A 54,812-nucleotide genomic window follows, 5' to 3' on the forward strand; every position below is an offset into this window, starting at 1 on the left:
TCCTGCGCGTCTACCTGGAGGGCCCGCTGCTGCACATGACGCGGGCGGGCAAGATGAATTTCCTGAACGTGCTGAAGGCGGCCGTGGAATCGCGGGGCTGGCGCGTCGAATGGCACGAGACCGGCCCCGAGGCGCGCCGCACCGCCCCGCGCCGGGACGGCTATGCGCTGTTTCACATGCAGCCGCCGACGCATGACCGGGCGCTGAGCTTTCGCCGCGCCTATCACTATCCGTTCTGGCGCATCGAGACCACGCAGCAGCGCTGGCGCTTCCGGGTGGCGCAGGCCCGCTTCGACCCGGCGACGGTGGACCCCGCCCCGGCCGAGGCATTCGCCCGCGCCCTGCGCGAACGGGTGCTGCCCGGCCCGCCGCCTGCGCGGACGGGGCCGGTGCTGGTGCCGCTGCAGGGGCATATCCGCCGCTGCCGCTCGTTCCAGACCATGAGCCCGGTCCAGATGCTGGAGCATGTCGCCGCCAGCGGCCGGCCCACCGTTGCGACCCTGCATCCCAGGGAAAGCTACGATGCCGCCGACCATGCCGCGCTGGCCCGGCTGGCCAGGCGCCACCCGAACCTGCGCATCGGCGGCGACACGGGCCAGTTCTTGCGCGACTGCGCCTTCGTCGCGACGCAGAACAGCGGCGTGGGTTTCGACGGCTATATCCTCGGCAAGCCGGCGGTGCTGTTCGGGCAGATCGACTTTCACCATATCGGGCTGAACGTGGCCGACCTCGGCCCCGGCCCGGCGCTGGCGGCGGCCGGAAGCCACGCCCCGGATTTCGCCCGCTATCTGTGGTGGTTCCTGCAAGAGCAGTCGATCAACGCCAGCCGCCCCGAGGCGCCGGAGCGCATCCTGGCCGCCATGCGAAAGGGCGGCTGGCCGATCTGACCCGCCGCCCTTTGCGGAAATCCGTCCCGATCAGATCGAATCGTCGATCCAGGCCTTCAGCGCGGCCTTGGGCGCGGCGCCGATCTTGTTCGAGACCACCTGGCCGTCCTTGAACAGGAACAGCGCCGGAATGCCGCGCACGCCCAGGGCGGCCGGGCTTTCCGGGTTCTCGTCCACGTTCACCTTGACGATCTTGACGCGGCCTTGATACTCGGCCGCCAGCTCTTCCAGCGAGGGGCCGATCTGCCGGCAGGGGCCGCACCACTCCGCCCAGAAATCCACGACGACGGGGGTCGCGGACTGGCGCACTTCGCTGTCGAAATCGGCGTCGGTAACGGCTTGGGTATTGGCCATGGGATGCTCCTGCGCAATGCCGGAGGGATCCGGCAGGAATGTCTCCAAGAGCTAGGCACCCGCGGCACCGGGGTCAAGGGCCGCCAGCACCGCATCCAGCTGCGCATCGGGCAGCGGCATCAGGCTGCGCGTCGCCGTCCACAGCACGGCCATCTCGACCCGGTGCCCGGGCCAGATCGCCCGCAGCGCGTCGCGATAGGCGGCCATCTGGCGCAGGATGCCCAGCGGCACCTCCCCGGGACCGGCCGGCACCTCGCGGTTCGACTTGTAGTCCACCGCCAGCAGCCGGTCCTTTGTGATCACAAGCCGGTCGATCTGGCCCAGCACCACGCCGATGCCCGGCACCGGCGCGGCCAGCGCCAGTTCGCGGAAAAGCGCGCCGCCTTCGGGCAGCGCGAAGACCTGGGAAAGCTCGGGCGCCTCGGTCACGGCCCGGGCCTCGAAGAGAAGCTGCGCCAGCGCGTCCGGGCCGGGCAGCCCGCCCTCGGCATCGGCCAGCAGGTCGCGGGCCAGCACCGGCCATTCGGCGGGGTCGCGGCCGGGCAGATGCTCCAGAAGCAGGTGCAGCCGGGTGCCGAACAGCATCGCCGCCTCGGCGTCCCCTGCCCCGCCGCCGATCACCTTGGCGCCGCCCAGACCCGAGGCCGACACCGGACGCCGCTTGGCCGGAACCGGCGGCAGCGGCGCCGACAGCCAGTCGGGCAACGCGGCCACGGGCCGGGTCCGGGGCGGGCTGTCGGGCGCCGCCTCGGGCCAGTCGCCCCATTCCAGGCGCCGGATATCGCCCCAGAGCGACGGGATGCGGCGCTCAGCCAGGCTGCTGCGGGCAAAGCCGGCCTCGACCATGCCATGCCAGCTTTCGGCATCGGTCTCGCCCGCCGCGGCGACGATCAGCCAGCTTTCGGCGCGGGTCAGCCCGACATAGAGCAGGCGCTTCCTTTCCTCGAGCTGGCGGCCGGTCTGTTCCTCGGCCAGCGCCTCGACCGGGTCCGGCCGCTCGCCCTTGCGGCCGCGCCACAGCGCCAGGCCATCCGCGCCCGGCAACACCGGCGCCTCGCGCGGGGCGCGGCGCTTGGCGCAATCGGGCATGATGACGATGGGGCTTTCCAACCCCTTCGAGCCATGCACGGTCATCACCCGGATCAGCCCCTCGCCATCGCCGGCGCTGCCGGGCTGGCGGCGCACCTCGATCTCGTCGCCGGCCAGCCAGACCAGGAAGCCGGTCAGCGAGGGCGTCTCGCTGGCCTCATAGCGCAGCGCCTGCGACAGCAGCTCATCGATGCCGTCCTGCGCCTCGGGACCCAGCCGGGCGATCAGCCGCGCGCGGCCGCCGTGGCGGATCAGCAGGCGCTGGATCAGGTCATAGGGGCGCAGGAATCCGGTCTGACCCATCAGGTCCGACAGGATCTCGACCGCCTCGCGATGGTCCGAATCGCGCAGGCGCCGCCACAGGTATTCGCCGCGCTTGCGGCCCCGGGCCAGCCAGTAAAGCTGTTCCTCGCTAAGGCCGAACAGCGGCGAGCGCAGGATGGCGGCCAGCGACAGGTCGTCCTCGGGCGTGGCCAGCACCGAAAGCAGCGCACGGATGTCCTGCACCGCGATCTCGCCGCCCAGCTTCAGCCGGTCGGCGCCGGCGACCGGCAGGCCGGCGGATTTCAGCGCCGCGATGATCTCCTGGAACAGGTCCGAGCGGCGCTGCACCAGGATCAGCACATCGCCGGCCCGGATGCGGCGCACCGCGCCGGTCTTGCCGTCCAGGATCGGCTGCCCCAGCATCGCCGCAATGCCTTCGGCAATGGCGCGGGCCAGCTGCGTGGTTTCCGCGTTCTCGGCCGGCTTGTCCACCGGGTCGGTCCAGTCGCCGGGCGCGGGCTTCTCGGGCTTGGGAATCGCCGGCCACAGGTCCACCCGGCCGGGCATGGCGGCGCGAAAGGCGCGGTGCTGCGGCGGATCGCCCAGCCCCCGCGCGGCATCGCCGGCAAAAACCTGGTCGACCAGCGCCAGGATCGCGGGCGAGCTGCGGAAGGAATGGCGCAGTTCCAGCACCTGCATCGGCTGCTCGACCGCCTCGAAACCGGCGGCGAAACCGGCGCGGCGGGCCTCGAAGACGGCGATATCGGCGCCCTGGAAGCTGTAGATCGACTGTTTCGGGTCGCCGACGACGAAAAGGCTGCGCGTGTGATCCCGCGCGCCCTGCCCGGCGGTGAATTCGTCGGTCAGGCGCTGGATCACCTGCCATTGCGCCGGGCTGGTGTCCTGCGCCTCGTCGACCAGGATGTGGTCGATGCCGCCGTCCAGCCGGAACAGCACCCATTGCGCCATGCTGCCTTCGGACAGAAGCCGCGCCGTGCGCTCGATCAGGTCGTCGAAATCCAGATGGCCGCCCGCCGCCTTCTGCGCGCGATAGCGGGACAGGAAGGCGTGGCCGAAACGGTGCAGCGCCAGGCACTTCTGGGCATGGGCCAGGGCGATGCGCGGCAGGCGGGCATCGGCCACCCGCTCCATCAGGATCGCCAGATCGTCCATCAGCCCGGCGCAGGGGCCGCTGCGCAGCGCCTTGGTCGGGAAGCTGTCGTATTTCGGCGCAAAGGGTTCCTTGGCCCCTGCCCCGTTCAGCAGCACCGATTCCAGGATCGCGAGTTCCGCCGCGCCCGGCTGCACCCAGTCGCCGGCCGCCAGCCTCGCCGCCGCCTTCTGATCGTTGGGCCCCGATTTCAGCAGATGCGGGATCAGCGCCGGGATGACCCGCGCGCCGTCGGCGAAGGTCTGGGCCAGCAGCCCGGCCATGTCGGCGCCCGGGGCCAGACCGCAGGCCGCCCAGAGCGCGTCCCGGTCCGCGGGGGCATCGAACCCCCGCAGACCGGCCAGGAAAGCGTCGAGCTTCTCGCCCGAATGCAGCGCCAGCAGGTCTTGCAAGGCGGGATGATCCTCATGCGCCATGTCCTCGATGATCTCGGCGCGGATCAGCGCGGCGCTGCGGTCGTCAAGCTCGGTGAAGCCATGCGGCACGCCGGCCTCGATCGGAAAGCGGCGCAGCACGCCGGCGCAGAAGCTGTGGATGGTCTGCACCTTCAGCCCGCCCGGCGTCTCGATGGCCCGCGCGAACAGCCGGCGCGCGGCGGGCAGGTCGGGGGCGGCGCTCTCGCCCAGCCGGGCCAGTTCGGCGCGCAGGGCAGGCTCGGGCAGCATGGCCCATTCGCCCAGGCGCTTCAGCAGGCGGTTCTGCATCTCGCTGGCGGCGGCCTTGGTATAGGTCAGGCACAGGATTCGCTCGGGCGCCGTCCCGGCCAGCAGAAGCCGCGCCACCCGGTCGGTCAGCACCCGGGTCTTGCCCGAGCCCGCGTTGGCGGTGAGCCAGGTCGAGCGCAGGGGTTCCGCCGCCCGCACCTGCGCCAGGGTGGCCTCATCCATCGGCAAACCTCTCGGGCGTCGCGGGGTCGGTCGCGTCCCATTCGCCGTGCCGCGACAGGTGGTCGTAATCGCTGGCATGGTCGCTGCGCTCCATCGCCAGGCGGGCGGTGAAGCCGCGCTCGCCGCGCAGGTAAAGCCCGATCAGCGCGACGAAACCCTGCCAGGTTTCAAGGGCCTGGCCGGGGCCGAAGTCGCGCGGCTCGGTCCTGCCCTCGCCACCCAGCTGGATATAGCTGATGCCGGCGACCTCGGCCGGGCCAAGGCGCGGAAAGCCGCCCAGCTCGACCATTGCCGCCTCCAGCGGCAGCTGCTTGTCGAAATGCGCGACCTGCTTGTCGGTCGGCGGCTTGCCGGACTTGTAGTCATAGACCTGCACCCGGCCATCCGTCAGCCGGTCCAGCCGGTCGGGCCGCGCGGTCAGGCGGAAATCGGCGCCGGGCACGGCCAGCGCGCCGCGGTCCTCGACCAGCACCGGGCGGCCCTGTTGCAGCCGCACCGCCTCGTCCGCCATCAGCCGATCCGCGACGCCATTGATGCGCGCGCGCCAGAACAGCCGGGCCGAGGGCCAGGGCACCTGTTCGGCCAGCACCGCGTCTGTGATCACAAGCAGGCGGTCGCGCATCACCTCGGGGGTTTCCGGCAGGTCGGGCAGGCCGCGCAGGAAGCGGTCCATGATCGCGTGCAGCGCATTGCCGCGGTCGGCGGCGTCGGGTTCGGGACGCAAGGGCTCGAGCGCCCGCAGCCCCAGCACGCGGCGGGCATAGACGGCATAGGGGTCGCGGATCAGCGTCCGGACCTCGGTCACCGACATTTCCGCCAGCGCCGGGGCGGGCGGGATCGGCGAGGGCCGCGCGGCGCGGGGCAGGTGCTGCGCCGGCCGGGCCTGGGCCTCGGCCAGGTCCAGCCAGAACCGTCCGCGCGCGCGCATCTCGGCCAGGGCGCGGGGGCCGTCCTGCGCGGGCAGGCCGCCCAGCAGGTTGGTCAGCCGGTTCAGCCAGCGCGCCGGGATGGTCTCGGCCTCGGCGTCGCGGCGGGCGCGGGTCAGGATCACCTGCGCGGCGCCGGCGGCCTGCTGGAAGTCATGCGCGGACAGGCCCACGCGCCGCTCGGGCAGGGTCAGCCCGGCCGCCAGCCGCATCGGCCGCGACAGCCAGGGGTCCGGGGGCAGGGCCTGCGGCCAGCCGCCCTCGTTCAGGCCGGCCAGGATGACCTGGCCCACCGCCTCGGAGCGGGCCTCGCGCGGGCCGCGGAAGCGGACCAGCGGATGCGCGGCCACGTCCTGGCGCACCGCCTGGGCCTGCAATTCGCCATGCAGCAGGTCGCGGAATTCGCCGGGGCGCAGGTCGTGGCCCAGGGCAGCATGGGCGGCCAAATGGTCCAGCACGCCGCGCGCCAGACCGCCGGCGGCCTTGCCCCAAAGCTCGGAGGCATCGGCGCTGCCGCCCGGGCCGGCGGCCAGATCCTCGGCCAGGGCGCGCAATTCGGAGAGCCGCGCCGCCAGCGGACGCGGGGCGCGGTCGCGGGCCAAGGGCACGATCCGGTCCAGCAGGCCGGCCAGCCACAGCGCCCAGGGCTTGCTTTTCTCGTCACCGCGCTCGGCCCATTGGCGCAGGGCCGCGCCCTCGGGAAAGGCCGGGCCGTCGCGGCGCAGCGCCAGTTCCAGGTCGCGGCTGTGGAGGTTGTGATCACGGCGGTATTCCGCACCCAGCCCTGTCGCGGTGACCGGATGCTTCAGCAGCACCAAGAGGCCGTCGATCATCAGCTCGGCCCCGTTCAGGTCGGCGACATGGCGCAGGAACAGGCCCGGCGCGGTCAGCGGCAGCGGCTGGCCGGCCGAATCGTCCGGGATGATGCCCCAGCGGTCCAGCGCGGATTGCACGCGCCGGGTCAGCATCCGGTCGGCAGCGATCAGCGTGACGGGCTCGGCGTGCTCGACCGCCTGGCGGATGATCAGGGCGATGGCCTCGGCCTCGTGGCCGGGCTGCTCGGCCTCGATCAGGGTCAGGTTCGCGGTGGCGGGCGGCAAGGGGCCGAGCGCAGGGCCCTCGGTGATCCATTGGTCGGTGACCGGGGCAGGGCGCAGGGCCAGGGAAATCAGGCGGTTGCGCGCCGGGTCGGGGGCGGCGCCGGGCAGCCAGTCGCGCGGCGGGCCGAACTCGGCCAGGAAGGGGGCATAGCGGGCCTGCGGGTGATCCTCGGCCCGGGCGTCGAGGCTGTCCCAGACCGGCTGCGGCAGGTCGGGGTCGAAGCCGGGCAGCACCACGGCGCCCATCGGCAGCCGGGCGACGGCGCGCATGAAGTCCCGCGTCGCGCCATGCGAGCCGGTCGAGCCGGCGACCAGCACCGGCCCCTCGGGCAGCATTTCGCCCCGCGCCCAGGCGGCCGCCAGCCGCTCGGCCGCGGCGCGCTGCCGGCTCTCGCGATCCTGCGGCGGGTCGGTCAGGTAATAGCCGGCGGCGATCTTCAGGAAGGCCAGCGCCCGGCCCCAATGCTGGGCATGCTCGCTGGCGTCGATGCGGTCCAGCGCCGTGGCGTCCAGCCCTTCCAGCTGCATCTCGGCCATCAGCCCGGCCAGCGAGGCCGCGAGTTCCGGCACCGACTGGCCCTGCGCCAGGTCGGGCTGGGCGCGCAGCGCGGCGTCGATCAGCCGGCCCAACTCCAGCCGCCGGGCCAAGGGCGCGGTCGCCGCGCCGCCGCCGATGTCGGCAATCAGCCGCAGCTGCGGCAGCACCAGCGGCCCGCGCCAGACCAGCGCATCGCGCAGCGCCAGCAGCGACTGGCCCGCGTTGGCATAGACCGTCACCCGCGCCATGTCCTGCGGCGGGCGGTGGCGCATCCGCGCGATCAATCCCTCGGCAAAGGCGCCGGCGAAATCGGCGCCGCAGGGCAGGGCGTAAAGGCCGCCTTGCCAGTCAGCCACCGAGCAGCTCCTCGGCCAGCGGGATGCAGTCGGGCCGGCCGACGTCGCACCATGCGCCGGCATGGACCAGGCCAAAGGCGCGGCCCTCGGCGATCAGCCGGTCCCAGAGCAGGTTCAGCGAGAACACCGTCTCGGGGATCTCCTCCAGCCGGTCGGGGCGGATGATCTGCGCGCCGCCATAGACCAGATCGCCCTTGCGGATCAGGTGGTTGTCGGGGCCGAGGCTGAAATCGCCGCCGCCCTGGCGGCCATGCGTCCGGGCGATGGGCACCAGCATCAAGAGCGCGTCCATATCCTCGCGCCAACCCGCAAGCAGCGCGCGGATCGGGTTCGGGCCGGTCCAGATCACATCGGGGTTCATTGTGATCACAGGACCGGCGCCCAGCAGCGGCAAGGCCTTGCGCAGGCCGCCGCCGGTGTCCAGCAGCAGGTCGGTTTCATCGGAAATCGCCGCCTGCGCGCCGATGTGATCACGGACCTGGTGGCCGAGATGGTGGATATTGACCACCACCGGCCCGACCCCTGCCGCGCGACCCAGATCCAGCGCCCGGTCCAGCAGGGTGCGGCCGGCAACCGGGATCAAGGGTTTCGGCACGGTATCGGTCAAGGGCGCCATGCGGGTGCCCTTGCCCGCGGCAAAGATCATCAACGGCAGGCTCATCCGGCGATCCTTTCGATCACCTCGGGCGTGGGCGCGGGAATGCCCGCCATGGCCTCGGCCAGCGGCGCCAGCGCCGGATGCGCCAGGTCGCGCCGGATGGCGTCCCAGACCCGGGGCATGAAGGCAAGATAACGCCGCTTGCCCTCGCGCTGCGCCAGCCGGGTGAAGATGCCCAGGATGCGCAGGTTCCTCTGCGCGCCCAGAAGCGCATAGGCGGCGCGGAAGCGCGCGCCATCGACCCCGGCCGCGGCGATATAGCGGTCGATCTGCGCCTGTTCGACCTCGGGCGCCACGTCGCGGCGGGCGTCCTGCAGGGCCGAGACCAGGTCATAGGCCGGATGCACGGCCACCGCGTCCTGGAAATCCAGCAGGCCCAGGGGCGCGTCGCCCCGCCAGACCAGGTTCTCGGCGTGGAAGTCGCGCAGCCCCAGCACCGGCGGCGCATCGGCACAAAGCGCGCCATGCAGCGCCTCGACGGTCGGCGCGATCCCGGCGCCGAAGCCCGGCGCGCCGGCGGCGGCGGGGTAGTATTCGGCGAAAAGCCCGACCTGCCGCGCCAGTTCCGGCCCGTCGAGGCGCAGGACGAAATCCGGCGGCTGATGGCGATGCAGCGCGACCAGCAGGTCGGTCATGCGGTCATAGACCCGCGGCGCCAGTGCCGGCTCGGCCGCGAGCACCCGGGCCACCAGGTCGTCGCCCAGGTCTTCCAGCAGCAAAAGCCCCTCGTGCTGGTCGGCGGCCAGGATCTCGGGCGCGTGGAAATCGCGATGCCGCAGCCATTGCGTCATGGCGACATAGCCGTCGGTGGTGCCGGGCGCGGCATCCATCAGCACGGCGCTGCGGTCCCCGTCGATCAGCCGGAAATAGCGCCGCGACGAGGCGTCGCCCGCCAGCGGAACCAGCCGCGCATCCGCCCAGCCGGCGCGGTGGATCAGCCGGGCGAGGCTGGGCAGGCGGGCGGCAAAGCCCCAGCGCGGCTCGGCGCCCGAAAGCGTGATCCGGCGCTGGTCGGGGTCGTCGGCATCGGGGTCGAGGCCGACGGTCAGCGGGTCGGGCAGGGCGGTGCCATGGTCGGGCCATTCGACCAGAACGATGCCGTCCTGCATCGCCTCGTCCAGGCCCAGCTCGGCCAGTTCCTCGGGATGGGTCAGGCGATAGAGGTCGGCGTGCCAGATCTCGGTCCCCAAGGGGTCGGCATAGGTCTGGACCAGGGTGAAGGTCGGGCTCGGCACGTCCTCGGCCGCCTCGCCCTGGCGGGCACGGATGAAGGCGCGGGCGAAATGCGTCTTGCCGGCGCCGACCGGGCCTTGCAGGGCGATCACGTCGCCGGGTTTCAGGACCGCAGCCATCACCCGCGCCAGGCAGGCGGTCAGATCGGCATCGGCAAGATCAAGCGTCGCAAGCAGGGTCATGGCCTGAACCTAAGCGCCCCGGCGTCAGAGGCCAAGCACATCCGCCATGTCATATTCGCCCGGCCCCTTGTCCTGGCCCCACAGCGCCGCCCTGAGCGCGCCGCGGGCAAAGATGGCGCGGTCGGTGGCAAGATGGCGCAGCACCACGCGCTCGCCCGCCGTGGCGAAGATCACGTCATGCTCACCCACCACGTCGCCGCCGCGGATGGCGGCAAAGCCGATGCTGCCGGGCGCGCGGGCGCCGGTGATGCCCTCGCGCGCCGGGGTGCGCAATTCGTCCAGGCTGCGGCCGCGCCCCTCGGCGGCGGCCTCGCCCAGCATCAGGGCGGTGCCGGAGGGGGCGTCCACCTTGCGGTTGTGATGCGCCTCGACCACCTCGACGTCCCAATCCTCGCCCAGGGCGGCCGCGACCTTGCGGGTCAGCCCGACCAGCAGGTTGACGCCCAGGCTCATGTTGCCGGCGCGGATGATCGGGGCATGGCGGGCGGCGGGTTTCAGCGCGGCCAGCTGCTCGGGCGAAAAGCCGGTGGTGCCGATGACATGCACGGCGCGGGCCTGCGCGGCCAGCTCGGCGAAAGCCAGCGTCGCCTCGGGCGTGGTGAAGTCGATCACCGCCTGCGCCTTGGCGATGGCCTCGACCGGGTCGTCGGTGACCGTGATCCCCAGGGCGGGACCGCCCATTACCTCGCCCAGGTCGCGGCCGATCCAGGGGCTGCCGGGCCGCTCGATGGCGCCGACCAGCCGGGCCTGATCCGATTCCAGCACCGTGCGCACCAGCATCTGCCCCATGCGCCCCGAGGCGCCCGTAATCGCGATTCCCGGTCTATCCATGCGTCATCCCCCGTTTGCGCCCGTTCTATCCCGTTGCGGCCCGGCCCGCGACCCCCTACATCTGCGCCATGGCACAGAACCGCTTTCATTCCGGCAATGGTCCCTCGCAGCGCCAGCTGCGCGTGGGCGAATTGATCCGCCGTACGCTTTCCGATGTCCTGGCCCGGGCGGATGTCCACGACCCGGACCTGAACCGGCACTCGATCACCGTGGGAGAGGTGAAGACCTCGCCCGACCTCAAGGTCGCGACGGCCTATGTGCTGCCCTTGGGCGGCCGCGATGCCGAAGAGGCGCTGGCCGCCCTGCGCCGCAACGCGCCCGAGCTGCGCCACCTGGTCGCCAAGGCGATGACGCTGAAATACGCGCCGCAGCTGCGCTTCGTGCTGGACGAGACCTTCGACCGTATGGACGACACCCGCCGCATGTTCGCCGACGAGCGTGTGCGCCGCGATGTGGAACACGACGAAGACGATGAGGACTGACCTGAAGCGCCGGCTGGGCCTGGCGATCGGCGCGCTGATCGCCATGACCCTGCCCGCCGTGGCCGGGATCTGCGAAAAGCGCGATTTCGACGGCCAGGGCTATGTCGTCTGCACGCTCGAGGCCGCGCAGGAGCCGGGGCTGAAGCTGTGGCTGAACGGGCCGGACGGCAAGGTGCTGGGCGATTTCACCGCCGTCCGCCGCACCCTAGCCCCCGGCGAAACCTTGGCTTTCGCCATGAACGCCGGCATGTATCACGCCGATTACACCCCGGTCGGGCTTTACCTCAGCAATGGCGACAAGGCCCATGACATCGTCACCGGCGCCAGCAACGACAATTTCGGCATGCTGCCGAACGGCGTCTTCTGCACCGGCGGCGCGCGCCCCTATCAGGTGATCGAAAGCCGCGCCTTCGCCAAGGCGCCGCCGCAATGCCGCCTTGCCACGCAATCCGGGCCGATGCTGGTGATCGACGGCGCGCTGCACCCGCGCTTCCTGGTCGATTCGGACAGCCGCTATATCCGGAACGGCGTCGGCGTCTCGCCCGATGGCCAGACGGCCTGGTTCGCGATCTCGGACCGCGCGGTCACCTTCCACGAATTCGGCCGGCTGTTCCGCGACGGACTCGGCGCCCGCGATGCGCTTTACTTTGACGGCTCGATCTCCAGGCTGTATGCCCCCGCGCTCAACCGCGCCGATTTCGGGCGCCGGCTGGGACCGATCATCGGCTATACGGAACAGGAATAATGGCACGGAAAAAAGGGCGCGAGATCCACGGTTGGCTGATCGTGGACAAGCCCGCGGGCGTGGGCTCGACCGACGTGGTGGGCAAGGTCCGCTGGGCGCTGGACGCGAAGAAGGCCGGCCATGCCGGCACGCTGGACCCGGATGCGACCGGGGTGCTGGCCATCGCACTGGGCGAGGCGACCAAGACCGTGCCGATCCTGACCGAGGCGCTGAAGGCCTATGACTTCACCGTCAACTGGGGCGCCGAGACCGCCAGCGACGACGCCTCGGGCGCGGTGCTGAAAACCAGCGACATCCGCCCGGACGCGGCCGCGATCCGCGCCGCCCTGCCGGCCTTCACCGGCGAGATCATGCAGGTGCCGCCCAATGTCTCGGCCGTCAAGGTCGATGGCGAGCGCGCCTATGACCTCGCCCGCGAAGGCGAGGCGGTCGCGCTTGCCGCCCGGCCGCTCTGGGTGGAATCGCTGGAACTGCTGGGCAGCACGCCCGACACGGCCGAGTTGCGCATGGTCTGCGGCAAGGGCGGCTATGTCCGCAGCATCGCCCGCGACCTCGGGCGGGCCTTGGGCTGCCTTGGCCATGTCGCCCGGCTGCGGCGGATCTGGTCCGGCCCCTTCGACGCCGAGGACGGCATCGGTTTCGACCGCATCGACCGCGCCAACCAGGCCGAGATCGAGGCGGCGCTCTTGCCCCTGCAAGCTGCGCTGGCCGACCTGCCGCAGCTTCAGGCGACCGAGATGGGCGCCACGCGCATCCTGAACGGCAACCCCGGCCAGGTGCTGGGCCATGCCGAATTCGGCGAGGAGGTCTGGGTCAGCCGCGAGGGCCGCGCGCTGTGCATCGGCCGCTATATGGGCGGAGAGGTGCACCCCAGCCGGGTCTTCAACCTTCAGCCGAACTGATATGTCGCCGGCACATAGCGATAGCTGCCGGCGCTGTTCGGCGCGATGAAGCCCAGCGCCGGGAACGGCATGTGATAGCCGACAAAGGGAATCATCTCGCTGGCCAGCCGCACCAGGACCCGCTTGCGGGTCGCGGCGCCGGCCTCTTTGTCGACGTCGAAACGCACATGCCATTCCGGCCGCTCGACCGAATAGACATAGTGGTTGAAACTGTCGCCGGTCAGCAGCAGCTTTTGCCCCTCGCTCTCCAGCAGATAGGTGGTATGGCCGGGCGTATGGCCATGGGCCGCCTCGGCACGGATGCCGGGCAGGATCTCGCCATCCTCCTCGAACAGCCGTGCCTTGTCGATCAGGGGCTTCACCTTGGCATTATAGACATCGCCCGCATTGGCCGCCCAGTAATCCGCCTCGGGGCGCGAGGCGACCAGCTCGGCATTGGCAAAGACCGGCGCCTCGCCGTCCATCAGCCCGCCGATATGGTCGCCATGCATATGCGTCAGCACGACATGGGTGACATCCTCGGGCTTGACCCCGGCCACGGCCAGCGAGGCCACGGTATTCTCGGGCTGCATGCCGGTGTCGAACAGCACCAGCGCATCGGCGGTGCGCAGCAGCGTGGGCGTATAGGACCCGCCCGTGCGGTCCGAGGGAATGAAATTCGCCTTGCTCACCGCCTCGAACTCGGCCGGCTCGGCATTCAAGCCGAAGGTCGCGATCGGATTCTCGCTGCTGCCGGTGCCGCCCAGCACGGTGGTCAGCTCGAACCCGCCCAGGCGGATGCCATGCACCTTTCCGGCAAAAGCCGGCTTCTCCGCCTCTGCCGCCGGCGCGGTCTGCGCCCGGGCCGGCAATGCCATCAGCACAGGCAGGCTGCCACCGGCAAGCAGCGCCCCGCGACGACTGAATTTCACCTTGTCCATGCCGCTCTCCCTTTCCCGACTGCCCGTTCAACCCGCAGCGGCAGGGCCGGTTCCGCGCCGACCGGCACTTTCCGTTTTCCAAATACCCGATCCCGAGCGCGCCACTGGCAGAAGCGGTTCAGAACGGGACCGGCGCGTTGAAGCCCAGCATCACCCCGCTTTCGGGATGCTTGAAACGCAGGCTCTCGGCATGCAGCATCAGCCGGGGGAAATCGGCGGCGGCGCCGGTCGCGTAAAGCGGATCGCCCAGGATCGGATGGCCCAGCGCCGCCATATGCACGCGCAGCTGGTGGCTGCGCCCGGTCAGCGGCGTCAGCCGCACCCGGGTCTCGGCATCCGAGGCCTTCATCACCCGCCAATCGGTCTGCGCCGGCCGGCCCTCGGCATGATCGACCTTCTGGCGCGGCCGGTTCGGCCAGTCGACGATCAGCGGCAGGTCAACGGTGCCGGATTTCGGCTCGAGCCGGCCCCACAGCCGGGCGACATAGGTCTTTTTCGTCCGCCGATCCTCGAACTGCTTCGACAGATGCCGCTGCGCATGCGGCGTCAGGCCGAAGACCATGACGCCCGACGTGTCCATGTCCAGCCGATGCACCAGAAGCACGGTTGGAAAGGCGCCGCGCAGCCGCTCGATCAGGCAATCGGCGCGGTCCTCGCCGCGGCCCGGCACCGACAGCAGCCCGGCCGGCTTGTCCACCACCAGCACCTCGTGATCGGCATGGATCACGCGGGGCTGCGCCTCGGTCGGCTGATAGACGAAGCTCATTTCCAGACCAGCCGCAGCGCCAGCCCGGCGAACAGGACCGAGGCAAGGCGGTTCACCACCCGCATCCGCGCCGCCATCGCCCGGCCGGCCAGCCCGGCGGCCATGCCGTAGCCCATGGTGACCAGCGTGCCCGAGCAGACGAACATCAGCCCCAGCGCCAGCACCTGCTGGCCCACCGGCCCGTATTCCGGCCGGGTGAACTGCGGCAGAAAGGCCAGCAGGAACAGGATCGGCTTGGGGTTCAGCAGGTTCGCCAGCGCCCCGCGCCCGACCAGGTTGCCGGGACTGCGGGCGGGTTGCGCGGCATTGTCCGTCGGCGTCGCATGCCAGCTTTTCCAGGCCAGGATCAGCAGATAGACCGCGCCCAGAGACTTGATCGCGGCCAGCGCGCCGGGTTGGGCCGCCACCAGCGCCCCCAGCCCCAGCGCGCAGAAAGCCACATGCACCGACCCGCCGATGCCGACGCCCAGGCCCGCCAGCGCGCCGGCCCTGGGTCCGCTCTGGATGCCGCAGGCGCTGGCGAAAAGCACGTCCTGCCCGGGCGTCAGGTTCAAGACCAGCGCCCCGGCCATGAAGGCCAGCAATTGCTGCGCGGGAAATTGCGCCAGCGTGTCCCAGATCATCGCTCAACCTCGCTTTGGCGCGGATATGCTATGCGGGCCGGGCGGCGTCAATTCTCGCCCGGGTCCTGCGGCAGGCCGTCGGCGATGTCGTAGTAATCGCCCTTGTCGGCGACAAAGATATGGCCCTGCAATTGCAACCCGGTCGGCGCGTCGATGGCACCCGCCGCCACGTCGATCACGTCCGATCCGTCGCGCTGCCAGAACAGCGACGACCCGCAGGTGCCGCAAAAGCCGCGCCGGGCGACGTCCGAGGCGCGGTACCACAGCGGCTCACCCTCGATCTGCAGCGATGTCGGCAGGATCGCAGCCCAGACATGGCCGGACCAGCGCCGGCACTGGCTGCAGTGGCAGGCCTTCAGGTCGTGGCCCGCGTCATAGGTGCCGCGAAACCGGATCCCGCCGCACAGGCAATGGCCGGTGAATTCAACCGCGTCCGAAGCACTCATCCAGGATCTCCCGCAGCCGCTGGGCGTCTTCCGCCGTGAAAGCGTCGGGCTGGTTGCTGTCGATGTCAAGCACGCCGAGCAGCTGCTCGCCGGCGCCGAGGACCGGGATCACCAGCTCGGACCGGGTCGAGCTGGCGCAGGCGATATGGCCCGGGAAGGCATCGACATCGGGCACCAGCTGGGTCTGCCGCGTCCGGGCCGCCGCACCGCAGACCCCGCGCGAGAAGGGGATGACCAGGCAGCCGTGGCCGCCCTGGTAGGGGCCGATCTTCAGCGTCTCGGGCGCGGTGACGCGATAGAAGCCGGTCCAGTCGAACCGGTCGTCCGAATGGTGGATCTCGCAGGCGAGGGTCGCCATCAGCGCGACCTCGTCGGTCTCGCCACGGGTCAGGGCGCGGATGCGGGCGGTCAGGTCGTCGTAATCGGGCATGCGCCGAACCTAGCCTTGCTGCGCGGCGCTGTCACCCCGCGACGCGCCAATAGCTGCTGGGCGTGTGCATCAGCGGCAGCAGCGCAAAGCCGGCGGCAGCGAGGCACATCAGCGCGCTGAGGTTCAGCCCGGCGAAGCGGGCCGCGACAAGCTGGCAGGCCATGAACAGGCCGCATCCGGCCAGCATCGGCGCCCAGCCCTCGCAGCGCGAGCGCAGAGCCAGCACCGCACCCAGGGCCGCCAGCGCCAGCATGGCCCAGGACAGCGGCGACATGACCGGTTGCAACCGGTTCAGCGGCAGGCCGCCAAGCGAAAGGGCAAGGAGATAGCCGGCCATGACAGCAAAGGACAGGCCGCAAAGGATCGAAAGCACGCGCATAAGCAACAAACCTCGTGCAGGGAAACAACATCCTCGTGTACGGGCTTTTTCTGGCGCAGGACCGCTGTCCGGGCAAGAGTCCTGACGATTCTAATCTAATTTGTCGGCGATTTCTTGCTCAGGTTGTATTTGCGCAACAATCTCCGGCAGATGCCGGCGCAGCAGGGGCAGACCGCCGGGGCGCCAGCCCAAGGCCTGCAAGCGTCGGCTCAGCGGCCGGCGCAGCGGGCGCGGGTCGCCGGGCGGCGGCAGCGGGGTGGCGCAGCCGGTCAGGCGCGCGACCTCGGCCAACAGGTCGCGGCGGTCCAGCACCAGGTCGCCGACATTGTAACTGCCTGACATTGCATGATCTTCCAGCACGGCCAGGGCGGCGCGGCCCAGGTCGGCGCCGTGCACCTCGGTCGCGACAGCGGGGGCGGGGGTGGTGCCGGCCAGGAAATCCGCGATCAGCCCGGCCCATTTCTGCGGCAGGCCGGGGCCGTAGACTCCGGTCGGGCGCAGGCTGGCGGTGCGGAAATCGGAGGTCGCGAGGGCGGCAAGGGCGACCTCGGCCTGGGCTTTCACTTCGCCGTAAAGGCTTGTCGGCGCGGGGGAAAGTTCGTCTGGCAGCTCCATGCCGGCGGGGTGGCCGTCGTGGACGGCGCGGCTGGAGAGGAACAGCACGCGGGCCACGCCTTGCGCGCGGGCGGCCTGGAACAGCGCCAGAGAGCCGTCGAGATTGGCGCGGATGAAACCTTGCGGATCGTCGCCCTCGCCGCCGCGATAGCGGCCGGGGATGTGTTGGAAGGCGGCGTGGATCAGCGCATCTTTTCCTGACAGATCAACGGGCTGGCCCAGGCGCCAGCCGGGCAGGGGGTCGAGGTCGTGGCCGGCCTCGACCGCCGCTCGGGCGATCCAGCGGCCGACGAGGCCCGAGGCGCCGGTCAGCGCGATCTTCATGGCTGCGCCGGACCCGGCAACTCGCGCGGATCGGGCACCGACCCGTCGCCGGCATGGGCCTGCCAAAGCTCGATCAGGGGGCGCAACGCTTCGGCCTTGGCGTGATTTTGCCAAGGTTTTTCATACTGATAGTGCAGGACGCGGATGTCCTGCCAGCGCCAGAGTTCGGGCAGGTTCAGCCAGACATATTGCAGCATATTGTCGAAAACCGGCAGGCCGTGCCAGTTCGGGAAGAAATGTTCCAGAAAGGTCTGGTCGGTGCGGCGCCAGAAGCGGCCGGGCTGGTCGAGTTCGGACAGCATCCGCGCGAAGGTTTCCGGCGACGGGCGGGCCGTGAACACGCCCGAATTCAGGCGGTGGAAATCGGCCAGGCTCTCGTAAACATTTGGCGCGGCTGAGAATTCCGGGTAGTCAAACAGCCGGTCGATGTTTTGCAAGACCAGCGCGTCGGCGTCGATGAACACCACGCGGGCATAATCCAGCTGCCAGAGCCGCAGCTTGACGAAATTATCCAGCGGCGTGTGAAAGGGCGGCTTTTCGCCCTTGGTGAAGGGGGCGATGCCATGCACCCGGTCGCGGGCATGCAAGGCGTTGAAATCGCTGGAGGTGGGCAGCAGATCCGCGTGCACCGCGCGTACACCGAGCGTACACAGCTCGTCGATCAGATTTTCCGGCAGCTCGGTATAGAGCAGCACCAGGTCGGCGGTGGTGCCGGTGCGCTTGAGCGACTTGAACAGTGCCCGCGCCCCGGTGACGTAATCCGGGTTGGTCGCCAGCGTGACAAAGGCGCGGTCGGACCGCGCCTTGCCTGTCAGATGCAGCCCGGAACTCACGATACGGAACGCAGCCTGCGGCCCTCGGGGTCGTGCTCGACGCGCTTGGCGATGTCGCGGGTCCAGGCCGAGACCGCCGGCACGCGCGAGCGGTCGATGCGATGGGCGTATTTCCGCGCCACCTCGACCACCTCGGAGAGCAGGCCCTCGGCCAGGGTGATCGGTTGCAGGCCCAGCGCCAGGAACTGGTCGTTCTTGACGATCAGGTCGTTCTCCTCGGCCTCCTTGCGGGGATTCGGCAGATAGGCGACCTCGGCGCCGGTCAGGCGCGCGACCAGCTCAGCCAGGTCGCGGACGCGGTGGGTCTCGGTCATCTGGTTGAAGATCCGCACCCGCTCGCCCGCCGCCGGGGCGTCCTGCAGCGCCAGTTCGATGCAGCGCACCGAATCCTGGATGTGGATGAAGGCGCGGGTCTGGCCGCCGGTGCCATGCACGGTCAGCGGATAGCCGATGGCGGCCTGGATCAGGAAGCGGTTCAGCACCGTGCCATAGTCGCCGTCATAGTCGAAGCGGTTGATCAGCTGCTCGTGCCGGCGGGTCTGGTCGGTGTGGGTGCCCCAGACGATGCCCTGGTGCAGGTCGGTGATGCGCAACCCGTCGTTCTGGGCATAGAACTGGAACAGGATCTGATCCAGCGACTTGGTCATGTGATAGACCGAGCCGGGCCGCGTCGGATACAGAATCTGCTGCTGGCGCGGGCCGGCGGGCGTGTCAATCTGCACGTCCAGATAGCCCTCTGGGATCGGCGCGCCGACGCTGGAATAGCCATAGACGCCCATGGTGCCCAAGTGGACTAGATGCGCGTCGATGCCGGTTTCGACCAGCGCCGCCAGCAGGTTATGCGTGGCGTTGGTGTTGTTGTTGACCGTATAGACCTTGTGGCGGTCGGTCTTCATCGAATAGGGCGCGGCGCGCTGCTCGGCGAAATGGATCACCGCATCGGGACGGATCTCGCTGAGCCAGGACTTGAGACGCTCGTATTCCGTCGCCAGGTTGAGCAGGTGGAAATGGATGCGCCGCCCGGTTTCCTGATGCCAGATCCGACAGCGTTCCTGGATGGAATCCATCGGCGTCAGCGACTGCACGCCCAGTTCGGTGTCGATCCAGCGCCGCGACAGGTTGTCGAGGATATGGACCTCGTGGCCCAGGTTCGACAAATGCAGGGCGGTGGGCCAGCCGACGAACCCGTCTCCACCCAGAACGGCAATGCGCATGTTGATCTCCCCTTGGTGCTGCGCGGCAGGAATGCGCGGCCAATGTGTCAAAACTATGACGTTCTGGCGAAGGTTCCATGGCGATGCCAGAGGGGCGCGCGAAATCTTGCCGAAGAGATTGCATGATGTGGCAGGCAAGACTAAGGATTCGTTATGATCTCGCAGAAGACGAAATATGCCATCAAGGCCCTGCTGGCGCTGGCCGACGAGGTCGCCGCGGGCGGCCATGCGCTGACGATCGAGGAGATCGCGCAGCGTTCCGGCGCGCCGAAGCGTTTTCTGGAGCATATCATGCTGGAGCTGCGCAACGCCGGCTATGTCGGTTCGCGCCGCGGCCGGGCCGGCGGCTATGTGCTGATCAAGCGGCCGAAGGAGATCTCCATCGGCGAATTGTTGCGCCAGGTCGACGGGCCGATCGCGCCCCTGCCCTGCCTGTCGCGGCGCTCCTACCAGCGCTGCGAGGATTGCGAGGACGAGGCCAGCTGCCGACTGCGGCGCATGTTCGGCCAGGTGTTCTGGTCCTATCTGCTGCTGATCGAATCGCTGACGCTGGAGGACCTGGTGGCCGAGGGCGACCTGCCCGAGATGGGCGCGATCTGAGGCGAGGCACAGCCGGGGGTTGCATTCCTGCCATGGCCCCGCGACGGCCGGGGCGATACGTCTTGACCCCGGGTCGGGCCATCTGCACTTGTCGGTTCAACAGGAACCGGCCGGGGTCCGCGCCCCGGTTGCCAGACGCGCAAGGTAGGCCATGCCCGAGACCGACTCCGCCGCCCCCCGCAACACGCCGCTTGCCGCGGTGCTGGGCTGGCCCATCGCCCATTCCCGCTCGCCCCGGCTGCACGGGCATTGGCTGCAACGCTATGGCATCTCCGGGCATTACGTGCCGCTGCCGGTGATGCCCGAGCACCTGGCCGAGGTGCTGCGCGCCATGCCGCGCATGGGTTTCGTCGGCGCCAATGTCACCATCCCGCACAAGGAGTCGGTTCTGGCGCTGGCCGATGTCGTCACCGACCGCGCCGCGCTGATCGGCGCCGCCAACACGCTGATCTTTCGCCCCGACGGCAAGATCCATGCCGACAATACCGACGGTTACGGCTTCATCGCCAATATCCGCCAGATGGCGCCGGACTGGATTCCGGACCTGGGGCCGGCGGCGGTGATCGGCGCCGGCGGTGCGGCGCGGGCCGTGGTCGCCTCGCTTCTGGAAAGCGGCGTGCCCGAGCTGCGCATCGCCAACCGCACCCGCATCCGGGCCGAGCAGATCAAGGCCGAGTTCGGCGCCAAGGTCGTGGTCTATGACTGGGCGCAGGCCGGCAACATGCTGGAGGGGGCGCTGACCGTGGTCAACGCCACCTCGATGGGCATGGCGGGCAAGGAGGCGCTGCGGGTGCCGCTGGACGCGCTGTCGCCCGACGCGCTGGCCACCGACCTGGTCTATACGCCGCTGATGACGCCCTTCCTGGTCGAGGCGCAGGCGCGCGGCTGCCGCGTGGTCGACGGGCTGGGGATGCTGCTGCATCAGGCCGCGCCGGGCTTCGAGCGCTGGTTCGGCCGCCGCCCCGAGGTCGACGAGGCCTTGCGCGCGGCCGTGCTGGCATGAGCTTCCGGCTGGGCCTGACCGGCGGCATCGGCATGGGGAAATCCACCGCCTCGGGGATCTTTCGCGCGCTGGGGCATCCGGTCTGGGACGCGGATGCGGCGGTGCACCGGCTTTACGCCCCGGGCGGGGCGGCGGTGGCCCCGGTCGCGGCGGCCTTTCCGGGCGTGCTGCGCGACGGCGGCATCGACCGCGCCGCGCTGAAGGCGCAGCTGGCGGCCGATCCGGGCGGATTCGCGCGGCTGGAGGCGATCGTGCATCCGCTGGTCGCCGCCGACCGCGCGGCTTTCGTCGCCGCGCAGGGCGATGCGCCCATCGTGGTGCTGGACATCCCGCTGCTCTATGAGGGCGGCGCGGAGCGGCAGATGGACGGGGTGGCGGTGGTCTCGGCCCCGCCCGAGGTGCAGCGGGCGCGGGTGCTGGCGCGGCCGGGCATGGACGCGGCCGGGCTCGCGATGATCCTGGCGCGGCAGATGCCGGATGCGGACAAGCGGCGCCTGGCCGACTGGGTGATCCCGTCCGAGACGCTTGACGGCGCGCGGGCGGCGATCATGGACATCTGCGCCGAGATCATGGCAAAACGCCGCCATGCGTGAGATCGTCCTGGATACCGAGACCACCGGCTTCGACCCCGACAGCGGCGACCGCATCGTCGAGATCGGCGCCCTGGAGCTGATGAACCACCTGCCCACGGGCCGGACCTTCCATGTCTACATCAACCCCGAGCGCCCGATGCCGCAGGAGGCCTTCGAGGTGCATGGCCTGGGCGACGATTTCCTGCGCGACAAGCCGCGCTTTGCCGAGGTGGCCGCCGACTTCATCGCCTTCATCGGCGAGGACGCCCGGCTGGTGATCCACAACGCCCAGTTCGACATGAAATTCCTGAACTGGGAGCTGAGGACGGCGGGCTATCCGGTGATGCCCCATACCCGCGCCGTGGACACGCTGGAGATCGCCCGGATGCAGTTCCCGGGGGCGCAGAACTCGCTGGACGCCTTGTGCCGGCGGTTCCGGGTCGACAATTCGGGGCGGACGCTGCACGGCGCGCTTCTGGACAGCGAGCTTCTGGCCGAGGTCTATCTGGCGCTGCGCGGCGGCCGCCAGCCCGGGCTGGTGCTGGAAAGCGCCGGGCAGAGCGTGGCGGTGCCGAACGCGGTGGCCGCGCCCCTGGCCCCGCGCGGGCCGCGGCCCCGGGCGCTGGCGCCGCGCCTGACCGCCGACGAGGCTTTGGCCCATGCCGCCTTCGTCGCGAAACTGGGCGAAAAGGCGGTGTGGCTGCGCTACAGCGCCGGGGAAAACCGCTAGGCTCCGGAACCTTTCTGGCGGCCCCGGCGGTTTTCCTGCCAGGATGGCCAGGACGCGATGCGAGGACGGGAATGTGATCAGGGATTGGTGGCTGTTCCTTCAGGCGATCTTCGAGCGCATGGACAAGATCCACATGACTCTGATCGCGGCGGGCGTGGCCTTCTATGCCATGTTCGCGGTCTTCCCCGGCCTGGCGGCGCTGTTTGCGCTGTGGGGGCTGTGGTACGACCCGCAGCAGCTGGAGCAATATGTCCATGCCACCGACGAATTCATCCCCTCGGGCGCGGCGGACATCATCTATGGCCAGATCAATTCGCTGATCGCCGCCGGGCGCACGCAGCTGGGCTGGACCACGGCGATTTCCTTCCTGATCGCGACGATCTCGGCCCGGCAGGGGGTCGGAGGCCTGATCCAGGGGCTGAACGCCGCGCATGGCGTGCGCTCGCATCCGACGATCTGGGGCTTCATCCTGGCCTATCTGCTGACGCTGGTCATCGTCGGCGTGATCGCGCTGGGGCTGGCGACGATCATCCTGGTGCCCATCGCCTTCAACTTCCTGCCCGACGTGCCGCTGCGGAACTGGCTGATCGGCTCGGTGCCTTGGATGGCGATCTTCTTCATCGTTCTCTTGGTGATCGGCATCATCTATCGCTACGGGCCGAACGTGAAGACGCCGCGCACGCCGATCTTCACCTGGGGCTCGGTCTTTGCGGCGCTGGCCTGGGCCGGGGTGTCCTACGGCTTCTCGGCCTATCTGGCGAGCTTCAACAGCTACAACCGCATCTATGGCTCGATCGGGGCGGTGATCGCGCTGTTGATGTGGTTCTACCTGGGCGGGTTCACCGTGCTGTTGGGCGCGATGCTGAACCTGGAGCTGGCGCGGCGGCGGCGGTTCCTCGCGGCACGGAAGCTGCGGCAGGCGGCGCGGGGGGACGGGGGGTGAGGATGCAGGTACTGTGGTTGTGGTGAATCTTTACGGAGATCAGGCCGTCAGCAACAAGACGCGACCTTCCAAGCGCAGTCCCTTACCTGTGCACCAGAAGCGCATTTCGCTGCTGTACCGCAACTCCGAGAACAACTGCTCCAAGCTGGTTGCAGCGAAACTGTGCCTAAGATTCTGCGTGAGACGCAGACGTAAATGAGCAGGATGCTTAGTACCCTGTTGGAATCCGTATTTGTTTGTACCAAGTTTCATAGTCAAAGTCTTTGTAAGTGAAAATTTCCCAGAGGTGCGCTCACCGTTCAGTGTTATGATTGCCGAGGCAATATTTGATTCGGTTTGATCGTTCAATCCGTTCGGAGACCGTCATGCGCCCTTACAGAGTTCTGATTCTGTTCCTGTCATTGATATTCTATGGGCATGAGACGCGCGCGCAAGACCGCGCTACCATTATTGCCTGTTGGCAAAACGGCGCTACCAACATCATGCTGATGCAGATGTGCTCCGGCGAAATAGTGCCGGAAAATGTCCTGATCTCCTGCCTATCAGGCGGCCCCTGCGGCAGCATCTCGCAGTCCTTGAACTCAGGGCAATTCTGCGGTGCGCTCGGCCTACCTTTCTGTCCCTTGCCGCAGCCTTGCGGCCGGCCATTCAGCCCCTTCACGATCGCCTGCGGGCCGCCGAGTTTTCCCTACGCACCCGCCTGCGGTGCTCCGCCTTATCCGCCCTGCATTGAGCCACATGCCTGCGGCCTTCCCGGCACCTTTCCCTGTCCTCCTCCAGCCCAAGTGCTGACGAGTCACGTTCCCGGTCTCGACAGTTTCTTAAGCATTGATCCGACCATCGCGTTCATTGCTCCGGGAGGCATGGATCGTTCTCCTGGTCAGAACGGAATCGGAATGCGTTTTGCCGCTCCTTCAATCCCTGACCAAGTAGGGTTGCAGCGATGTTACGAGAACTCATCTACTCAAGAAGAGTTCTTCACATGCGTGACACAGAAGGCATTGCCCGAGGACTACCGGCAGGTTGCAACATGCGTCGAGGAATACGAGGACGATCCGGCCAGGCAAGCGCTCTGTTCGATCGGGAACGATAGCGCGTCAGAAGCCTACGAAAACTATGTCGAGGTAAGGGATTGCATGGAAGAGGAAGGAGAGGATGCATACGATGTCGCAGATTGCCTCGGTCAAAATTTCCTGGGCGAGAACGAGCGATATTATCAGCGCTGCGTTACTGACAACAAGGGCGACCTCTATGCGTCAGCGGCCTGCGCGCTGGCCAAGGATCTCACGCCCGAGCAGCAGATTGCGGTCAACTGCGCGGTCAGGACAGGCGGAAATCCTAAAGCCTTCGCAATCTGCACGGGCGGACAATTGACTGCTAGAGAACTTGGCAAATGCTGGGACCACGGCATTGGAACTGATGAGGGATGCTTCGGTCCCAACAATGACCTGCGGCGGGCTGCGGAGGATGTTCGCGACGGGGTATGCAATGCGATAGGCAGTAACAGTGTGGCTTGCCAAGCCTATGGGTTTTGGCACGATAACGTGTTGATGCCCGGCCCTAACCACGAGGCTGTCAAGATTATCAACAACGGTATGAAAGATATTCAGGAGGGCCCGGGAGAGGGCAATGAATTTGTCAAGGCTGGCAAGGCGGTTGAGGGTGTCTTCCAGTCTGTTGGAAGCGCTCTCGGCTTATAGCGCCTCGAGGGGTTACTGCTATCTCAGTCAGCCTCTCGACTTCCGAAGACGGCATTCTAACTCAAAGCAGACAATGCCGCCGACGCAAGAACGGCAGAAAAATTCCCCCCTAATGCCGCGCCCCCGGCCTGGAGGCGGAGGTCAGCACCACCGGGCCCGGCGTGCCGGTTTCGCGTTTCGCCAGGTTCTCGACCCGGAACCGCAGCCGCAGCAGATAGCGGCGGTCGTCGGCCTCTTGCGTTGCCTCGCCCTCCAGCTGCATGGCGAAGGCCTCGATCAGCTGGCTGCCGAGGCCGGTGCTTTCGGCAACGCTCGCGGCGCCGACCGAGTTCTCGACCTCGAGCACGGCGTGATGCGGGCCGTCCATGCCCAGTTGCACCCGCACCCAGGGCCGGGCCTGCGGATCGGCCACGCCGGAATATTTCAGCGCATTGGTAAAGGCCTCGGTCGCCAGCAGCGTCAGCGGCACCGCCTGGTCGGGCATCAGCACCAAAGGCTCGAGCTGTGTCTCGATGCGCAAGCCGCCGCCGGGCCCGACCGAGGCATTGGCCATCTGGTTGATGATGTCGCTGATCAGCCGGTCGGCCTCGACCGAATCCAGGTGCTCGGCCTGGTAAAGGTTGCGATAGATCGTCGCCAGCGAGGCCACCCGGTCCTGGACCGAGCGCAGCACCCGGCGCGCGTCGTCGTGGTCGATCATGCGGATCTGCATGTTGATGATCGAGGCGATCAGCTGCAGGTTGTTCTTGACCCGGTGATGCACCTCTTTCAGCAGCACGGTCTTTTCGTTGACCGCCGCCTCCATCGCCTCTTCGTCGCGGATCAGGATGCGGGCCATGTTGTGGAAGGTCTGGCTCATGTCCTCGATCTCGGCCGGGGCGTCGGTCAGGACCGGCGGCGGGGCCGAGCGGTCGCCGATGGCGAAGCGGCGCATCTGGCCGCGCAATTCGCGGATATGGCGCAGCACCAGGCGATAGACCGCGAAATAGGCCACGACCAGCGAGGCCGCCCACAGGATCAGGGGCAGGATCAGCGCCGTGCGCCGGGTGATGTCGATGCCGGCGATGCCGCTGTCGGCGCGGTTCCACGAGCCCAGCGCATAGACCAGGCCCGGCACCACCGGCACGACACTGAACACCCGCCGCTCGCCCGCGCTGGTATAGTCGCGGAAGGTGGTCTCGCTGCGCGACAGCAGCGAGGTCAGCGACTTGTCGCGCGGCAGCACCTCGTCGAAATCCGCCAGGGGCTCGCTGTCGGCGGACAGCACCTGGCCCTGGTTGTTGAAGGTCAGGATGCGGGCGCCGTCGGTGCCCAGTTCGGCGACATGGGTCGAGCGCAGCATGTCATGCGACAGCGAGACGCTGATATAGCCCAAAAGATCGACGCCGCGATAAAGCGGCTGGATCACGATCACCACCGGCAGGCCGCCGACCGCGCCCACCGGGCTGCTGGTGACCAGCGTGCCCGGACTGTCGCGGAACTGGCGATAGGCCGGGTCGTCCGAGACGTCATGCACCCCCGGCATCGAGGAGCATTCCGTGACCCCGTCCAGCCGGGTGAAGCCGGCATAGACGAAGCTGACCGTGCGCTGCACGAAGCCGCGCATGATGTCGGAACAGGCCTGCGGCCGGTCCATGGTTTCCAGCACCGCCGGGCCCAGCGCGTCGGCGGTGCCGAGCGCGCCTTGCAAAAGCGCGCGTTCGCCGGCGGCGGCGGTCGCGGTGCGGCCCAGCAGCGCGATTTCCGAGCTGCGTTCGTATTCGCGCGACAGGTGCAGGGTCTGGATGACCGAGATCAGCCCGATCGGCAGGATCGCCACCGACAAGAGGCCGCCCAGCCGGAAGCCCAGGCCCTTGGTGAATTCCATCCGGTCGAACAGACGCCGCAGCACGGGCGGGACTCAGCGCAGGACGGGGTTGTTCTGCGCCATGACCGCCAGCGTGGCGCGGTCGGTCATCTCGAGCTCCTCGCCCTCTTCCAGGTGCAGCAGCTCGGCCAGGCGGCGGCGGCCGCGGTTGGCGCGCGACTTGACCGTGCCGACGGCGACGCCGGTCATCGAGGCGGCTTCCTCGTAGGAAAAGCCCGAGGCCCCGACCAGGATCAGCGCCTCGCGCTGCTCGTCGGGCAGCTTCTCGAAGGCGTGGCGGAAATCGTTCAGGGCCAGGCGGCCGTCATGCTCGGGCCGCGCGGCCTGGCGGGCGGCATGGATGCCGTCGGTGTCGCTGACCTCGCGCCGGGTCTTGCGCCGGGCGGAATAGAAGGTGTTGCGCAGGATGGTGAAGAGCCAGGCCCGCAGGTTGGTGCCGGGCTGGAACTTGTCGATATGAGTCCAGGCCTTGACGATGGTGTCCTGCACCAGGTCGTCGGCCGAGGCGCCTTCGCGCGTCAGCGACAGCGCAAAAGCCCGCAGCGCCGGCAGATGGTCCACCAATTCGTCCCGAGGGTCGCCATGGCCTTCGGAGCGGGCGGCTTTCGCCGGTTTCTGGAAGGTCATGCGGATTACTCCTGCTCGCGCAATTTGTCGAGCAACTGCAAGAACTTGTCGGGAATTTGCTGGGTGGCTTCCTGTTCATAGACACGCCGCAGATTCTCGTCGATCTGCTTCTCGATCGCGGCCCGCCTGCGTTCTTCCCGCCTCGTATTCATTTTTTAGTTATTCCCGAAAATCTTGTGCGCACCTTGCCTAGGTCATGTTGACAAATGGCGGAGCCAGAGGCGGATCGACGTGATATCGATGAAGCCAAGGAAGCTTTCGGCGGTCTTGTCGTAGCGGGTGGCGACACGGCGAGCGTTCTTGAGCTTGTTGAAGCACCGCTCGACAAGGTTCCGCAGCCGGTAGAGCCTGCGATCGACAGCGACACGGAGCCTGCGAGACTTGCGCATCGGGACCACCGGCAGGATGCTACGCGCCTCCATGGTTTTGCGAACCTTGTCGGAGTCATAGCCGCGATCGGCCAGCAGGATGCAAGGCTCCGGCAGGTTGTCGTCCATGACCAGATCAAAGCCCAGGTAGTCCGATGTCTGGCCCGGCGTGATGTCCGACCTCATTGGCAGCCCGGCAGCATTGACGCGCAGGTGGACCTTGGTCGTGAAACCACCTCTTGAACGGCCAAAACCCTGTCTTGGAGTCCCCCTTTTGCGCCCGCTGCCTGATGATGGGCGCGGATCACGGTGCTGTCGATCATCTGGAGCGCATCCGGCACGATCCGACTTTCGTTCAGCGCTTCGAGGATCTGCTCCCACAACCCCGCCAGGGTCCAGCGCCGGAACTGGCGGTAGACACTGGACCACTTCCCGAACTCTTCTGGGAGGTCGCGCCAAGGAGAGCCGGTCCGCGCGATCCAGAAAATCCCATCAAGAACAAGGCGGTGATTTGCGGGCTTGCGCCCGTTCGGGGCGCGCACGGCCAGAATGAAGCGCTCATGAAACGCCCATTCCTCGTCCGACATCAGGTCTCGTGCCAAGCTGGTCTCCATTGCAGGTACCAGCTTGAATCACGATCAGGCCACCCTGTGAATCCCTTTTGTCAACACCACCTAACCGCTACGTATCCGGTCAAGTTCCAAACAGGAACGTATTTTTCGAGGAAGCCATGTCCGCAGCGGATCTCGCCCAATCCATCAGCCGAGAGCTGCCCTATCTTCGCCGCTATGCGCGTGCGCTGACCGGCAGCCAGACAGCCGGCGACAATTATGCCGCCGCCACGCTCGAGGCCATCCTGGCCGACCGCAGCGCCATGCAGGGCGATGACACCCGCATCGGCCTGTTCCGCACCTTCCACGCCATCTGGCAAAGCTCGGGCCAGCCGGTCGAGGCCGAGGCGCAGACCCCGCGCGAGGCCCGCGCCCAGGCGCATCTGCGCGGCTTGACGCCGAATTCGCGCGAGGCGCTGCTTCTGCGCACCATCGAGGAGCTGCGCTACGACCAGATCGCGCAGGTCATGCAATGCCCGCAGGCCGAGGCCGAGGAGCTGGTGCAGATCGCGCTGAGCGAGATGAGCCAGACGCTGTCCGGCAAGGTCATGGTGATCGAGGACGAAACCATCATCGCCATGGACCTGAAAGGCATCGTCCAGGCCATGGGCCATGACGTGACCGGCATCGCCCGCACCCACAAGGCCGCGGTCGAACTGGCGCATCAGAAGCGGCCGGACCTGATCCTGGCCGATATCCAGCTGGCCGACGGTTCCTCGGGCATCGACGCGGTGAACGAGCTGCTGGCCGACATGGGCGACATTCCGGTGATCTTCATCACCGCCTTCCCCGAGCGGCTGCTGACCGGCGACCGGCCGGAGCCGGCCTTCCTGATCTCGAAGCCCTATTCCGAGGAGCAGGTGCGCTCGGCGGTATCGCAGGCGATGTTCTTTGCCTCGACCGAGGGGCTGGCGGTCAGCTGAGCCCTGGGCGCCGGTTGCGGCGTCGCCGGGGGTATTTGCAGAGCAAAGAAGCCGCGGGCCCCGGGCGCGCGGCTTCTTGAGTATTTGGGAAACGGTGAAGCGCGCTCAGTCGGCGCAGAGGCGGCGGCGGGCGGCGACGTATTCCGTGGCCAGGCGGTCGATGAGTTCGGCGGCCGGGGTCACGGATTTGACCACACCGATGCCCTGGCCCGAGCCCCAGATCTGGCTCCAGGCCTTGGGCTTGCCGCCCGAGGTGGCCTTGTCGAAATCCATCGCCGTGGCATCGGCCGTCGCGAGGTTTTCCGGGTCGAGCCCGGCCGCGCGGATCGACGGCGCGAGGTAATTGCCCGAGACGCCGGTGAAGAGGGCCGAGGTGACGATATCTTCGGCGCCGCTTTCGGCGATCATCTGCTTGTATTCCGGCTGGGCGCTGGATTCGGTGGTGGCGATGAACGGGCTGCCGACATAGGCGAGGTCGGCGCCCATGGCCTGCGCCGCCAGCACGGCGCGGCCGGTGGCGATGGCGCCGGAAAGCAGCAGCGGGCCGTCGAACCAGGCGCGGATTTCCTGGACCAGCGCAAAGGGCGATTGCGGGCCGGCATGGCCTCCCGCGCCCGCCGCGACCGCGATCAGCCCGTCGGCGCCCTTGTCGATGGCCTTTCGGGCGAAAGTGTTGTTGATGACGTCATGCAGCGCGATGCCGCCGCAGTCATGCGCGGCTGCGTTTACCTCGGGCCGGGCGCCCAGGCTGGTGATCCAGATCGGCACCTTGTGGCGGTGGCAGATCTCGATGTCGCGTTCCAGCCGCGCATTGCTGCGATGCACGATCTGGTTCACCGCGAAGGGCGCGGCCGGGCGATCGGGATTGGCCTGGTTGTGGCGGTCGAGCTCCTCGGCGATGCGGGTCAGCCAGGCGTCGAGCAGCGGGGCTTCGCCGGGTTTCTCGCGGGCGTTCAGCGCCGGGAAGCTGCCGACGATGCCGGCCTTGCATTGCGCGATGACCAGGTCGGGCCCCGAGACGATGAACATGGGCGAGGCGACGACGGGGATGCGCAGATGCGACAGGATGGGCGGCAGCATGGGTTCCTCCTTGAGCGGCGGGGCCAGATTGCCCGGCCGGGGCGCGGCTGCCAATGCTGCCGTGGCGTCGGTTCAATAGGGCAGCGGGTGGGCGCGGTGCAGCTGGTCGATGCGGCGCAGCGCGTCCGGGGGCAGCACCAGGTCGATCCCGGCCAGCAGGTGGTCGAGCTGCGCCGTGGTCGTGGCGCCGATGATTGGGATGCAGGCGAAGGGGCGCTGCCGGGTAAAGGCGATCGCCATGTGGATCGGGTCGAGGCCGAGCTCGCCCGCAAGCCCGTGCCAGGCGGCGACGGCGGCGATGGCGCGCGCAGTCCGGCGGCCGCCGAGGTTGCCCTGGCCGCCGGTCTCGAGGTCCCAAGGTCAGCACCACCATCCGGCTTAGCCCCGAGGTGATCGCCTATTTCAAGGCCGGCGGCCCGGGCTGGCAAAGCCGCATAGACGAGGCACTGCGCAAGCTGGCCGGGGTCTGACGCCCTCTTGGAGGATGTGTCCAGACACTTCCGCCGTTAGCGGAAGTGTCGCGGTCCAGCCCCCATCGGGAGCCGACGCTCCCCAGTGGGGAGTGTCGCACGGTTGCAACATCCCCCGTTGGTGGTTGTGCGATAACGCCGTGCGTCCGTCCTGCAATGCAGGTTCTGCCGTGGCGCGCCGCTGGCGCAATGAGAAAGCCCCGGCCAGCATGTGCTGCACCGGGGCTGTGGCGCCGCGCCGACAAGGCCACGGCCGCGCCATGTCGGGGTTATGGGGCACTCGCCGACTTGCCCGGATGCTTCGGCTGATGAAGAGAGGCCAGGCGCATCCCGCCCGTCCGCCCGTCCCGCCCCATGAGCGACGCGCCGGGTATCCTGATGCTATTCCCCGGCTGAAGGCTTGTTCCGCTGGCGGGCACGCCACTTCAGATCATGCAGGAAGTTCCGGATGGATATTTCCGTCGCCTTCGGGAAGATTTCATCCTCGATGATCGGGTCCACCATATCCTTGATCTCGACGTTCTGACCGACAATCGGCAAACGCGCACGACCCTTGCGGCGGAACATTCCGGCATGCGTCTTTCCTGGCATGGTTGCCAGGAATCGGCCCTCATATTCTCTGCCTCGAAAGCTCACGCCTTTGCCGGTCTGTACGGGCCGGCCCTTGAAGGCCGAGACCGGCATCCTGGACAGCCCGAACCACAAGCCGATCACCTGTTCGGCGTCCTTGCCCTTGGCCCGTACCTTCATGGTTTTCAGCCGTTTGCGCAGGTCCATAGCGCGGCGCAGCTGAAGTTCGGGAATCAGGCGCTTGGACGACATGACGCGCAAGGCGCTGGCGGTACGGCGCAGCGCTTTGGATAGGGAAGCGCCGACCTCCTCCTTGGTACTTTTCAGCTCATCAATCACCATCTTGACCTGGTGAAGATCAACCTCGATGGAAACTTGCGGGCTGGGGATGCGGCGGCTCCATCGGCTCATTGGCGCCGCTCCGGGTCCACCAGCGGTATCACCACGCCCGGCGCGGGCTTGGCGCGGCCGTTGGCGATCAGGTGCAGCGCAGTCGCCCAGTCCACGCTGATGCACTCGCCGGCAAAGCGGGCCTGACCATGCAGGATGATCCCTGCCCGCGGTGCGGAGCGCAGGGGCGAGGCTGGCCGGGTCTGGCCGATGATCTCGATCTCGAACATCATCACCCACCGCCGCCTCGATCAGCTGGGCCGCGCGGAAGCACTGGGCGGGCGTCAGCTCGGGTCAGGCATCCGAAATGCGGTCGGCAGCCTTGTCCAGATCGACCCAGCGGAACCGGCCCAGCGCCGGCGCCGTCACATGGATGATCGGGCTGCCCTCGGCATCCGGGCGGTTGGCGTTGCGGATGCTTGCCGCCCGCACCACCGCCACGACCTCGGCCGGCAGCATGTTCCCCGGCGCCGCAGGTGCGGGCCGATGCGCGCTGCGGGGGCTGAACCAGTCCCGCAGGCCCATCACGGCATCACCGGGGTAAAGCGCCAGGCAAAGCCCGGGTCGGGCAGGACGGCCTTCATCGCGCACCAGCAGGTGGCGGTCAGACTGCCATCGCCGGCGGTGCGGTCGATCAACAGCCGGAGCTCGCCGCCGATGGCCAGACCGAAGCGGTCGAAAGCGCCGATCACCGTCCGGTCGGCGGCGGCGCACAGCTCGGCCGGGATCGAATGGACGAACAACCGGCCGGCCTGGTCGCCATAGCCCGGGCCGAAATCCGAACCGTTCAGCGCCTCATCGGTACCGACGATAGCGCGCAGCTCGTGAAAGCGCACGCCCTTGGCCGCAGCGGCGCCCAGGCTGAACACCCCCGGATCAGCCGCCAGGATCGCGCCCAGAAGCTCGGCATCGGCCGCCTGCGCCAGACCCAGCGTGATGGCGTGCAGCAGAGCGGCCAGCAGCTCGCCGTCGCGACGGTCCTTCTGTTCACGGCGGGTCAGCGAGACGCGGAACACGTAGTTTTTCAGATCGTCCGGCCGGTCGATACGATCACCGACCAAGACAGAGGCAAGCGGCGTCAGCGCGGCCGTGCCCGGGTTCTCGGGGTCCAGATCGCCATCCGGGTCCGTCACCACCGCGAAGGGCGCGGCCCGCACCACCTCGAGGCCCATGGGCACCACCTGAAGCGCGGGCACGCCGGTGCCGGTCTCGATGACGCGGCCCTTGGGCTCGATCAGCAGATGCGCCCCGGCTTGCAACGTGCGGGCATGGGTCAGCAGGCTTTCGGCCAGGGTCATGGCTTCGCTGGGCTGGTTGCCTGACGGCGCATCGAAGACGGGCAGATGATCGGCGCCGATGTCGAGCGTGACCATGCGCGCCGCCGGCATCGGAATGCGTAGGGTGCGGTCCAGGTCACGACCCGGCGCGTGTTCGACAAAAGGCAGCGCGCGGCGCGCATGCGCGACGGCATCGGTGAGCCGCTCCATGGCCGGGGTATCCGCGACCTGGCCGGCATGCCCCGAGGCCGCCGCCGGCGTTGGCGGGCCAAGCGACTGGACGCGGCTGGCTTCCTCATGCGCCAGGCGCAGCAGGTGCATGGCCGCGCTTTCGGCGGGCTGCTGGTCGCGGGTCAGATATTGCCCGACGACGCTGCGATTGCGGCCCTGGCTGCGGTCGAAGGGAAATTGTTCTTGAAACTCATGGCGGTTCCTAGCTGGAAAAATCAGCGAGCGCGGCGCGGCTGCATGGGCGGCTTGGCCCCGTCGCAGGGCGAGGCCGGCAGCCCCCGGCGCAGGACGGCGGCGATAACGGAAGCGAGCGACACCTTCGGCAGCCCGGTTTCAGCCGCGATCCGCTCGCGTTCTGCCTCGACGCGTTGCGCGGTCTCGCCGTCGATCTCGATGGTGGTTTTCAGGCGCGGCAGCATGGCAAAACCTTTCTTAGTGCTGGCTTGCCTGACGTTACGGGTGCATCCGGTCGCGTTCCTCTGGCGCGATTTCATAGTGGGGGATTGAGGGGCAAAACGGGGGTTTTCGGCCTCCGGGGCGCCGCGGCGAATATAAAGATAAATCGACGAAAAAAAGCCCACGCCCATGCGAATTTTCGCGGGGTTTTGCGACCCGCGTGCGGTTGGGGGCCTCGAAAGGACCCGCGACAGGGGGGGCCCGGGGCGCCAGCCAGAGGACTTTCCCTGCGTTGCAGTAAAAGTCACGATCCCCTTTTCGGAAAGCCCCCGACAGCGCGTCACGGCCGCCGTGCACCCAAGCTGGTCGGGCGAAACAGACCGATGCGGGGCGGGCCGCGGGCTTTCGCCGCAGCCCGCAGCGCCGGGGCTCATGCCGTCACCCCAACCCGCCGCAGGTCGTCAGCCGATGCCAGCCCGCTGGCCAGCATGTGCCTGGCCAGCCGCGGGCTGATGGCCGAGGGCGCGACATAGGTCCCGCTGGCCAGCTTCGCCGCGAACAGCGCGCCCAGCGCGTCCAGATCGATCTCCCCCGAACGGGCGGCCATGGGAACCGCCTCGCTGACGCCGGGCTGCCTGCGTCGCCGGCGTCAGCGGAGCTTTGCTCGCCTCGAGGCGCGAGCGCGGCGCACCTCCTCGGTGAAATAGGCCAGGCTGTGAGGTGGCCCGTCACCCTTTCGAGCCATGACGTTCCGGATCAGCTCGCAAACCAGATCTTCAGTGATATGCGGAAGCTCAAGCCATCGCCGTGCCTCGGCCATGTCGGCCGGCGCCGCCTTCCGGCCTGGATCGAGACTGACCGCCTCAAGGATCTTTCCCCGAAAATGGTCTGGTTCGCGCACGCGGTCATCATCATCCTGATGATTATTGATGGTTCCTGATGGTTCGGGTGAACCGCCGTTCACCTTTTCCTGTTCACCGGTTCGGGGTTTATGTTTCCGGGTTCGGGGTGAACACGGTTCAGGGTTTCCCGTTCACCCTTTTTCAGCAGGTCGAGGTTCAACGTATACTCGTTGCAGTTGCGCCGCCCGGTTCCGGTCTGGATCGAAACGAGCCCCATGGCCTCAAGGCGCCGAGCGATCTTCTGAACGCCCCTCTCGGTCATTCGCGCCTTCTGCGCGAGCGACTTTATGGAGGGCCAGCAATAGCCGTCGTCATCCGCAAAATCAGCGATGGCGAGAAGCACCAGCAGGTCGTTTCGATCCGCCGGGCCATGACGCCACGCGAGCGAGGAGCAATAGACGCTCATTCCGCACCCTCTCCGAGAATGCGGTCCCGCAAGTCGCGATAGTCGTTCGGGATCCATGTGCCGAAGCCGTCGGATGATCGCCGTTCAGAAGGCGGGTCATCGCAATATTCACGATGCGTTCTGGAAAGGTTCCAGGCGCTTTCGCAACTTTCCACGCGGGCAATTGCTGGTTTTTCGTGCGGATTTGAAGTCCGGCCGCCCCACCGGGGACGCTTCTCTTCTCTATGGTTCACATATCGGGGCCGTCCGGCTGGAACAGGTCGATCCGATGCGGATTGATGCGACGAAGATCGCCCCGGCGCAAGGTCAGACCCAGCCGGTCGAAGAAATCCAGGATCTGGATCGCCACCTTGCGGCCGTTCTGCACCCGGTCGCGAAAGGCGGGGGCGGTGAACCAGCCGTCCGGGGCCTGCGCCGCGACATCGCGGATGATGGCGACCATCTCGATCGTGGTGGCGCGGGCGAAGAAATGGTCATGCGCAATCTGGTCGAGGCGGCCCTGGCGCGCGGCCATGCGCAGGATGCGGCGGATCTCGGCCTCGTCGGCGCCCATTTCGGTGGCGAAGTCGCGGACGCGGGGCGGGCGGAACCGTTCGTCGCCGTTCAGGCGCGGCAGGATCCGGGCCAGCAGCGCCTCGTCCTGGTCCGAGAGCCGGGGCAGGTGGCCGGGCAGGCGGACGAAGGCGCCGTCGAGCGCGATGCGGCCGGCCTCGGCCTCGGCGCGCAGAAGGGCGGTGAAGTCGGGGCGCGGCAGGCGGGGATGCACGGCCAAGCGCAGGCGCTCGCGGCCCAGGCCCTGCAGATCGGCGTTCTCGGCGTGGAAGGCGGTGAGCTGGGCGGTGACCCCTTGGCGCAATCTGTCGAGCAGTTCGGGCGACAGCGCCTGCCGGGTGCCGGGGATGACGGCGACGTCTGATTCGGCCACGGCCTGGGCCAGACCCGGCGGCGCCAGCGCGCGGTCGCGGGCGAAGGCGTCGAGGTCCACCGCCTCCAGCCGGGCCATGGCGGCCAGGGCCTTGGCCGGGTCGGGCAGGGCCATGGCGGCGAGCTGCGCCAGCCGCTCGGGGCGCGCGCGGTGGCGGGCGGGCGCACGCAGGTCGATCAGGCTGCCGCCGCCGATGGTGCGCCGGGCCGAGGTATCGCGCAGGATGAAGCGCTCGCCGAAGGCTGCGGCGACAGGGCGGTCCAGCACGATCTGCGCCAGCCCGGACTTGCCCGGACCCAGCGGGCCTTGCAGCGGCACGATGCGGGCGCCGGTCTCGGCCGCGCCGAGGTGCAGGCGGGCGGGGAACCAGGTGGCCAGCGGCTTCGGTTCGCCGGCAAGCACGCCCAGGGTGACGTCGATGCGCTGCGTCGGCGCGTGCAGCACCGGGTCCAGCGCCAGGTCGCCGCGGTGGATCGCCTCGCGCGTGATCGCCTCGCCGGCAAGGTTCAGGGCGCAGCGCTGGCCGGCAAGCCCCTGATCCGCCTTGCGGTTCTGGGCATGGATGCCGCGCACCCGCGCCGGCAGGCCGGAGGGGCTGAGCGTGACCTGGTCCCCGGTCGCGACCCGGCCCGAGAGCACGGTGCCGGTGACGACGGTGCCGGCCCCAGCCAAAGTGAAGCTGCGGTCGATGGCCATGCGGAAGCGGTCGCCGGTGGCGCGGGCGGCGGTCTCGGCCTCGGCCCGGGCCAGGGCGTCGCGCAAGGCGGGAATGCCGGCGCCGGTCAGCGAGGAGACCGGGAAGACCGGCGCGCCGTCAAGCCCAGTCGGGGCCAGCAATTCGGCGATCTCGGCGCGCAGCGCGGCCAGCCGCTCGGGGCCGGCCAGGTCGGATTTGGTCAGCGCGACCATGCCGCGTCGGATGCCCAGCAGGTCGAGGATGGCCAGATGCTCGCGGGTTTGCGGCATGATGCCGTCATCGGCGGCGACGACCAGCAGCGCCAGGTCGATGCCGCCGGCGCCGGCCAGCATGGTATGGACGAATTTCTCGTGCCCCGGCACATCCACGAATCCGGTGACGCTGCCCGCGCCCAGGTCGGCATAGGCGAAGCCCAGCTCGATGGTGATGCCGCGGGCCTTTTCCTCGGCCAGGCGGTCGGCGTCCACGCCGGTCAGCGCCTTGACCAGGGCGGTCTTGCCATGGTCGATATGGCCGGCCGTCCCGACGATCATGCCAGGGCTTGGGTCAGCGCCGCGTCATCGGGCAGGCAACGCAGGTCGAGGATCAGCGCGCCGTCATGGATGCGGCCGATGATCGGAGTGGAAAGCCCGCGCAGCCTTTCGGCCAGCGCCTCGGGGCGCGGCGTCAGGGCCAGGCCGGCGCTGGGGATGGTGTCGGTCGGCAGCGCGCCCGAGCCGATCTGGCTGGCGCAGGGGGTCACGGTCACGGTGCAGCCAAGCGCGCGCGCGACCATCGGCGCCAGCCGTTCGGCCTGCGCGCGGATCTCGGCCAGCGGGCGCGAGAGCAGGCGCAGGGTCGGCAGCCGCTCGGCCAGCCGGTCGGGGTCGCGATACAGCCGCAGCGTCGCCTCGGTCGCGGCGATGCGGATCTTGTCCATGCGGAGGGCGCGTTTCAGCGGGTTCCTGTTGATGGCGGCGACGATCTCGCGCCGGCCGACGATGAAGCCCGCCTGCGGCCCGCCCAGCAGCTTGTCGCCCGAGAAGGTGACGACATCGGCGCCCTCGGCCACCGCCTCGGCCACCGTCGGCTCGGGCGCGAGGCCCCAGCGGCGCAGGTCCACGAGCGTTCCCGAGCCGAGGTCGTTGACCATGGGCAGGCCCGCCTGATGCGCGATCTGCGCCAGTTCGGGGGCCGGCACCTCTTTGGTGAAGCCCTCGATGCGGTAGTTCGAGGTGTGGACCTTCATCAGCAGGCCGGTCTCGGGGCCGATGGCCTGACGGTAGTCCCTGGCATGGGTGCGGTTGGTGGTGCCGACCTCGCGCAGCCGGCAGCCGGCCTGCTCCATGATCGCGGGCATGCGGAAGGCGCCGCCGATCTCGATCAACTCCCCGCGCGAGACCACGGCCTCGCGGCCCCGCGCCAGCGTGTTCAGCACGATCAGCACCGCCGAGGCGTTGTTGTTGACGACGGTCGCATCCTCGGCCCCGGTCAGTTCGCACAGCAGCCCGCGCAGGTGGCTGTCGCGTTCGCCGCGCCCGCCGGTGTCGAGATCGAATTCCAGCGCGGCGGGGGCGCGCATGGCGGCCAGTGCGGCCTCGATCGCCGCATCGGCCAGCAGGGCGCGGCCAAGGTTGGTGTGCAGCACGGTGCCGGTCAGGTTCAGCACCGGGCGCAACCGGGATTGCGCCAGCCGCGCCAGCCGGGCCTGCGCCAGCGCCAGGATCGCCGCCGCATCGGGCAGCGGATCGGGTCGGGCTTCGCGGACCGCCGCCAGTTCGGCGCGCAGGGCGTCTGTGACCTGCGCCCGGCCATGGTTTTCGATCAGCGCCCCGCATTCGGCCAGCAGCCGGTCGACCGAGGGCAGGCCGCGCAGCGACATCAGAACCCCGCCAGGAAGGGATCGAAGCCGCCGCGCCGCCATTCCGTGTCGCGCATCATCAGGTCAAGGCCGAGGCTTGCCACATCGTCTGCTACAACTTCCAGGGTCGGGTTCTTGTTCTGATACAAGATCTTGACCCATTGGCCGCATTCCCGGCAGCATTCGGCCTTGACCGTGGCCTCTTCGGTTTCGACCGAACGATAGGTGATGCCCTTGGTCGAGCCGCAGCAGGTGCATTTCACCCGTACCTCGTTCCACAGCGCCTGGCAGGTGGCGCAGGCGCAGTAACGCGCGCCCTCGGCGCCGATGTTTTCGGTGACGAGGCTGGCGACCGGGCGGCCGCCGCAGGCCGGACAGGTGCCGGTGCGGATCGCCACCAGCCTGTCGCCGGGCAGGGCGGCGGCATGCAGGCTGGCCACGACCTGCAAGGCCGCAGCGGCGAAGACATGCGGGGCAACGCTGTCGGCGGGAATGGTGTCCGAGAGCACATTGCCGATGACCCAGTCGCGGTCCGCATCCTCGGCCGCGGCCAAGGCGGCCAAGGCCAGCCGGGCAGGCTCGGGCATCTCGACGGCTTCCAGCTTGGGCAGCAGGGCGGCCAGCGCCTGGGCCAGCGGCGCGCGCAGCACCTGGCGGTCCAGGGGCGGCATGCGGGCGGCGCGGGCCTGCTCGATGGTTGCGTCCGGCAGCAGTGCAGGGGCGGGCAGTTCGGCGGCAAGCTGGGCCTGCGCCCGGCAGATCGCCGCCAGGAAGCGCAGATAGGGCGCCAGGTTGGCATTATGCCCGGCCAGGAAATCGAAGCGCCCGGCGCGGGCGGCAAACAGCGCCTGCGGATCGGGCAGGCGCACCAGCGGCACCCGGGCGATGCCGCCGAGCATGAAGGGGTCGGGTTTCAGGCTTGCGGACATGAGCTCCCTTGCGGGCCGGAACGGCCGGGCTGGCCCTACTCTGCCGGGCCGCGCCGCTCGCGTCCAGCCAGTTCCCGCAGCCATTTGCGGTGGTGCTTCCAGGCCCAGCCGCCGGTGACGGTGCCGCGCGTCATCGCGCGCAGCGTGCCGCGGGTCCAGAACGCCGCATAGACGTGCAGGATGAAGGTCAGGATGATCGCCACTGCCGCCAGCGAATGCACCAGCATGGCCCAGCGGCGCGCCGGGATCGAGACCAGATGCGGGAAATATTGCTCCCACACCATCACGCCCGAGACGATCAGCACCACGATCAGCGCCGACATGGCCCAGAAGATGAACTTCTGCCCGGCATTGTACTTGCCCAGCTCGGGTAGCTTTTCCTCGTCGCCCTTGAGCACGTCGCCGATGTTCTCGACCCAGGTCACGTCCTCGGCGCGCGGCAGGTTCAGGCGCCAGAGCTGCAGGAACAGGATGAAGAAGCTGAAGAACAGCAGGACGCCGACGAAAGGGTGCAGCCAGCGCGTGGCTTGGCCGCCGCCGAAAAGCCCGGTCAGGAAGTAAAGCGCCGGGTGGAACAGTGCCATACCCGACAGCAGCAGCACGATCAGGCTGCCGGCGGTGACCCAGTGATTGGCGCGGGTAAAGCCGCGGTAACGGCTGACCGTCACCGGGGCGGTGGTCTCGATATGGTCGCCGGGTTGGGAAAAGATGCGCTTTGCCATCATGTCCTCTCGGGCGGGGGGTTGGGATCGACGAGTTCCTCGGCCTCGTGCTCGTCCTCGGCGCTGACGGTATTGGCGCGGCCGAGGAGCCCGTGCAGGACCGAGCCGACCGCGGCCAGGCCGATGGCCGCCAGGCCCAGCGTCTTGGTGACACCCTTCCAGCCCTCGACCACGGGCGAGATGCGCGGATTCTCGGGCAGGTTGGAATACAGCGCCGGCTTGTCGGCATGGTGCAGCACATAGAACACATGCGTGCCGCCGACGCCCTCGGGGTCGTAGATGCCGGCGTTTTCATAGCCGCGGGACTTCAGGTCGGCCACGCGCTCTTCGGCATGGGCGATCATGTCCTCCTTGTGGCCAAAGACGATGGCCTGGGTCGGGCAGGCCTTGGCGCAGGCCGGCCCCTGTCCCACCGCCACCCGGTCGGAACAGAGCGTGCATTTGTAGCTGACATGGGTCTTCTGGCTGATGCGCGGGATGTTGAACGGGCAGCCGGTCACGCAATAGCCGCAGCCGATGCAGTTCTCGTGGATGAAATCGACGATGCCGTTCGAATATTGCACGATGGCGCCCGGGGCCGGGCAGGCCTTGAGGCAGCCGGGATCGACGCAATGCATGCAGCCGTCCTTGCGGATCAGCCATTCGAGATCGCCGGTCTCGGGGTTGTCGTATTCCGAGAACCGCATCAGCGTGAACATCTCGGGCGTCAGGTCGTGGGGGTTCTCATAGACGCCGGTATTGTGCTCGATCTCGGGATGGGTGTCGTTCCATTCGGCGCAGGCCGACTGGCAGGCCTTGCAGCCGATGCATTTGCTGACGTCGATCAGCTTCGCCACCGGCGTCAGCTCGCGCGTCGGCGGGGCCAGGTCGGGCATGGCCGAGGCGCGGATCACGTCGCCCGCGCCCAGGTTGGTGGGCATGGGCTGGATCGGCGGATTGGCGACCGCGGTGCGCGGGCTGTCGAGCTTGGGGTCCGTGGTCATGACACCGCCTCCCCGGTTGCCGGTTCGATATTGACGAGGAACGCCTTGAATTCAGGCGTTTCCACATTGGCGTCGCCGACAAAGGGCGTCAGGCTGTTCGGCCCCCAGCCCTTGCGCGCCGCGCCGACAAAGCCCCAATGCAGCGGGATGCCGACGACATAGACGGTCTTGTCGCCGCATTGCAGCGGCTTGAGCCGTTTCGTCACCAGCGCCTTGGCCTTGACCGAGCCGCGCTTGGACCAGACCCGCACCCAGCCGCCCCTGGTGATGCCCTTCAGCGCCGCCAGCTCCTCGCTGATCTCGACGAAGAATTCGGGCTGGAGGGCCGCGTTGATGCGGTTGTTCTTGGTCCAGTAGTGGAAATGCTCGGTCAGCCGGTAGGAGGTCGCGACGAAGGGGAATTCGTCGCTGGTGGCGAATTGCTCGGCATCGTCGACAAAGACCCGCGCCACCGGATTGCCCCGCATCTCGGGGTTGAAGACGTTGGCGATGGGGCTTTCGAACGGCTCCATATGGGTCGGGAACGGCCCGTCGCGCATCATGCCGCGGGTGAACAGCCGCGAGGTGCCTTCCTGGTTCATGATGAAGGGGCCGACCTCGCCGGGTTTCGAGGTCGGGGCGATGTCGGGCACGTCGTAGCCGGCCCATTTCTCGCCGTCCCATTCCATCAGCTTGCGGCTGGCGTCCCAGGGCTTGCCCTGCAGATCGGCCGAGGCGCGGTTGTAGAGGATGCGCCGGTTCAGCGGCCAGGCATAGGTCCAGTTCGGGAACAGGCCGACGTCGTCGGGGTCGGCGTTGTCGCGCCGGGCCATCATGTTGCCGTCTTCCGTCCAGGAGCCCGAGAAGATCCAGCAGGCGCCCATGGTCGAGCCGTCGTCGCGATACTGGCTGAAGTTCGCCAGAAGCTTGCCCGCCGGGGTCAGCAGCTTGGCGGTGTCCTTGAGATCGTGGACATCGGCAAGCGCCCGGCCGTTCATCTCTTTCGCCAGTTCCTCGGCCGTCGGTTCCTCGGGGTCGGCATAGTCCCAGGTCAGGTTCAGGATCGGCTCGGGCAGGATGCCGCCCTCGTCCTGGTAAAGCGTCCTGACGCGCTGGAAGATCTGCGACATGATCCAGGTGTCGCGTTTCGACTGGCCCGGCGGCGTGCCCGCCGCCCAGTGCCATTGCAGCCAGCGCCCCGAGTTCACCAGCGAGCCGTCGTCCTCGGCAAAGCAGGTGGTGGGCAGCTGGATCACCTCGGTCTGGATCGCGGCGGTGTCCACGTCGTTGTGTTCGCCGTGGTTTTCCCAGAAGCGGGCGGTCTCGGTCTCCAGCGGGTCCATGACGACCAGCAGCTTCAGCTTGCTGAAGGCCTCGGTCAGCTTGCCGCGGTCGGGGAAGGCCAGAAGCGGGTTGAAGCCCTGGCAGAAGTAGTTGTTGACCTTGCCCGCCTTCATCAGCTCGAACATGCGCAACACGTCATAGGTCGGCACGTCCAGCTTGGGCAGCCAGTGATAGGCCCATTCGTTCTGGGCCGTGGCGGCATCGCCCCACATCGCCTTCATGAAGCTGACGAAGAACTTGGAGTAGTTCTGCCAATAGCTGGTCTGGCCCGGCCGCAGCGGCTTGAAGGCGCGGCTGGACATATAGGTCGCCAGGTCCGGCTCCGCCTCGGTCGGGACGTTCATGTAGCCGGGCAGCAGGTTCGACATCAGCCCGATGTCGGTCAGGCCCTGGATGTTGGAATGCCCGCGCAAGGCGTTCATGCCGCCGCCGCGCACGCCGATATTGCCCAGCACCAGCTGCAGCATCGCCATGCCGCGGATGTTCTGCGCGCCCTTGGAATGCTGCGTCCAGCCCAGCGCATACATCGAGGTCATGGCCTTGTCGGGCGCCGCGCATTCGCCGATCATTTCCGCGATATGCAGGAAACGGTCCTTGGGCGTGCCGCAGACCTGCGCGACCAGCTCGGGCGTATAGCGCGAGACATGCTCTTTCAGCAGGTTCCAGACGCAGCGCGGGTTTTGCAGCGTCATGTCGACCTGGGCGAAGCCGTCCTCGCCGATGACGTAGTCCCAGCTCGACTTGTCATAGTCGCGCTTTTCGGGGTCGTAGCCCGAGAACAGCCCGTCGCTCCAGCCGAACTCGTCCTTCACGATGAAGGGCGCGTTGGTGAAGTTCCTGACATAGTCCCATTGGACCCTGTCGTTCTGGATCATCCAGTTGATGAGCGCCATCAGGAAGGTGATGTCCGAACCGGGCCGGATCGGGGCGTAATAATCAGATACGGATGCCGTGCGCGTGAACCTTGGGTCCACGACGATCAGCTTGGCGCCGCGCCGCGCCTTGGCTTCGGTCACCCATTTGAAGCCGCAGGGATGGGCTTCGGCGGCATTCCCGCCCATCACGATCACCAGGTCGGTGTTCTTGATGTCGGTCCAGGGGTTGGTCATCGCTCCGCGGCCAAATGTCGGGCCCAAACTGGACACCGTGGGGCCGTGTCAGACGCGCGCCTGGTTGTCGAATCCGACGATCCCCATGGCGCGCACCGTCTTGTAGGTCAGCCATGCGGTTTCATTGGTGGTGGCCGAGGCGGCCAGGAAGCCCGTGGTGGTCCAGCGGTTCACCGGCACGCCGAGATCGTTGGTCAGCACCATGTTGGCGTCGCGGTCGTCCTTCAGCGCGCGGGCGATCTTGTCCAGCGCCTCGTCCCAGCTGATCTCCTCGAAGCCGGCGGCGCCGGGGCGGCGGATGCGGGGCGCGGTCAGGCGGGTTTCGGAATGGACGATGTCCTTCAGCGCCGCGCCTTTCGGGCACAGCGTGCCGCGGTTGGTCGGGTGGTCGGCATCGCCCTCGATATGGGTGATGACGGCGTTTTCACCGGCCGCGACGTCGCCCTTGGAATAGATCAGGATGCCACAGGCAACCGAGCAATAGGTGCAGGTGTTGCGCGTCTCGGTCATCGAGGCCAGCTTGAAGGCACGCACATGCGCCTGCTCCGCCGCCTCTGCCTCGCCAAAGCCCATGGCTCCCAGCGAGGTTGCCGCGACACCCGCGCCGGCCAGCTTCAGAAAGCCACGCCGCGAGAGGTCGATGTTCATCGCGCCCTCCTTTGCCTGTCGTAGAGATAGGTACAGGGTCAGGATTGCGCGGTATGGTAGTGCTGTCAAGCGCAAGCACCGAAGGCACGCCCCAGCGGGGCGCGCCTTGGACGACACACGCCAAGCTCAGACTTCGACGGCGATGGCGCCCATGGGATGCGAGCAGCAGGCCAGGATATAGCCTGCCTCGATGTCGTCGTCGGTGATGCCGCCGTTGTGGACCATATGCACCTCGCCCGAGGTCTTCCTGATCTTGCAGGTGCCGCACAGGCCGAAGGTGCAACCCGAGGGGATGTTCAGCCCGTTCGCCTTGGCCACCGCCAGCACCGTGTCGGTCTCGGCGCATTTCGCGGTGATGCCCGAGGCGGCAAAGGTGATCTGCGCGCCGGCGGCATCGTCCAGCACCACGTCGTCCAGCACCGGGGCATCGGATTCGGTGCGGATCGGGGCGCCGAAGCTTTCCTGATGGTAATGGTCCATGTCGAAGCCGAGCGCGATCAGCATGTCGCGCACCGCCTGCATGAAGGGCTCGGGGCCGCAGCAGAACACCTCGCGTTCCAGGTAGTCGGGCGCCATCAGGCCCAGCATGATCTGGTTCAGCCGGCCGCTGTAGCCGTGCCAGGTGCGAAACGGGTCGCTTTGTTCGATGGTAAAGCGCAGCTGCAGGCCGGGCACGCGGTCGGCCATGCCTTCCAGCCGCTGGCGGAAGATGATCTCGCTGGGGGTGCGGGCGGCGTGGACAAAGACGATGTCCGGCATCTCGCCCGAATCCCAGGCCCAGGTCGTCATCGACATGACCGGGGTGATGCCGGATCCGGCCGAAATGAACAGGTATTTCGGCGCCTCGTGCTTGACGAAGCTGAAGATGCCGCTGGGCCCATAGGCCTTGAGCCGCATCCCCGGCCGCAGGTGGTCCAGCATCCAGCGCGTGCCGATGCTGTCGGGACCGGCCTTGACCGTCACCGAGATCGACAGCGGCCGCGACGGGCTGGAGCTGATGGTATAGGTGCGCTGGACGTTGCCGCCCGGCACCGGCAGGTCCAGCGTGATGAACTGCCCCGGCTGATAGTCGAACCAGGCCCCCGAGGGCGCGCGAAAGGTGAAGGTGGCGGTGTCCGTGCATTCGGGCACCACCATCACGCATTCCAGCGGCTCGTCGTCCTTCCAGGGCCGGTCGCCGAATGCCTTGACCAGGACCGCCATTATTCCGCCGCCATCGCCGGGGTGGGGGACAGGCGGCCGATCATGGTGTCGGCATACCAGTCGATGAACTGCACCACGCCCTCTTCCTGGATCGAGGAATAGGGGCCCGGCTCATAGGCCGGCGACAGGATGCCCTTCTGGTTTTCCTCGACGACCTGGCGGTCCTCGTCATTGGTGTTGATCCAGACGGTGGTCAGGTCCTCGATATTGTAGTCCACGCCCTCGACCGCGTCCTTGTGCACCAGCCAGTTCGTGGTGACCTGGGTTTCGGTCGGGCTGATCGGCAGCACGCGGAAGACGATGGCGTGGTCGGCCAGGAAGTGGTTCCAGGTGTTCGGATAATGGAAGAACAGCAGGCTGCCGGCGTCGTTGAAGGGCATGCTGCCCATGCGCTTCGCGACCGCGGCCTTGGTGCTCATGGTGTAGCTTTCGGCGTTGTTCAGCAGCGGGATGCGGGCCAGGCGCCATTGCATCTTGGGGTGGTTGACGAAGCGCGAGGGCAGGCCGGCCTCTTCGCAGCGCTTCCAATGCGCCAGGATGTCGGGGCTGGCGCTGTCGGGGCCTTCCATCGCGGTCATGTTCGGGTTGTCGGAATAGGTCCGGCAGAGAGAGGGGTGGCTGCCGCCGCAATGATAGCATTCGCGGTTGTTCTCGATCACCAGCTTCCAGTTGCCGTTCTCGATGATGGTCGAGGAATAGGCCACCTTGGCATCGGCCAGCGCACTGGGCGCCAAGTAGGACATCAGCTGCTTGGCCACATCGGCGATGGCGGGCGGCACCTCGGCCAGGCAGATGAAGACCATGCCGTTCAGGTCCACGCAATGCACCGGCTTCAGCCCGAATTTCGAGGCGTCGAAATCGTCGCCCATGTCGCGGGCATAGAGCAGCTTGCCGTCCAGCTCATAGGTCCACTGGTGATAGGGGCAGACCAGCTTCGGGGTCGAGCCGTTCGGCTTGGAGCACAGGCGCTGGCCGCGGTGGCGGCAGACGTTGTGGAAGGCCCGCACCTTGCCGTCGCCGCCGCGCACGATCAGCACCGGATAGGCGCCGACCTGCATGGTGGCATAGTTGCCGGTCTTGGGAATCTCGCAGGCCGGAACGGCGAACAGCCATTCCTTGTACCAGATCTGCGCGAGGTCGGTCTGGAAAACGCCCTCGTCGCAGTAAAGATCGCGGGGCAGCGCGAAATTCTTCTGGCGGTTGGCGAGTTGGTTCAGGATCTCGACTGTGTTCAGCATGGCTTGATTCCGCTGGCTATGGGGGACGTGCTGTTTTCAGGAATGCACCCGTTTTCGCCGCCAGCGCTCTTCAAATACGACGCATGGATGACGCAAACGGATCACGCCGCGCGCGATTTCGTGCGCGGCCGCCGAAAGCCGCCGCGGGCCGGGTTGCCAGCCCCGGCGGCGCGGCGCAAGCTTGGCGCAGGGATCCGGGCGAAGAGGGCGGGCCATGCGGCGCAGGACTGGGTTGGGAATCGTCGCCGCGCTGGCGCTGCTTCTGGCCGGCAATGCGCTGGCGCAGCAGGCGGCCGACAACCCGGGGCCCTCGTTCTTTCGCATCGGCACCGGTAGCACGGCGGGCACCTATTATCCCATCGGCGGTTTGCTGGCCCAAGCGATTTCGGCGCCGCCGGGAGCAAGGGCCTGCGCCGAGCCGGGCGAATGCGGCGTGCCGGGGCTGGTCGCCTCGGCCCTGGCCTCGACCGGATCGGTGGCGAATGCCGAGGCGGTGCAGGGCGGGGCGCTGGAATCGGGCTTCGTCCAGGGCGACGTCGCCGCCTGGGCCTATTCCGGCGGCGGGATCTGGCAGGACAGGCCCAAGGCCGACAAGCTGCGCGCCATCGCCAATCTATACCCCGAGGCCATCCATCTGGTGGTGCGCGACGGCGCGCAGATCGAATCGGTCGCCGACCTGCGCGGCAAGCGGGTATCGCTGGACGAGCCCGGCTCGGGCACGCTGGTCGATGCCCGAGCCATCCTGGCCGGGGCCGGGCTGTCCGAACGGGACATTTCACCCCTCTATTTGACGCTGGACGAGGCCGGCGCGGCAATGCAGCAGGGCCAGCTTGACGCGCTGTTCTTCGTCGGCGGCTATCCGGCCGGCGCCATCGCGGAACTCGCCAGCCAGCAGCCGATCCGCATCCTGCCCATCGACGGCGCGCTGGCCCAGGGGCTGATGGGCGAGCACGGCTTCCTGGCCCGCGCCACGATCCCGGCCAGCACCTATGACGGACAGGACGCCGATGTCGCGACGATCAGCGTCGGCGCGCAGTGGATCACCTCGGCCGACCAGCCCGAGGCGCTGATCCACGACATCACCCGGGCGCTGTGGAGCGCGCGCAGCCGCCGGCTGCTGGACGCCGGCCACGCCCGGGGGCGCGACATCGCGCCCGATCGTGCATTGCAAGGCATCGGCATCCCGCTGCATCCCGGCGCCGCGCGCTATTACCGCGAAGCCGGCCTGCTGAAGTGAAGGCCCGCGCGGGCGGTTCGGCATAACCCTGTGGATAAGCCGCCGCGACTCACCCGGCATGGATTGTGGAGATCCGGCCTGCCCGCGCCGGCCTGTGCATGACCCCGCCGCGGCCCGCGTGAACGAAACGGGTTTGTCCCCATGTAGAAAACCCGCCGGATCGCCGTCAACAGTCTGTGGACAAGAAAATCTTTCACAAATTTATCCACAGAGGTCTTTGTCACAATATGCTGATTTCACTTCGGTAATTTCTTAACGAATGGTTAACGGGATTTTTCTCCCCAACCGGCTGCGGCTGGGGAGATCTGCCGTGGAACAGCGCAATCCCGTCATCCACAGGCCCAACAACAACATCATCTTTCTTTATCTTCTTTCTTTTTTGTTAGAGGAGATGGCCTCGGAGGTGCCCGATGACCGATTTCCTGTCCCTCGCTTACCCTTGGGTGAAGGCGCTGCATGTCATGGCGGTGATTTCCTGGATGGCCGGGCTGTTCTACCTGCCCAGGCTGTTCGTCTATCACGTGGAACGCGGCCAGAACGGCGCCGAGCCGGGGCAATCCTTTGCGATCATGGAGCAGAAGCTGCTGCGGATGATCATGAACCCGGCGATGGTGGTCAGCTGGCTGGCCGGGCTGGCGCTGGTCATGACGCCCGGCATCGTGGATTGGAGCATGGTCTGGCCCTGGACCAAGGCGGCGGGCGTGCTGGGGATGACCTGGTTTCACATGTGGCTGTCCGGGCAGCGCAGGGCGCTGTTGTCCGGGCGCGGGCTGAGCGGGCGCCGCTACCGGATGATGAACGAAGTGCCGACGCTGCTGATGGCGCTGATCGTGCTCTCGGTGATCGTGAAGTTCTGAAGAATTGACTCGCGGCCGCTTTCTGCCTATGTGAGCCCTGTCCGCCGTCCGGCGGAATCTTTCCAGACACAGTTTTTCGCGCGGCCCGGTCCGACCCCGGCACTTGCGCGCATAGGCGAGACATGACCGAAGAACGTCTTAACCTGTCCGATCTCAAGGCCAAGAGCCCGGCCGACCTGCTGTCGATGGCCGAGGAGTGGGAGATCGAGAACGCCTCGACCATGCGCAAGGGCGAGATGATGTTCTCGATCCTCAAGGAGCATGCCGAGGAAGGTTACGACATCGGCGGCGACGGCGTGCTGGAAGTGGTCCAGGACGGTTTCGGCTTCCTGCGCTCGACCGAGGCGAACTATCTGCCCGGCCCCGACGATATCTATGTCAGCCCCGACATGATCCGCCAGCATGCGCTGCGCACCGGCGACACCGTCGAGGGCGTGATCCGTGCGCCGGGCGAGAACGAGCGTTACTTCGCCCTGACCAAGGTCGAGCGGATCAATTTCGAGGATCCGGAAAAGGCGCGCCACAAGGTCGCCTTTGACAACCTGACGCCGCTTTATCCGAATGAGCGGCTGAAGATGGAAATCGAGGATCCGACGATCAAGGATCGCTCGGCCCGGATCATCGACCTGGTGGCGCCGATCGGCAAGGGCCAGCGCTCGCTGATCGTGGCGCCACCGCGCACCGGCAAGACCGTGCTGCTGCAGAACATCGCGCATTCGATCGCCAACAATCATCCCGAATGCTACCTGATCGTGCTGCTGATCGACGAGCGGCCGGAAGAAGTGACTGACATGCAGCGCTCGGTCAAGGGCGAGGTGGTTTCCTCGACCTTTGACGAGCCGGCCAGCCGGCACGTCGCCGTGTCCGAGATGGTGATCGAAAAGGCCAAGCGGCTGGTCGAGCACAAGCGAGATGTGGTGATCCTGCTGGATTCGATCACAAGACTTGGTAGAGCCTTCAATACCGTGGTGCCCAGCTCGGGCAAGGTCCTGACCGGCGGCGTCGACGCCAACGCCTTGCAGCGCCCGAAGCGGTTCTTCGGCGCGGCGCGGAATATCGAGGAGGGCGGCTCGCTGACCATCATCGCCACGGCGCTGATCGACACCGGCTCGCGCATGGACGAGGTGATCTTCGAGGAATTCAAGGGCACCGGCAACAGCGAGATCGTGCTGGACCGCAAGGTCGCCGACAAGCGCGTGTTCCCGGCCATGGACATCCTGAAATCCGGCACCCGGAAAGAGGAACTCCTGGTCGATTCCAAGGACTTGCAGAAGACTTACCTGCTGCGCCGCATCCTGAACCCGATGGGCACCACCGATGCGATCGAGTTCCTGATCTCGAAGCTGAAGCAGACCAAGACCAACGGCGAATTCTTCGATTCGATGAACGCCTGACGGCGCGGAGGATGCGGTGGACACGATCTTTGCCGAGGCAACGCCTCCTGGCCGGGGGGGCGTTTCCGTTGTTCGTCTGAGCGGTCCGCAGGCGCGGTCCGCGGTGGAATCGCTTGCCGGTCCGCTGGCGCAACCGCGCCTGGCCGTTGTGCGGCCATTGCGGGATGGCGACGATCTGATCGATCGCGCCCTGGTGATCTGGTTTGCCGAGGGCCACAGCTTCACCGGTGAAGAAGTCGCGGAACTGCATCTGCATGGCGCACCGGTCATTGCAAGCCGATTGACCGAGGCCCTGCTGCAACGCGGCCTCCGGCGCGCTGACCCGGGCGAGTTCACGCGTCGGGCCTTCCTGAACGGACGGATGGATCTGGCCGAGGCCGAAGGCCTGGCGGACCTGCTTTCCGCCGAAACAGAAGCACAACGCCGCCTGGCCATGCGCGCCACCGAGGGCGAGTTGAGCGAAAAGGCGGATAGCCTGCGAGCCAGCCTGATTCGCGCCGGCGCCCTGGTCGAGGCCAGCATCGACTTTGCCGATGAGGAAGTTCCCGACGAAATACCCGGCGAGGTGTTTCAGATCGTCGAAGCGGTCCAGGCGGAAATCCGACACATGCTGGCTCGCTATCCCGCAACCGAGCGCTTGCGGCAGGGCTATGAAGTGGCGATCATCGGGCCTCCGAATGCCGGAAAATCGACGCTGCTCAACCGGATCGGGCAAAGAGACGTCGCGCTGGTTTCGGATATTGCCGGAACGACGCGCGATATTCTTGAACTGCGCACCGACCTTCGTGGCCTGCCGGTCACATTTCTGGACACCGCGGGACTTCGCGAAAGCCAAGACGTCATAGAGGCCATGGGAATTTCCCGCGCCAGAGCTCGCGCCGAGGCCTCGGACCTGCGCATCCATCTTTCGCCGGAAGGAATGCCGAGCGAACCTTGGGGGCCGGACGACATTGTGGTGCGTTCCAAGAGCGATCTTTCACAAGCCGAGGGGCTGTCAGTCTCTGCGGCTACCGGGCAGGGGGTCGCAGAACTTCTCGACCTGGTCTATGATCGGTTGCGAATCCGGGCGGCCGATTCCGGCCTGATCAGCCACAAGCGTCAGGCGGAGGCGCTGGAGCGTGCTCATGAAGCGCTTCAGTTGCCCATGCGATCGCCTGAGTTTGTTGCCGAATCGCTTCGCCAGGCCATTCAAGCTCTGGCCGCGATGGTCGGCCGGATTGGCGCGGAAGAATATCTGGACGAGATTTTCAGCTCGTTCTGCATCGGAAAGTAGGGTTTCACGTGAAACAATTCGATGTCGTGGTGATTGGTGGCGGCCATGCCGGAGTCGAAGCTGCCATGGCTTCGGCCCGCATGGGCGCGGAAACAGCCCTGGTTACGCTGCGCCTGGAAGATCTTGGCACAATGTCTTGCAATCCGGCGATCGGCGGCTTGGGCAAAGGTCATCTGGTGCGTGAAGTGGACGCGCTGGATGGCGTCATGGGCCGACTCGCTGATGCTGCCGGAATCCAGTTTCGCTTGCTGAACCGACGCAAGGGGCCGGCTGTCCAAGGGCCGCGTGCCCAGGCGGATCGCCAGCTCTACCGTTCCGCCGCCCAAGCGGCCGTGCTCTCGCAGCCCAATCTTGCCCTTGTTCCGGGCGAGGCGGCCGAGTTGCTGCACGAGAACGGTAAGATCCACGGTGTCCGGCTCAGCGATGGCAGTGAACTCGCCGCGCAGCAAGTGGTGCTGACGACGGGAACATTCCTGAACGGGCTTATCCATATCGGAGATGTAACACGCCAAGCAGGCCGCTGGGGCGATCCGGCCTCGCAATCCCTTGCCGCCTCGCTTCGTCCGTTGAACTTGCCCGTAGGGCGGCTGAAGACGGGCACGCCACCAAGGCTCGAACGGCGCAGCATCGACTGGGGTATCCTCGAGCAACAGCCTGGCGATGACGAGCCGGTCGTCTTCTCCTATTTGAACAGCGGCCCGCAGGTGCGGCAGATCAGTTGCTCGATTACGCATACCAATGCCACGACGCATCGGATTATACAGGATAATCTAAGCCGCTCCGCGATGTATGGCGGTCGGATCGACGGGGTCGGGCCGCGCTATTGCCCTTCGATCGAGGACAAGGTCGTTCGCTTCGCCGACAAGGAGTCTCACCAGATTTTCCTGGAGCCTGAGGGTTTGGACAGTGATCTCGTCTATCCCAACGGCATTTCAACCTCGTTACCAGAAGAAGTCCAGCTGGCTTATGTCCGTTCCATTCGGGGGCTTGAAGAGGCAGTCATCGCGCAACCCGGTTACGCGGTCGAATATGATTACGTCGACCCTCGCGCCTTGACGCCGACTTTGCAAGTCAAATCCCTGGCCGGCCTGTTCCTGGCAGGACAGATCAACGGCACGACGGGATATGAGGAAGCCGCGGCGCAGGGGTTGGTCGCCGGGTTGAATGCGGCTCTGCGTGCGCAAGGCCGGCCGGCCCAGGTTTTCAGCCGTTCACAAAGCTACATCGGCGTCATGATCGACGATCTGGTGACACGCGGGGTCAGCGAACCCTATCGCATGTTTACGTCCCGCGCCGAGTTCAGGCTCTCCCTGCGTGCGGACAATGCCGACCAGCGCCTTACGCCGTTGGGACTGGAGATCGGATGTGTTGGGCACGTTCGACGCGAAGCCTTCACCGATAAGATGCGGCGGTATTCTGCGGCGCGAGCCCGCGCCGAAGCGGTCAGCTTCACACCCACCGAATTGGCGCGATTTGGCTTGGACGTCCGGCATGATGGGGTCCGGCGTAGCGTGTTTGCCTTGCTCGCCCAGCAGGAGTTCTCCGCAGAGCAGGTTTTGCAGCTGGATGAACAGCTTGCGCAGGAGGGCCAGGGTATTCTTGTCCAATTGGCCACTGACGCGCTGTATCAGCAATATACGCAGCGGCAGGAGCGGGACGCAGAGATGCTTCGGAGGGAAGAGGCTGTACGCATCCCCGACAGCTTTGATTACGCCTCGGTTTCCGGGCTTTCCAACGAACTTAAGGCGAAGCTGCAACGTTTCCGCCCGCAAACCTTGGCGGCAGCAGGACAGATCGAGGGGATGACGCCGGCCGCCTTGACGCTCATCCTGGCCTTGATCCGGGCCGAGCAGCGGCGCAGTGCATGATTGTTTCACGTGAAACAGAGCGCCTGGAGGCGTTCGCGGGACTGCTCAGAAAGTGGAACCCGGCAATCAATCTTATTGCGCCGAGCACGGTGGATCAGCTCGAATCCAGACACATCGCCGATGCGCTTCAGCTTGCGCGTCTTGCGCAGCCCACACCCGACCTATGGCTGGATCTCGGATCGGGTGGCGGCCTGCCAGGTTTGGTCATTGCCATTGCGCATCCCCAGATTCCAGTGCGGCTGCTTGAGAGCGATCAACGGAAAGCGGCATTTTTGCGCAACGCGATTCGAGAACTGGCGCTTCAGAATGCTGACGTGATCTGTCGGCGCATCGAAATGGCCGACAGGCAGAATGCCGCGAATATCAGCGCGCGGGCGCTTGCCCCGCTGCCCCAGCTCATGGCATATGTGGATCGACATCTTTCGCCAGAGGGGACGGCTTGGCTGATGAAGGGCCGGAATTGGCAGAAAGAGGTCGCTGAAGCTCGCAAAGCTTGGAGTTTCGACATGAAGGCGCATCAAAGCAGCACTGATCCAGATGCTGCCATTCTGGAGATCACGGGAATCCGCCATGTCTGAAGCTCGCATCGTCGCGGTGGCAAACCAGAAGGGTGGGGTCGGCAAGACCACCACCGCGATCAACCTGGGGGCTGCTTTGGCCGAGCAGGGCCAACGGGTGATTATCATTGATCTTGACCCGCAAGGAAATGCCTCGACCGGTCTTGGCGTTCCGTTGGAAGAGCGCCAGACCAATGCCTATGATCTGCTGTCCGGCGAGCAGGATCTGGCGCAGACGCTGCAGGACACGGATATCAACAATCTGCGCATCGTGCCGTCGAACCATGATCTCGCCTCGGCTGATTTCCAGCTGTCCAGCCGCCCGGGCCGCACCCAGCTTCTGCGCCGGAAACTGTCGCAAGCCACTGGATTCGATTACATTCTCATCGATTGCCCGCCGGCGCTGGGCCTGCTGACCGTGAACGCCATGGTGGCCGCCGACAGCGTTTTGGTGCCCCTGCAGGCCGAGTTCTACGCATTGGAGGGTCTATCGCAGCTGCTGATGACCGTGCGCGAAGTCAGGCAAGCCGCCAATCCTGATCTGCGGATCGAGGGCATCTTGCTGACCATGTCGGACAGCCGCAACAACCTCTCCCAGCAGGTCGAGGCGGACGCCCGCAGCACGCTTTCTGGCCTGGTCTACCGGACCGTCATTCCGCGGAACGTGCGCCTGTCCGAGGCGCCGTCGCATGCCATGCCGGTGCTGCAATACGATCCGCATTCCAAGGGCAGCGCCGCCTATCGCGAGCTCGCCAAGGAATTTCTGTCTCGTCAACTCGCCACGGCCTAAGGGGGGATCATGTCCGATCATAAACTGGAAAAGCGCGGGCTTGGTCGCGGCCTGTCGGCGCTGATGGCGGATGTCGATCTGATCCCCTCGGAACGCCCGGCGCCGCGGCAGGTGATTCCGGTCGAGCAGCTGACGCCCAATCCGGACCAGCCGCGCCGCAGCTTTGCGCCGGAGGCCCTGCAGGAGCTGGCGGATTCGCTCAAGGCGCGGGGCATGTTGCAGCCCTTGATCGTGCGGCCGCATCCGACCGATCAGGGTCTTTACCAGATCGTCGCCGGAGAGCGGCGTTGGCGTGCCGCCCAGATCGCGCAGTTGCATGAGGTTCCGGCCATCGTGCGCGACTTCAGCGATACCGAGGTGCTGGAGGTGGCGATCGTCGAGAATATCCAGCGCGCCGA

At 67.4% G+C, this 54,812-nt stretch carries 56 protein-coding genes and 1 pseudogene (2 of these 57 only partly in view); 20 read left to right on the forward strand and 37 right to left on the reverse strand.

The window, feature by feature from the left end; translation table 11 throughout:
• Window positions 1-887 carry the 3' portion of a hypothetical protein gene (locus ASV56_RS08450; RefSeq protein WP_062561583.1) on the forward strand. It extends 16 nt beyond the left edge of the window, so the window shows 887 of its 903 coding nt (coding positions 17-903); its start codon lies off the left edge, out of view; its stop codon occupies window positions 885-887.
• A 30-nt stretch (window positions 888-917) separates the two neighbouring features.
• Here ASV56_RS08450 and trxA read toward each other — a convergent pair whose 3' ends face one another.
• From trxA to dapB, 6 genes are read right to left on the reverse strand one after another with little or no spacing between them, the layout of a single operon-like run.
• Complete coding sequence (trxA, locus tag ASV56_RS08455) at window positions 918-1,241, reverse strand: thioredoxin (protein WP_062561584.1); 324 nt, start codon at window positions 1,239-1,241, stop codon at window positions 918-920.
• A gap of 51 nt (window positions 1,242-1,292) precedes the next feature.
• Window positions 1,293-4,652, reverse strand: a complete 3,360-nt coding sequence (gene addA / locus ASV56_RS08460) for a double-strand break repair helicase AddA (protein WP_062561585.1) — start codon at window positions 4,650-4,652, stop codon at window positions 1,293-1,295.
• Window positions 4,645-7,572: a double-strand break repair protein AddB gene (gene addB / locus ASV56_RS08465; RefSeq protein WP_062561586.1), complete on the reverse strand. Its 2,928-nt coding sequence runs from the start codon at window positions 7,570-7,572 to the stop codon at window positions 4,645-4,647. The genes addA and addB overlap by 8 nt, the downstream gene beginning before the upstream one ends.
• The gene (locus ASV56_RS08470; protein ID WP_062561587.1) at window positions 7,565-8,233 is read right to left on the reverse strand and encodes a nucleotidyltransferase family protein; all 669 of its coding nucleotides are present in this window, start codon (window positions 8,231-8,233) and stop codon (window positions 7,565-7,567) included. The genes addB and ASV56_RS08470 overlap by 8 nt, the downstream gene beginning before the upstream one ends.
• Entirely contained in the window at window positions 8,230-9,645 is a 1,416-nt protein-coding gene (gene tsaE / locus ASV56_RS08475) for a tRNA (adenosine(37)-N6)-threonylcarbamoyltransferase complex ATPase subunit type 1 TsaE (RefSeq protein ID WP_062561588.1), read from the reverse strand. Before tsaE ends, ASV56_RS08470 begins: the two co-directional genes overlap by 4 nt.
• A 24-nt stretch (window positions 9,646-9,669) precedes the next feature.
• Complete coding sequence (gene dapB, locus ASV56_RS08480) at window positions 9,670-10,476, reverse strand: 4-hydroxy-tetrahydrodipicolinate reductase (protein WP_062561589.1); 807 nt, start codon at window positions 10,474-10,476, stop codon at window positions 9,670-9,672.
• A 68-nt stretch (window positions 10,477-10,544) separates the two neighbouring features.
• On the opposite strand from dapB, the gene rbfA reads away from it, so the two are divergent.
• The 3 genes from rbfA to truB are packed head-to-tail and all read left to right on the forward strand — an operon-like array spanning window position 10,545 to window position 12,605.
• Window positions 10,545-10,958 carry a 30S ribosome-binding factor RbfA gene (gene rbfA / locus ASV56_RS08485; RefSeq protein WP_062562288.1) on the forward strand — a complete coding sequence of 138 codons (414 nt, stop codon included), beginning with the start codon at window positions 10,545-10,547 and terminating at the stop codon, window positions 10,956-10,958.
• Window positions 10,948-11,703 (forward strand): phosphodiester glycosidase family protein, encoded by a 756-nt coding sequence (locus ASV56_RS08490; RefSeq protein WP_062561590.1) that lies wholly within the window; start codon window positions 10,948-10,950, stop codon window positions 11,701-11,703. Before rbfA ends, ASV56_RS08490 begins: the two co-directional genes overlap by 11 nt.
• Window positions 11,703-12,605: a tRNA pseudouridine(55) synthase TruB gene (gene truB / locus ASV56_RS08495; protein ID WP_062561591.1), complete on the forward strand. Its 903-nt coding sequence runs from the start codon at window positions 11,703-11,705 to the stop codon at window positions 12,603-12,605. The genes ASV56_RS08490 and truB overlap by 1 nt, the downstream gene beginning before the upstream one ends.
• On the opposite strand, the gene ASV56_RS08500 is transcribed toward truB, so the two are convergent.
• From ASV56_RS08500 to ASV56_RS08540, 9 genes are all read right to left on the reverse strand, one after another.
• On the reverse strand, window positions 12,593-13,525 hold the full coding sequence (locus ASV56_RS08500; protein ID WP_062561592.1) for an MBL fold metallo-hydrolase: 933 nt from the start codon (window positions 13,523-13,525) through the stop codon (window positions 12,593-12,595). The genes truB and ASV56_RS08500 overlap by 13 nt on opposite strands.
• Before the next feature lie 118 nt (window positions 13,526-13,643).
• Complete coding sequence (locus ASV56_RS08505) at window positions 13,644-14,291, reverse strand: RluA family pseudouridine synthase (protein WP_062561593.1); 648 nt, start codon at window positions 14,289-14,291, stop codon at window positions 13,644-13,646.
• Window positions 14,288-14,914 (reverse strand): LysE family translocator, encoded by a 627-nt coding sequence (locus ASV56_RS08510; protein WP_062561594.1) that lies wholly within the window; start codon window positions 14,912-14,914, stop codon window positions 14,288-14,290. The genes ASV56_RS08505 and ASV56_RS08510 overlap by 4 nt, the downstream gene beginning before the upstream one ends.
• 47 nt (window positions 14,915-14,961) lie before the next feature.
• Window positions 14,962-15,360 carry a GFA family protein gene (locus tag ASV56_RS08515; protein ID WP_062561595.1) on the reverse strand — a complete coding sequence of 133 codons (399 nt, stop codon included), beginning with the start codon at window positions 15,358-15,360 and terminating at the stop codon, window positions 14,962-14,964.
• A complete protein-coding gene (locus tag ASV56_RS08520) occupies window positions 15,338-15,790 on the reverse strand; it encodes a GAF domain-containing protein (RefSeq protein WP_062561596.1) in 453 nt (150 codons plus the stop codon). The genes ASV56_RS08515 and ASV56_RS08520 overlap by 23 nt, the downstream gene beginning before the upstream one ends.
• A 31-nt stretch (window positions 15,791-15,821) precedes the next feature.
• A complete protein-coding gene (locus ASV56_RS08525) occupies window positions 15,822-16,169 on the reverse strand; it encodes a hypothetical protein (RefSeq protein ID WP_062561597.1) in 348 nt (115 codons plus the stop codon).
• Between the two features lie 90 nt (window positions 16,170-16,259).
• Window positions 16,260-17,108, reverse strand: coding sequence for an NAD-dependent epimerase/dehydratase family protein (locus ASV56_RS08530; protein WP_062561598.1), 849 nt, complete (start codon window positions 17,106-17,108; stop codon window positions 16,260-16,262).
• A complete protein-coding gene (locus ASV56_RS08535; protein WP_062561599.1) occupies window positions 17,105-17,941 on the reverse strand; it encodes a glycosyltransferase in 837 nt (278 codons plus the stop codon). Before ASV56_RS08535 ends, ASV56_RS08530 begins: the two co-directional genes overlap by 4 nt.
• Window positions 17,938-19,155, reverse strand: coding sequence for an NAD-dependent epimerase/dehydratase family protein (locus tag ASV56_RS08540; protein ID WP_062561600.1), 1,218 nt, complete (start codon window positions 19,153-19,155; stop codon window positions 17,938-17,940). The genes ASV56_RS08535 and ASV56_RS08540 overlap by 4 nt, the downstream gene beginning before the upstream one ends.
• Before the next feature lie 153 nt (window positions 19,156-19,308).
• On the opposite strand from ASV56_RS08540, the gene ASV56_RS08545 reads away from it, so the two are divergent.
• The 6 genes from ASV56_RS08545 (at window position 19,309) to ASV56_RS23525 (ending at window position 24,703) form a co-directional block, all read left to right on the forward strand.
• Window positions 19,309-19,755 (forward strand): RrF2 family transcriptional regulator, encoded by a 447-nt coding sequence (locus ASV56_RS08545; protein ID WP_017999077.1) that lies wholly within the window; start codon window positions 19,309-19,311, stop codon window positions 19,753-19,755.
• A gap of 151 nt (window positions 19,756-19,906) precedes the next feature.
• On the forward strand, window positions 19,907-20,758 hold the full coding sequence (locus ASV56_RS08550) for a shikimate dehydrogenase (RefSeq protein WP_062561601.1): 852 nt from the start codon (window positions 19,907-19,909) through the stop codon (window positions 20,756-20,758).
• The gene (gene coaE / locus ASV56_RS08555; RefSeq protein ID WP_062561602.1) at window positions 20,755-21,351 is read left to right on the forward strand and encodes a dephospho-CoA kinase; all 597 of its coding nucleotides are present in this window, start codon (window positions 20,755-20,757) and stop codon (window positions 21,349-21,351) included. The genes ASV56_RS08550 and coaE overlap by 4 nt, the downstream gene beginning before the upstream one ends.
• Window positions 21,344-22,060 carry a DNA polymerase III subunit epsilon gene (gene dnaQ, locus ASV56_RS08560; protein ID WP_062561603.1) on the forward strand — a complete coding sequence of 239 codons (717 nt, stop codon included), beginning with the start codon at window positions 21,344-21,346 and terminating at the stop codon, window positions 22,058-22,060. The genes coaE and dnaQ overlap by 8 nt, the downstream gene beginning before the upstream one ends.
• 73 nt (window positions 22,061-22,133) lie before the next feature.
• Complete coding sequence (locus ASV56_RS08565) at window positions 22,134-23,003, forward strand: YihY/virulence factor BrkB family protein (RefSeq protein ID WP_253879927.1); 870 nt, start codon at window positions 22,134-22,136, stop codon at window positions 23,001-23,003.
• A gap of 365 nt (window positions 23,004-23,368) precedes the next feature.
• Entirely contained in the window at window positions 23,369-24,703 is a 1,335-nt protein-coding gene (locus ASV56_RS23525; RefSeq protein ID WP_156429111.1) for a hypothetical protein, read from the forward strand.
• 109 nt (window positions 24,704-24,812) lie between these two features.
• Here ASV56_RS23525 and ASV56_RS08570 read toward each other — a convergent pair whose 3' ends face one another.
• From ASV56_RS08570 to ASV56_RS22680, 4 genes are all read right to left on the reverse strand, one after another.
• Window positions 24,813-26,594 (reverse strand): sensor histidine kinase, encoded by a 1,782-nt coding sequence (locus ASV56_RS08570; RefSeq protein ID WP_062561605.1) that lies wholly within the window; start codon window positions 26,592-26,594, stop codon window positions 24,813-24,815.
• Window positions 26,595-26,603: 9 nt separating this feature from the next.
• Window positions 26,604-27,197, reverse strand: coding sequence for an RNA polymerase sigma factor (locus tag ASV56_RS08575; RefSeq protein WP_017999071.1), 594 nt, complete (start codon window positions 27,195-27,197; stop codon window positions 26,604-26,606).
• 5 nt (window positions 27,198-27,202) lie between these two features.
• Window positions 27,203-27,349, reverse strand: coding sequence for a NepR family anti-sigma factor (locus ASV56_RS08580; RefSeq protein ID WP_017999070.1), 147 nt, complete (start codon window positions 27,347-27,349; stop codon window positions 27,203-27,205).
• A 42-nt stretch (window positions 27,350-27,391) separates the two neighbouring features.
• A protein-coding gene (locus ASV56_RS22680; protein WP_123130128.1) for an IS5 family transposase occupies window positions 27,392-28,179 on the reverse strand; the annotation gives its coding sequence in 2 pieces (ribosomal slippage) (window positions 27,392-27,843 and window positions 27,843-28,179; 789 coding nt in all).
• Between the two features lie 116 nt (window positions 28,180-28,295).
• Between ASV56_RS22680 and ASV56_RS08595 the strand changes: the two genes are divergently transcribed.
• A complete protein-coding gene (locus ASV56_RS08595) occupies window positions 28,296-29,099 on the forward strand; it encodes a response regulator (protein ID WP_062561606.1) in 804 nt (267 codons plus the stop codon).
• 105 nt (window positions 29,100-29,204) lie between these two features.
• Here the strand turns inward: ASV56_RS08595 and ASV56_RS08600 are convergent, their stop codons facing one another.
• Together ASV56_RS08600 and ASV56_RS23530 are read right to left on the reverse strand one after the other, a co-directional pair.
• A complete protein-coding gene (locus tag ASV56_RS08600) occupies window positions 29,205-30,179 on the reverse strand; it encodes an NAD(P)H-dependent flavin oxidoreductase (RefSeq protein ID WP_062561607.1) in 975 nt (324 codons plus the stop codon).
• A 72-nt stretch (window positions 30,180-30,251) separates the two neighbouring features.
• Complete coding sequence (locus tag ASV56_RS23530; RefSeq protein WP_253879993.1) at window positions 30,252-30,479, reverse strand: aldo/keto reductase; 228 nt, start codon at window positions 30,477-30,479, stop codon at window positions 30,252-30,254.
• Between the two features lie 29 nt (window positions 30,480-30,508).
• Between ASV56_RS23530 and ASV56_RS22685 the strand changes: the two are divergent.
• A pseudogene (locus ASV56_RS22685) lies at window positions 30,509-30,649 on the forward strand (BrnA antitoxin family protein); the annotation flags it as partial.
• A gap of 381 nt (window positions 30,650-31,030) precedes the next feature.
• Here ASV56_RS22685 and ASV56_RS08605 read toward each other — a convergent pair.
• From ASV56_RS08605 to ASV56_RS08680, 16 genes are all read right to left on the reverse strand, one after another.
• A complete protein-coding gene (locus tag ASV56_RS08605) occupies window positions 31,031-31,630 on the reverse strand; it encodes a hypothetical protein (protein ID WP_062561457.1) in 600 nt (199 codons plus the stop codon).
• Window positions 31,627-31,839 (reverse strand): hypothetical protein, encoded by a 213-nt coding sequence (locus ASV56_RS08610; protein ID WP_156429101.1) that lies wholly within the window; start codon window positions 31,837-31,839, stop codon window positions 31,627-31,629. Before ASV56_RS08610 ends, ASV56_RS08605 begins: the two co-directional genes overlap by 4 nt.
• A gap of 64 nt (window positions 31,840-31,903) precedes the next feature.
• Window positions 31,904-32,134 carry a hypothetical protein gene (locus ASV56_RS08615; RefSeq protein WP_062561455.1) on the reverse strand — a complete coding sequence of 77 codons (231 nt, stop codon included), beginning with the start codon at window positions 32,132-32,134 and terminating at the stop codon, window positions 31,904-31,906.
• On the reverse strand, window positions 32,134-33,207 hold the full coding sequence (locus ASV56_RS08620; protein ID WP_062561608.1) for a hypothetical protein: 1,074 nt from the start codon (window positions 33,205-33,207) through the stop codon (window positions 32,134-32,136). Before ASV56_RS08620 ends, ASV56_RS08615 begins: the two co-directional genes overlap by 1 nt.
• A gap of 125 nt (window positions 33,208-33,332) precedes the next feature.
• Window positions 33,333-33,536, reverse strand: a complete 204-nt coding sequence (locus tag ASV56_RS08625) for a hypothetical protein (RefSeq protein ID WP_017999038.1) — start codon at window positions 33,534-33,536, stop codon at window positions 33,333-33,335.
• A gap of 407 nt (window positions 33,537-33,943) precedes the next feature.
• Entirely contained in the window at window positions 33,944-34,120 is a 177-nt protein-coding gene (locus tag ASV56_RS23535) for a hypothetical protein (protein ID WP_156429112.1), read from the reverse strand.
• A gap of 42 nt (window positions 34,121-34,162) precedes the next feature.
• The gene (locus ASV56_RS24135; protein ID WP_216635374.1) at window positions 34,163-34,477 is read right to left on the reverse strand and encodes a hypothetical protein; all 315 of its coding nucleotides are present in this window, start codon (window positions 34,475-34,477) and stop codon (window positions 34,163-34,165) included.
• On the reverse strand, window positions 34,474-34,821 hold the full coding sequence (locus ASV56_RS08635; RefSeq protein ID WP_062561610.1) for a helix-turn-helix domain-containing protein: 348 nt from the start codon (window positions 34,819-34,821) through the stop codon (window positions 34,474-34,476). The genes ASV56_RS24135 and ASV56_RS08635 overlap by 4 nt, the downstream gene beginning before the upstream one ends.
• A 229-nt stretch (window positions 34,822-35,050) precedes the next feature.
• The gene (gene selB, locus ASV56_RS08640) at window positions 35,051-36,976 is read right to left on the reverse strand and encodes a selenocysteine-specific translation elongation factor (RefSeq protein ID WP_062561611.1); all 1,926 of its coding nucleotides are present in this window, start codon (window positions 36,974-36,976) and stop codon (window positions 35,051-35,053) included.
• Entirely contained in the window at window positions 36,973-38,304 is a 1,332-nt protein-coding gene (gene selA, locus ASV56_RS08645) for an L-seryl-tRNA(Sec) selenium transferase (RefSeq protein WP_062561612.1), read from the reverse strand. Before selA ends, selB begins: the two co-directional genes overlap by 4 nt.
• Window positions 38,304-39,212, reverse strand: coding sequence for a formate dehydrogenase accessory protein FdhE (gene fdhE, locus ASV56_RS08650; protein WP_062561613.1), 909 nt, complete (start codon window positions 39,210-39,212; stop codon window positions 38,304-38,306). The genes selA and fdhE overlap by 1 nt, the downstream gene beginning before the upstream one ends.
• 35 nt (window positions 39,213-39,247) lie before the next feature.
• Window positions 39,248-39,934: a formate dehydrogenase subunit gamma gene (locus ASV56_RS08655; RefSeq protein ID WP_062561614.1), complete on the reverse strand. Its 687-nt coding sequence runs from the start codon at window positions 39,932-39,934 to the stop codon at window positions 39,248-39,250.
• Window positions 39,934-40,917 carry a formate dehydrogenase subunit beta gene (fdxH, locus tag ASV56_RS08660; RefSeq protein ID WP_062561615.1) on the reverse strand — a complete coding sequence of 328 codons (984 nt, stop codon included), beginning with the start codon at window positions 40,915-40,917 and terminating at the stop codon, window positions 39,934-39,936. Before fdxH ends, ASV56_RS08655 begins: the two co-directional genes overlap by 1 nt.
• Window positions 40,914-43,997 (reverse strand): formate dehydrogenase-N subunit alpha, encoded by a 3,084-nt coding sequence (gene fdnG / locus ASV56_RS08665; RefSeq protein WP_082724768.1) that lies wholly within the window; start codon window positions 43,995-43,997, stop codon window positions 40,914-40,916. Before fdnG ends, fdxH begins: the two co-directional genes overlap by 4 nt.
• Window positions 43,998-44,123: 126 nt before the next feature.
• Window positions 44,124-45,200 (reverse strand): FAD-binding oxidoreductase, encoded by a 1,077-nt coding sequence (locus tag ASV56_RS08675; protein ID WP_062561617.1) that lies wholly within the window; start codon window positions 45,198-45,200, stop codon window positions 44,124-44,126.
• Window positions 45,200-46,438, reverse strand: a complete 1,239-nt coding sequence (locus ASV56_RS08680; protein WP_062561618.1) for an aromatic ring-hydroxylating oxygenase subunit alpha — start codon at window positions 46,436-46,438, stop codon at window positions 45,200-45,202. Before ASV56_RS08680 ends, ASV56_RS08675 begins: the two co-directional genes overlap by 1 nt.
• Window positions 46,439-46,652: 214 nt before the next feature.
• On the opposite strand from ASV56_RS08680, the gene ASV56_RS08685 reads away from it, so the two are divergent.
• From ASV56_RS08685 to ASV56_RS08720, 8 genes are all read left to right on the forward strand, one after another.
• The gene (locus tag ASV56_RS08685; RefSeq protein ID WP_062561619.1) at window positions 46,653-47,675 is read left to right on the forward strand and encodes a TAXI family TRAP transporter solute-binding subunit; all 1,023 of its coding nucleotides are present in this window, start codon (window positions 46,653-46,655) and stop codon (window positions 47,673-47,675) included.
• Window positions 47,676-48,085: 410 nt separating this feature from the next.
• Window positions 48,086-48,532: a CopD family protein gene (locus tag ASV56_RS08690; protein WP_062561620.1), complete on the forward strand. Its 447-nt coding sequence runs from the start codon at window positions 48,086-48,088 to the stop codon at window positions 48,530-48,532.
• A 122-nt stretch (window positions 48,533-48,654) separates the two neighbouring features.
• Window positions 48,655-49,926 (forward strand): transcription termination factor Rho, encoded by a 1,272-nt coding sequence (gene rho / locus ASV56_RS08695; RefSeq protein ID WP_062561621.1) that lies wholly within the window; start codon window positions 48,655-48,657, stop codon window positions 49,924-49,926.
• Window positions 49,927-49,942: 16 nt separating this feature from the next.
• A complete protein-coding gene (mnmE, locus tag ASV56_RS08700; RefSeq protein WP_062561622.1) occupies window positions 49,943-51,199 on the forward strand; it encodes a tRNA uridine-5-carboxymethylaminomethyl(34) synthesis GTPase MnmE in 1,257 nt (418 codons plus the stop codon).
• 8 nt (window positions 51,200-51,207) lie between these two features.
• Window positions 51,208-53,067, forward strand: a complete 1,860-nt coding sequence (mnmG, locus tag ASV56_RS08705) for a tRNA uridine-5-carboxymethylaminomethyl(34) synthesis enzyme MnmG (protein ID WP_062561623.1) — start codon at window positions 51,208-51,210, stop codon at window positions 53,065-53,067.
• Window positions 53,064-53,645: a 16S rRNA (guanine(527)-N(7))-methyltransferase RsmG gene (gene rsmG, locus ASV56_RS22690; RefSeq protein ID WP_082724770.1), complete on the forward strand. Its 582-nt coding sequence runs from the start codon at window positions 53,064-53,066 to the stop codon at window positions 53,643-53,645. The genes mnmG and rsmG overlap by 4 nt, the downstream gene beginning before the upstream one ends.
• A complete protein-coding gene (locus ASV56_RS08715; RefSeq protein WP_062561625.1) occupies window positions 53,638-54,414 on the forward strand; it encodes a ParA family protein in 777 nt (258 codons plus the stop codon). Before rsmG ends, ASV56_RS08715 begins: the two co-directional genes overlap by 8 nt.
• Window positions 54,415-54,423: 9 nt before the next feature.
• Window positions 54,424-54,812: the start of a ParB/RepB/Spo0J family partition protein gene (locus ASV56_RS08720; RefSeq protein ID WP_062561626.1), read on the forward strand. Its footprint extends 487 nt past the window's final position; 389 of the gene's 876 nt are visible here — the first part of the coding sequence; it begins with the start codon at window positions 54,424-54,426; the stop codon falls past the right edge of the window.

Origin of the sequence: Paracoccus aminovorans, from assembly GCF_001546115.1 — a bacterium.
GTDB lineage: Bacteria > Pseudomonadota > Alphaproteobacteria > Rhodobacterales > Rhodobacteraceae > Paracoccus > Paracoccus aminovorans_B.

Excerpts from the sequence above, each read along its gene's own strand:
- trxA (WP_062561584.1), bottom strand. The coding sequence starts at position 1,241 with ATGGCCAATACCCAAGCCGTTACCGACGCCGATTTCGACAGCGAAGTG.
- addA (WP_062561585.1), bottom strand. The coding sequence starts at position 4,652 with ATGGATGAGGCCACCCTGGCGCAGGTGCGGGCGGCGGAACCCCTGCGC.
- ASV56_RS08470 (WP_062561587.1), bottom strand. The coding sequence starts at position 8,233 with ATGAGCCTGCCGTTGATGATCTTTGCCGCGGGCAAGGGCACCCGCATG.
- tsaE (WP_062561588.1), bottom strand. The coding sequence starts at position 9,645 with ATGACCCTGCTTGCGACGCTTGATCTTGCCGATGCCGATCTGACCGCC.
- dapB (WP_062561589.1), bottom strand. The coding sequence starts at position 10,476 with ATGGATAGACCGGGAATCGCGATTACGGGCGCCTCGGGGCGCATGGGG.
- rbfA (WP_062562288.1), top strand. The coding sequence starts at position 10,545 with ATGGCACAGAACCGCTTTCATTCCGGCAATGGTCCCTCGCAGCGCCAG.
- ASV56_RS08490 (WP_062561590.1), top strand. The coding sequence starts at position 10,948 with ATGAGGACTGACCTGAAGCGCCGGCTGGGCCTGGCGATCGGCGCGCTG.
- truB (WP_062561591.1), top strand. The coding sequence starts at position 11,703 with ATGGCACGGAAAAAAGGGCGCGAGATCCACGGTTGGCTGATCGTGGAC.
- ASV56_RS08500 (WP_062561592.1), bottom strand. The coding sequence starts at position 13,525 with ATGGACAAGGTGAAATTCAGTCGTCGCGGGGCGCTGCTTGCCGGTGGC.
- ASV56_RS08505 (WP_062561593.1), bottom strand. The coding sequence starts at position 14,291 with ATGAGCTTCGTCTATCAGCCGACCGAGGCGCAGCCCCGCGTGATCCAT.
- ASV56_RS08510 (WP_062561594.1), bottom strand. The coding sequence starts at position 14,914 with ATGATCTGGGACACGCTGGCGCAATTTCCCGCGCAGCAATTGCTGGCC.
- ASV56_RS08515 (WP_062561595.1), bottom strand. The coding sequence starts at position 15,360 with ATGAGTGCTTCGGACGCGGTTGAATTCACCGGCCATTGCCTGTGCGGC.
- ASV56_RS08520 (WP_062561596.1), bottom strand. The coding sequence starts at position 15,790 with ATGCCCGATTACGACGACCTGACCGCCCGCATCCGCGCCCTGACCCGT.
- ASV56_RS08525 (WP_062561597.1), bottom strand. The coding sequence starts at position 16,169 with ATGCGCGTGCTTTCGATCCTTTGCGGCCTGTCCTTTGCTGTCATGGCC.
- ASV56_RS08530 (WP_062561598.1), bottom strand. The coding sequence starts at position 17,108 with ATGAAGATCGCGCTGACCGGCGCCTCGGGCCTCGTCGGCCGCTGGATC.
- ASV56_RS08540 (WP_062561600.1), bottom strand. The coding sequence starts at position 19,155 with ATGCGCATTGCCGTTCTGGGTGGAGACGGGTTCGTCGGCTGGCCCACC.
- ASV56_RS08545 (WP_017999077.1), top strand. The coding sequence starts at position 19,309 with ATGATCTCGCAGAAGACGAAATATGCCATCAAGGCCCTGCTGGCGCTG.
- ASV56_RS08550 (WP_062561601.1), top strand. The coding sequence starts at position 19,907 with ATGCCCGAGACCGACTCCGCCGCCCCCCGCAACACGCCGCTTGCCGCG.
- coaE (WP_062561602.1), top strand. The coding sequence starts at position 20,755 with ATGAGCTTCCGGCTGGGCCTGACCGGCGGCATCGGCATGGGGAAATCC.
- dnaQ (WP_062561603.1), top strand. The coding sequence starts at position 21,344 with ATGCGTGAGATCGTCCTGGATACCGAGACCACCGGCTTCGACCCCGAC.
- ASV56_RS23525 (WP_156429111.1), top strand. The coding sequence starts at position 23,369 with ATGCGCCCTTACAGAGTTCTGATTCTGTTCCTGTCATTGATATTCTAT.
- ASV56_RS08575 (WP_017999071.1), bottom strand. The coding sequence starts at position 27,197 with ATGACCTTCCAGAAACCGGCGAAAGCCGCCCGCTCCGAAGGCCATGGC.
- ASV56_RS08580 (WP_017999070.1), bottom strand. The coding sequence starts at position 27,349 with ATGAATACGAGGCGGGAAGAACGCAGGCGGGCCGCGATCGAGAAGCAG.
- ASV56_RS08595 (WP_062561606.1), top strand. The coding sequence starts at position 28,296 with ATGTCCGCAGCGGATCTCGCCCAATCCATCAGCCGAGAGCTGCCCTAT.
- ASV56_RS08600 (WP_062561607.1), bottom strand. The coding sequence starts at position 30,179 with ATGCTGCCGCCCATCCTGTCGCATCTGCGCATCCCCGTCGTCGCCTCG.
- ASV56_RS08605 (WP_062561457.1), bottom strand. The coding sequence starts at position 31,630 with ATGAGCCGATGGAGCCGCCGCATCCCCAGCCCGCAAGTTTCCATCGAG.
- ASV56_RS08610 (WP_156429101.1), bottom strand. The coding sequence starts at position 31,839 with ATGTTCGAGATCGAGATCATCGGCCAGACCCGGCCAGCCTCGCCCCTG.
- ASV56_RS08615 (WP_062561455.1), bottom strand. The coding sequence starts at position 32,134 with ATGGGCCTGCGGGACTGGTTCAGCCCCCGCAGCGCGCATCGGCCCGCA.
- ASV56_RS08620 (WP_062561608.1), bottom strand. The coding sequence starts at position 33,207 with ATGCACCTGCTGCGCCTGGCGCATGAGGAAGCCAGCCGCGTCCAGTCG.
- ASV56_RS08625 (WP_017999038.1), bottom strand. The coding sequence starts at position 33,536 with ATGCTGCCGCGCCTGAAAACCACCATCGAGATCGACGGCGAGACCGCG.
- ASV56_RS23535 (WP_156429112.1), bottom strand. The coding sequence starts at position 34,120 with ATGGCCGCCCGTTCGGGGGAGATCGATCTGGACGCGCTGGGCGCGCTG.
- ASV56_RS08635 (WP_062561610.1), bottom strand. The coding sequence starts at position 34,821 with ATGAGCGTCTATTGCTCCTCGCTCGCGTGGCGTCATGGCCCGGCGGAT.
- selB (WP_062561611.1), bottom strand. The coding sequence starts at position 36,976 with ATGATCGTCGGGACGGCCGGCCATATCGACCATGGCAAGACCGCCCTG.
- selA (WP_062561612.1), bottom strand. The coding sequence starts at position 38,304 with ATGTCGCTGCGCGGCCTGCCCTCGGTCGACCGGCTGCTGGCCGAATGC.
- fdhE (WP_062561613.1), bottom strand. The coding sequence starts at position 39,212 with ATGTCCGCAAGCCTGAAACCCGACCCCTTCATGCTCGGCGGCATCGCC.
- ASV56_RS08655 (WP_062561614.1), bottom strand. The coding sequence starts at position 39,934 with ATGGCAAAGCGCATCTTTTCCCAACCCGGCGACCATATCGAGACCACC.
- fdxH (WP_062561615.1), bottom strand. The coding sequence starts at position 40,917 with ATGACCACGGACCCCAAGCTCGACAGCCCGCGCACCGCGGTCGCCAAT.
- ASV56_RS08675 (WP_062561617.1), bottom strand. The coding sequence starts at position 45,200 with ATGGCGGTCCTGGTCAAGGCATTCGGCGACCGGCCCTGGAAGGACGAC.
- ASV56_RS08680 (WP_062561618.1), bottom strand. The coding sequence starts at position 46,438 with ATGCTGAACACAGTCGAGATCCTGAACCAACTCGCCAACCGCCAGAAG.
- ASV56_RS08685 (WP_062561619.1), top strand. The coding sequence starts at position 46,653 with ATGCGGCGCAGGACTGGGTTGGGAATCGTCGCCGCGCTGGCGCTGCTT.
- ASV56_RS08690 (WP_062561620.1), top strand. The coding sequence starts at position 48,086 with ATGACCGATTTCCTGTCCCTCGCTTACCCTTGGGTGAAGGCGCTGCAT.
- rho (WP_062561621.1), top strand. The coding sequence starts at position 48,655 with ATGACCGAAGAACGTCTTAACCTGTCCGATCTCAAGGCCAAGAGCCCG.
- rsmG (WP_082724770.1), top strand. The coding sequence starts at position 53,064 with ATGATTGTTTCACGTGAAACAGAGCGCCTGGAGGCGTTCGCGGGACTG.
- ASV56_RS08715 (WP_062561625.1), top strand. The coding sequence starts at position 53,638 with ATGTCTGAAGCTCGCATCGTCGCGGTGGCAAACCAGAAGGGTGGGGTC.